Origin of the sequence: Rhizobium sp. PP-F2F-G48 (genome assembly GCF_004342335.1) — a bacterium.
In the GTDB taxonomy this organism is placed as follows: domain Bacteria; phylum Pseudomonadota; class Alphaproteobacteria; order Rhizobiales; family Rhizobiaceae; genus Ferranicluibacter.
This window is the reverse complement of record NZ_SLVH01000002.1, coordinates 1-55,305: the sequence shown is the minus strand read 5'-3', so window position 1 is coordinate 55,305 and position 55,305 is coordinate 1. Positions and strand designations below refer to the sequence as shown.

56 protein-coding genes and 4 tRNA genes (1 of these 60 only partly in view) are annotated in these 55,305 nt (G+C 62.4%); 20 read left to right on the top strand and 40 right to left on the bottom strand.

Annotation, left to right across the window (positions count from 1 at the left end; genetic code table 11):
* Window positions 1–345 carry the start of a PLP-dependent aminotransferase family protein gene (locus C8J36_RS04825; RefSeq protein ID WP_132533893.1) on the bottom strand. The gene continues 1,041 nt to the left of window position 1, outside the view, so only the first 345 of its 1,386 coding nucleotides appear in the window; the start codon lies at window positions 343–345; its stop codon lies off the left edge, out of view.
* Between the two features lie 147 nt (window positions 346–492).
* Between C8J36_RS04825 and C8J36_RS04820 the strand changes: the two genes are divergently transcribed.
* Window positions 493–1,356 carry a DMT family transporter gene (locus tag C8J36_RS04820; protein WP_132533141.1) on the top strand — a complete coding sequence of 288 codons (864 nt, stop codon included), beginning with the start codon at window positions 493–495 and terminating at the stop codon, window positions 1,354–1,356.
* A 28-nt stretch (window positions 1,357–1,384) separates the two neighbouring features.
* Here the strand turns inward: C8J36_RS04820 and C8J36_RS04815 are convergent, their stop codons facing one another.
* From C8J36_RS04815 to C8J36_RS04790, 6 genes are all read right to left on the bottom strand, one after another.
* Window positions 1,385–3,205 (bottom strand): methyl-accepting chemotaxis protein, encoded by a 1,821-nt coding sequence (locus tag C8J36_RS04815; protein WP_132533139.1) that lies wholly within the window; start codon window positions 3,203–3,205, stop codon window positions 1,385–1,387.
* A 197-nt stretch (window positions 3,206–3,402) separates the two neighbouring features.
* On the bottom strand, window positions 3,403–3,726 hold the full coding sequence (locus C8J36_RS04810; protein WP_132533137.1) for a hypothetical protein: 324 nt from the start codon (window positions 3,724–3,726) through the stop codon (window positions 3,403–3,405).
* 147 nt (window positions 3,727–3,873) lie between these two features.
* A complete protein-coding gene (locus C8J36_RS04805) occupies window positions 3,874–7,698 on the bottom strand; it encodes a vitamin B12-dependent ribonucleotide reductase (protein WP_132533135.1) in 3,825 nt (1,274 codons plus the stop codon).
* Window positions 7,699–8,322: 624 nt separating this feature from the next.
* A complete protein-coding gene (gene gpt / locus C8J36_RS04800; protein ID WP_062596443.1) occupies window positions 8,323–8,820 on the bottom strand; it encodes a xanthine phosphoribosyltransferase in 498 nt (165 codons plus the stop codon).
* A gap of 109 nt (window positions 8,821–8,929) precedes the next feature.
* Window positions 8,930–9,014: transfer RNA gene (locus C8J36_RS04795), tRNA-Leu, on the bottom strand.
* A 212-nt stretch (window positions 9,015–9,226) separates the two neighbouring features.
* A complete protein-coding gene (locus C8J36_RS04790) occupies window positions 9,227–9,472 on the bottom strand; it encodes a DUF2188 domain-containing protein (protein WP_132533133.1) in 246 nt (81 codons plus the stop codon).
* A gap of 248 nt (window positions 9,473–9,720) precedes the next feature.
* Between C8J36_RS04790 and C8J36_RS04785 the strand changes: the two genes are divergently transcribed.
* On the top strand, window positions 9,721–10,773 hold the full coding sequence (locus tag C8J36_RS04785; protein ID WP_165914991.1) for a metallophosphoesterase: 1,053 nt from the start codon (window positions 9,721–9,723) through the stop codon (window positions 10,771–10,773).
* 12 nt (window positions 10,774–10,785) lie between these two features.
* On the opposite strand, the gene C8J36_RS04780 is transcribed toward C8J36_RS04785, so the two are convergent.
* The 3 genes from C8J36_RS04780 to wrbA all read right to left on the bottom strand — a co-directional run bounded on the left by C8J36_RS04780 (window position 10,786) and on the right by wrbA (window position 12,510).
* Complete coding sequence (locus C8J36_RS04780) at window positions 10,786–11,214, bottom strand: DMT family transporter (protein ID WP_132533129.1); 429 nt, start codon at window positions 11,212–11,214, stop codon at window positions 10,786–10,788.
* Window positions 11,211–11,699: a DMT family transporter gene (locus tag C8J36_RS04775; protein WP_132533127.1), complete on the bottom strand. Its 489-nt coding sequence runs from the start codon at window positions 11,697–11,699 to the stop codon at window positions 11,211–11,213. Before C8J36_RS04775 ends, C8J36_RS04780 begins: the two co-directional genes overlap by 4 nt.
* Before the next feature lie 211 nt (window positions 11,700–11,910).
* Window positions 11,911–12,510 (bottom strand): NAD(P)H:quinone oxidoreductase, encoded by a 600-nt coding sequence (gene wrbA, locus C8J36_RS04770; RefSeq protein WP_062596439.1) that lies wholly within the window; start codon window positions 12,508–12,510, stop codon window positions 11,911–11,913.
* 170 nt (window positions 12,511–12,680) lie between these two features.
* Here wrbA and C8J36_RS04765 point away from each other — a divergent pair, with 170 nt between their 5' ends.
* A complete protein-coding gene (locus C8J36_RS04765) occupies window positions 12,681–13,433 on the top strand; it encodes a competence/damage-inducible protein A (protein ID WP_132533125.1) in 753 nt (250 codons plus the stop codon).
* Here C8J36_RS04765 and C8J36_RS04760 read toward each other — a convergent pair.
* Both C8J36_RS04760 and C8J36_RS04755 read right to left on the bottom strand, forming a co-directional pair.
* Window positions 13,430–14,167, bottom strand: a complete 738-nt coding sequence (locus C8J36_RS04760; protein ID WP_132533123.1) for an HAD family hydrolase — start codon at window positions 14,165–14,167, stop codon at window positions 13,430–13,432. The genes C8J36_RS04765 and C8J36_RS04760 overlap by 4 nt on opposite strands.
* Entirely contained in the window at window positions 14,164–14,712 is a 549-nt protein-coding gene (locus C8J36_RS04755; protein ID WP_245506461.1) for a hypothetical protein, read from the bottom strand. The genes C8J36_RS04760 and C8J36_RS04755 overlap by 4 nt, the downstream gene beginning before the upstream one ends.
* Window positions 14,713–14,991: 279 nt before the next feature.
* On the opposite strand from C8J36_RS04755, the gene ilvA reads away from it, so the two are divergent.
* Window positions 14,992–16,245: a threonine ammonia-lyase gene (ilvA, locus tag C8J36_RS04750; protein ID WP_132533119.1), complete on the top strand. Its 1,254-nt coding sequence runs from the start codon at window positions 14,992–14,994 to the stop codon at window positions 16,243–16,245.
* A gap of 79 nt (window positions 16,246–16,324) precedes the next feature.
* Window positions 16,325–16,639 (top strand): HlyU family transcriptional regulator, encoded by a 315-nt coding sequence (locus C8J36_RS04745; protein ID WP_132533117.1) that lies wholly within the window; start codon window positions 16,325–16,327, stop codon window positions 16,637–16,639.
* A 4-nt stretch (window positions 16,640–16,643) separates the two neighbouring features.
* Here the strand turns inward: C8J36_RS04745 and C8J36_RS04740 are convergent, their stop codons facing one another.
* The 5 genes from C8J36_RS04740 to C8J36_RS04720 form a co-directional block, all read right to left on the bottom strand.
* Entirely contained in the window at window positions 16,644–17,117 is a 474-nt protein-coding gene (locus C8J36_RS04740) for a DUF1203 domain-containing protein (RefSeq protein ID WP_132533115.1), read from the bottom strand.
* 68 nt (window positions 17,118–17,185) lie between these two features.
* Window positions 17,186–17,698, bottom strand: coding sequence for a GNAT family N-acetyltransferase (locus tag C8J36_RS04735; RefSeq protein WP_132533891.1), 513 nt, complete (start codon window positions 17,696–17,698; stop codon window positions 17,186–17,188).
* A gap of 152 nt (window positions 17,699–17,850) precedes the next feature.
* The gene (gene sseA / locus C8J36_RS04730; protein WP_132533113.1) at window positions 17,851–18,705 is read right to left on the bottom strand and encodes a 3-mercaptopyruvate sulfurtransferase; all 855 of its coding nucleotides are present in this window, start codon (window positions 18,703–18,705) and stop codon (window positions 17,851–17,853) included.
* Window positions 18,706–18,787: 82 nt separating this feature from the next.
* Window positions 18,788–19,555, bottom strand: coding sequence for an alanyl-tRNA editing protein (locus C8J36_RS04725; RefSeq protein ID WP_245506460.1), 768 nt, complete (start codon window positions 19,553–19,555; stop codon window positions 18,788–18,790).
* Window positions 19,548–20,591, bottom strand: a complete 1,044-nt coding sequence (locus C8J36_RS04720; protein WP_062596431.1) for a cysteine synthase A — start codon at window positions 20,589–20,591, stop codon at window positions 19,548–19,550. Before C8J36_RS04720 ends, C8J36_RS04725 begins: the two co-directional genes overlap by 8 nt.
* 303 nt (window positions 20,592–20,894) lie before the next feature.
* Between C8J36_RS04720 and C8J36_RS04715 the strand changes: the two genes are divergently transcribed.
* On the top strand, window positions 20,895–21,557 hold the full coding sequence (locus C8J36_RS04715) for a ChrR family anti-sigma-E factor (RefSeq protein ID WP_132533111.1): 663 nt from the start codon (window positions 20,895–20,897) through the stop codon (window positions 21,555–21,557).
* Between the two features lie 98 nt (window positions 21,558–21,655).
* Window positions 21,656–22,495: an SDR family NAD(P)-dependent oxidoreductase gene (locus C8J36_RS04710; protein WP_132533109.1), complete on the top strand. Its 840-nt coding sequence runs from the start codon at window positions 21,656–21,658 to the stop codon at window positions 22,493–22,495.
* Here C8J36_RS04710 and C8J36_RS04705 read toward each other — a convergent pair.
* From C8J36_RS04705 to C8J36_RS04660, 10 genes are all read right to left on the bottom strand, one after another.
* Window positions 22,483–22,809, bottom strand: coding sequence for an SMR family transporter (locus tag C8J36_RS04705; protein WP_062596428.1), 327 nt, complete (start codon window positions 22,807–22,809; stop codon window positions 22,483–22,485). The two genes, C8J36_RS04710 and C8J36_RS04705, sit on opposite strands and share 13 nt — an antisense overlap.
* Window positions 22,796–23,194, bottom strand: a complete 399-nt coding sequence (locus C8J36_RS04700; RefSeq protein WP_132533107.1) for a multidrug efflux SMR transporter — start codon at window positions 23,192–23,194, stop codon at window positions 22,796–22,798. Before C8J36_RS04700 ends, C8J36_RS04705 begins: the two co-directional genes overlap by 14 nt.
* Before the next feature lie 6 nt (window positions 23,195–23,200).
* Window positions 23,201–24,502, bottom strand: a complete 1,302-nt coding sequence (locus C8J36_RS04695; protein ID WP_245506459.1) for an MFS transporter — start codon at window positions 24,500–24,502, stop codon at window positions 23,201–23,203.
* Between the two features lie 52 nt (window positions 24,503–24,554).
* A complete protein-coding gene (locus C8J36_RS04690) occupies window positions 24,555–25,808 on the bottom strand; it encodes a cyclopropane-fatty-acyl-phospholipid synthase family protein (protein WP_132533103.1) in 1,254 nt (417 codons plus the stop codon).
* A gap of 42 nt (window positions 25,809–25,850) precedes the next feature.
* Window positions 25,851–26,750 carry a DUF1365 domain-containing protein gene (locus tag C8J36_RS04685; RefSeq protein WP_132533101.1) on the bottom strand — a complete coding sequence of 300 codons (900 nt, stop codon included), beginning with the start codon at window positions 26,748–26,750 and terminating at the stop codon, window positions 25,851–25,853.
* Window positions 26,747–28,087, bottom strand: a complete 1,341-nt coding sequence (locus C8J36_RS04680; protein ID WP_132533099.1) for an FAD-dependent oxidoreductase — start codon at window positions 28,085–28,087, stop codon at window positions 26,747–26,749. Before C8J36_RS04680 ends, C8J36_RS04685 begins: the two co-directional genes overlap by 4 nt.
* Window positions 28,084–29,535 (bottom strand): deoxyribodipyrimidine photo-lyase, encoded by a 1,452-nt coding sequence (locus C8J36_RS04675; protein ID WP_132533097.1) that lies wholly within the window; start codon window positions 29,533–29,535, stop codon window positions 28,084–28,086. The genes C8J36_RS04680 and C8J36_RS04675 overlap by 4 nt, the downstream gene beginning before the upstream one ends.
* Window positions 29,536–29,661: 126 nt before the next feature.
* Entirely contained in the window at window positions 29,662–29,937 is a 276-nt protein-coding gene (locus C8J36_RS04670) for a hypothetical protein (RefSeq protein ID WP_132533095.1), read from the bottom strand.
* A 57-nt stretch (window positions 29,938–29,994) separates the two neighbouring features.
* Window positions 29,995–30,177: a hypothetical protein gene (locus C8J36_RS04665; RefSeq protein ID WP_132533093.1), complete on the bottom strand. Its 183-nt coding sequence runs from the start codon at window positions 30,175–30,177 to the stop codon at window positions 29,995–29,997.
* A gap of 133 nt (window positions 30,178–30,310) precedes the next feature.
* A tRNA-Asn gene (locus C8J36_RS04660) sits at window positions 30,311–30,385 on the bottom strand.
* 170 nt (window positions 30,386–30,555) lie between these two features.
* Here C8J36_RS04660 and C8J36_RS25710 point away from each other — a divergent pair.
* Window positions 30,556–30,930, top strand: a complete 375-nt coding sequence (locus C8J36_RS25710) for a hypothetical protein (RefSeq protein WP_348631349.1) — start codon at window positions 30,556–30,558, stop codon at window positions 30,928–30,930.
* A gap of 59 nt (window positions 30,931–30,989) precedes the next feature.
* Here C8J36_RS25710 and C8J36_RS04650 read toward each other — a convergent pair whose 3' ends face one another.
* Window positions 30,990–31,343, bottom strand: a complete 354-nt coding sequence (locus tag C8J36_RS04650) for a hypothetical protein (protein WP_132533091.1) — start codon at window positions 31,341–31,343, stop codon at window positions 30,990–30,992.
* A 163-nt stretch (window positions 31,344–31,506) separates the two neighbouring features.
* Here C8J36_RS04650 and C8J36_RS04645 point away from each other — a divergent pair, with 163 nt between their 5' ends.
* Window positions 31,507–31,725: a hypothetical protein gene (locus tag C8J36_RS04645; protein ID WP_062593214.1), complete on the top strand. Its 219-nt coding sequence runs from the start codon at window positions 31,507–31,509 to the stop codon at window positions 31,723–31,725.
* Window positions 31,726–31,827: 102 nt separating this feature from the next.
* Here C8J36_RS04645 and C8J36_RS04640 read toward each other — a convergent pair whose 3' ends face one another.
* The gene (locus C8J36_RS04640; RefSeq protein WP_062593212.1) at window positions 31,828–32,463 is read right to left on the bottom strand and encodes a MarC family protein; all 636 of its coding nucleotides are present in this window, start codon (window positions 32,461–32,463) and stop codon (window positions 31,828–31,830) included.
* 220 nt (window positions 32,464–32,683) lie between these two features.
* On the opposite strand from C8J36_RS04640, the gene gyrA reads away from it, so the two are divergent.
* Window positions 32,684–35,509 carry a DNA gyrase subunit A gene (gene gyrA / locus C8J36_RS04635; protein WP_132533089.1) on the top strand — a complete coding sequence of 942 codons (2,826 nt, stop codon included), beginning with the start codon at window positions 32,684–32,686 and terminating at the stop codon, window positions 35,507–35,509.
* 112 nt (window positions 35,510–35,621) lie between these two features.
* Here gyrA and C8J36_RS24775 read toward each other — a convergent pair whose 3' ends face one another.
* Window positions 35,622–35,762, bottom strand: a complete 141-nt coding sequence (locus tag C8J36_RS24775; protein WP_165914957.1) for a hypothetical protein — start codon at window positions 35,760–35,762, stop codon at window positions 35,622–35,624.
* A 314-nt stretch (window positions 35,763–36,076) separates the two neighbouring features.
* On the opposite strand from C8J36_RS24775, the gene coaD reads away from it, so the two are divergent.
* The 5 genes from coaD to tgt all read left to right on the top strand — a co-directional run bounded on the left by coaD (window position 36,077) and on the right by tgt (window position 40,030).
* Window positions 36,077–36,574, top strand: a complete 498-nt coding sequence (gene coaD / locus C8J36_RS04630) for a pantetheine-phosphate adenylyltransferase (RefSeq protein WP_132533087.1) — start codon at window positions 36,077–36,079, stop codon at window positions 36,572–36,574.
* 68 nt (window positions 36,575–36,642) lie between these two features.
* A complete protein-coding gene (locus C8J36_RS04625) occupies window positions 36,643–37,209 on the top strand; it encodes a peptidylprolyl isomerase (RefSeq protein WP_132533085.1) in 567 nt (188 codons plus the stop codon).
* A gap of 27 nt (window positions 37,210–37,236) precedes the next feature.
* Complete coding sequence (locus tag C8J36_RS04620; RefSeq protein WP_132533083.1) at window positions 37,237–37,746, top strand: peptidylprolyl isomerase; 510 nt, start codon at window positions 37,237–37,239, stop codon at window positions 37,744–37,746.
* Between the two features lie 77 nt (window positions 37,747–37,823).
* The gene (gene queA, locus C8J36_RS04615) at window positions 37,824–38,903 is read left to right on the top strand and encodes a tRNA preQ1(34) S-adenosylmethionine ribosyltransferase-isomerase QueA (RefSeq protein ID WP_132533081.1); all 1,080 of its coding nucleotides are present in this window, start codon (window positions 37,824–37,826) and stop codon (window positions 38,901–38,903) included.
* Window positions 38,900–40,030 carry a tRNA guanosine(34) transglycosylase Tgt gene (gene tgt / locus C8J36_RS04610; protein WP_132533079.1) on the top strand — a complete coding sequence of 377 codons (1,131 nt, stop codon included), beginning with the start codon at window positions 38,900–38,902 and terminating at the stop codon, window positions 40,028–40,030. Before queA ends, tgt begins: the two co-directional genes overlap by 4 nt.
* 74 nt (window positions 40,031–40,104) lie before the next feature.
* Here tgt and C8J36_RS04605 read toward each other — a convergent pair whose 3' ends face one another.
* Window positions 40,105–40,524 carry a DUF4864 domain-containing protein gene (locus C8J36_RS04605; protein ID WP_132533077.1) on the bottom strand — a complete coding sequence of 140 codons (420 nt, stop codon included), beginning with the start codon at window positions 40,522–40,524 and terminating at the stop codon, window positions 40,105–40,107.
* 617 nt (window positions 40,525–41,141) lie between these two features.
* Here C8J36_RS04605 and C8J36_RS04600 point away from each other — a divergent pair.
* Window positions 41,142–42,086 carry a phosphoribosylaminoimidazolesuccinocarboxamide synthase gene (locus tag C8J36_RS04600; RefSeq protein ID WP_132533885.1) on the top strand — a complete coding sequence of 315 codons (945 nt, stop codon included), beginning with the start codon at window positions 41,142–41,144 and terminating at the stop codon, window positions 42,084–42,086.
* Between the two features lie 6 nt (window positions 42,087–42,092).
* Here the strand turns inward: C8J36_RS04600 and C8J36_RS04595 are convergent, their stop codons facing one another.
* The 8 genes from C8J36_RS04595 to C8J36_RS04560 form a co-directional block, all read right to left on the bottom strand.
* A complete protein-coding gene (locus C8J36_RS04595) occupies window positions 42,093–42,905 on the bottom strand; it encodes an MBL fold metallo-hydrolase (RefSeq protein WP_132533075.1) in 813 nt (270 codons plus the stop codon).
* A 13-nt stretch (window positions 42,906–42,918) separates the two neighbouring features.
* Complete coding sequence (locus C8J36_RS04590) at window positions 42,919–43,698, bottom strand: TatD family hydrolase (RefSeq protein WP_132533883.1); 780 nt, start codon at window positions 43,696–43,698, stop codon at window positions 42,919–42,921.
* 14 nt (window positions 43,699–43,712) lie between these two features.
* Window positions 43,713–45,263: a methionine--tRNA ligase gene (gene metG / locus C8J36_RS04585; protein WP_132533073.1), complete on the bottom strand. Its 1,551-nt coding sequence runs from the start codon at window positions 45,261–45,263 to the stop codon at window positions 43,713–43,715.
* Between the two features lie 120 nt (window positions 45,264–45,383).
* Window positions 45,384–46,427 (bottom strand): DNA polymerase III subunit delta', encoded by a 1,044-nt coding sequence (locus tag C8J36_RS04580; RefSeq protein ID WP_132533071.1) that lies wholly within the window; start codon window positions 46,425–46,427, stop codon window positions 45,384–45,386.
* On the bottom strand, window positions 46,424–47,110 hold the full coding sequence (tmk, locus tag C8J36_RS04575; protein WP_132533069.1) for a dTMP kinase: 687 nt from the start codon (window positions 47,108–47,110) through the stop codon (window positions 46,424–46,426). Before tmk ends, C8J36_RS04580 begins: the two co-directional genes overlap by 4 nt.
* 195 nt (window positions 47,111–47,305) lie before the next feature.
* Window positions 47,306–48,439 carry a D-alanyl-D-alanine carboxypeptidase family protein gene (locus C8J36_RS04570; protein ID WP_132533067.1) on the bottom strand — a complete coding sequence of 378 codons (1,134 nt, stop codon included), beginning with the start codon at window positions 48,437–48,439 and terminating at the stop codon, window positions 47,306–47,308.
* 60 nt (window positions 48,440–48,499) lie between these two features.
* On the bottom strand, window positions 48,500–49,594 hold the full coding sequence (locus C8J36_RS04565) for a septal ring lytic transglycosylase RlpA family protein (RefSeq protein WP_062593180.1): 1,095 nt from the start codon (window positions 49,592–49,594) through the stop codon (window positions 48,500–48,502).
* A gap of 188 nt (window positions 49,595–49,782) precedes the next feature.
* Entirely contained in the window at window positions 49,783–50,052 is a 270-nt protein-coding gene (locus C8J36_RS04560) for a hypothetical protein (protein WP_062593177.1), read from the bottom strand.
* A gap of 203 nt (window positions 50,053–50,255) precedes the next feature.
* Between C8J36_RS04560 and C8J36_RS04555 the strand changes: the two genes are divergently transcribed.
* A tRNA-Ser gene (locus C8J36_RS04555) sits at window positions 50,256–50,345 on the top strand.
* Window positions 50,346–50,493: 148 nt separating this feature from the next.
* Here C8J36_RS04555 and C8J36_RS04550 read toward each other — a convergent pair.
* Window positions 50,494–51,414, bottom strand: coding sequence for a LysR substrate-binding domain-containing protein (locus C8J36_RS04550; RefSeq protein WP_132533065.1), 921 nt, complete (start codon window positions 51,412–51,414; stop codon window positions 50,494–50,496).
* Window positions 51,415–51,521: 107 nt separating this feature from the next.
* Between C8J36_RS04550 and C8J36_RS04545 the strand changes: the two genes are divergently transcribed.
* The 3 genes from C8J36_RS04545 to C8J36_RS04535 all read left to right on the top strand — a co-directional run bounded on the left by C8J36_RS04545 (window position 51,522) and on the right by C8J36_RS04535 (window position 54,678).
* A complete protein-coding gene (locus tag C8J36_RS04545; RefSeq protein ID WP_245506458.1) occupies window positions 51,522–52,817 on the top strand; it encodes an SLC13 family permease in 1,296 nt (431 codons plus the stop codon).
* A 586-nt stretch (window positions 52,818–53,403) separates the two neighbouring features.
* Entirely contained in the window at window positions 53,404–54,309 is a 906-nt protein-coding gene (locus C8J36_RS04540) for a 3-hydroxyacyl-CoA dehydrogenase (protein ID WP_165914956.1), read from the top strand.
* A gap of 295 nt (window positions 54,310–54,604) precedes the next feature.
* Window positions 54,605–54,678, top strand: a tRNA-Cys gene (locus C8J36_RS04535).
* Window positions 54,679–55,305: the final 627 nt, after the last annotated feature.

Below are 55,305 nucleotides of genomic sequence, written 5' to 3'. Positions count from 1 at the left end.
CTCTTCCGGTAGCCAGTCCGGTGGCAGCCAGCCGCATCCGGGCTTTGCGTCGCCGGCATCCGCCTCCAGCGACTGGCGGGAGACCCAGAAGGGATCGACCGCACGGTCGCGCTTCGGCCCGGCATCGGCGACCGAGAACGGAATGGCGGCCCCGCCCGCCTGATGCGTCACATAGAAACCGGACCCCGGGCGCGGGAGGATCGTACCCTCTCCGACCAGCCGGTCATAGGCTTCCACCACCGTGGATGTGGAGACCTTGAGCGTCGCAGCGAGCTTGCGGATCGACGGCAGCTTTGCGCCCGGCAGCAGCGCGCGACCCGCGATCCGCTGCCGGATCGTCTCCATCACCAGTGTCGTTGCGTTCGGTGCGCGCGCCACACTCTCGATCCGTATCGGTTAATAACCATAACAGTTTGGGAGAACTGTCGGTAACCGTTTCTGGCACTCCGGCATCTGCGGGTCAATAACGGCCACATGTCGAAGGAGTGCATGATGGATCGGTCAACGGCCGGGTGGGTGAACGGAATGATCGGGGTGGTGATCTTCAGCGGATCGCTCCCCGCGACGCGCATCGCGGTGATGCAGTTCGACCCGGTGTTCCTCACGGTTGCGCGGGCGACGATCGCTGGACTGCTGGCGCTTGCCCTTCTGTTGCTGCTGCGCCAGAAATGGCCCACCCCGCGTGAGACGGTCTCCCTGTCGATCGTCGCACTCGGTGTCGTCGTCGGCTTTCCGCTGCTGACGGCGTTCGCGCTCCAGCACGTCACCTCGGCCCATTCGATCGTCTTCATCGGGCTCCTGCCGCTGGCGACGGCCTTCTTCGGCGTCGTCCGCGGCGGCGAGCGGCCGAAACCGGCTTTCTGGATCTTCTCTCTGCTCGGAAGCGCGCTTGTGGCCGGTTACGCTCTCGCGCAGGGCCTCCGCGCATCACCCTTGGGCGATCTGCTGATGCTGCTGGCGATCGTCGTCTGCGGTCTCGGTTATGCCGAGGGCGGGAAGCTGTCGCGAACCCTCGGCGGATGGCAGGTGATTTCCTGGGCCCTGGTGCTCTCGCTGCCGCCGATGCTCGGTATCGCCCTTTTCACCATGCCGGCCAGCTTTGCCGACATCGAGCCGCCCGCACTTTTCGGCCTGGCCTATGTCTCGCTCTTCAGCATGCTCATCGGCTTCATCTTCTGGTATCGCGGCCTCTCGCAAGGCGGCATCGCCGCCGTCGGACAGCTGCAATTGCTCCAGCCCTTCTTCGCGCTGGCGCTCGCGGCAACGGTCCTGCACGAGCCGGTCACGACGGGCATGCTCGGCATCACCGTCTGCGTCATCCTCTGCGTCGTCGGCGCCCGCCGCTTCGGGCGCTGACGATGACGCAGGGGCGCATTGGTCGGGCCTATGCGGCCCGGTGCCGTGCGACCGGTACGGACGTCGCATCGGATTGGCCGGGATTGAGCTGGAAGCGATTGACGATGGCCGACAGCGCGGTGGCGTCGGAGGCGAGGCTGCTGCTGATGGCCGTGGTTTCCTCCACCATTGCCGCGTTCTTCTGCGTCATCTGGTCGATCGCATTGACGGCCGTGCTGATCTCCAGAAGCCCGACGGATTGCTCCTTCGACGCCGTCGTGATCGCCTCCACCTTGGCGTCGATATCGCTCACGTACTGCGCGATTTCCGCGAGCGTGCGGCCGGCCTGATCGACGAGACGGACGCCATCCGAGACGTCGCTCGAAGATGTGCGTATCAGCGCGTTGATATCCTTGGCCGCGGCAGCGGAGCGCTGGGCGAGTTCGCGAACCTCCTGCGCCACGACGGCAAAGCCCCGCCCGGCCTCTCCTGCACGCGCTGCCTCGACCCCGGCATTGAGCGCAAGCAGGTTCGTCTGGAAGGCGATCTCGTCGATCACGTGAATGATCTGGCCGATCTGCTGCGACGAGGTATCGATCCGCCGCATGGCCTCGACCGCGTCGCGCACCACCTGGCCGGACGATGTCGCACTGCGGTTGGCCGCACCGACGAGGCTGCGCGTTTCCGCAGCTCGGTCGGCTGAGGATTTGACGGTGGCGGTCACCTCTTCGAGGGCGGCCGATGTCTGCTCGAGGGCCGCGGCCTGCTGCTCGGTGCGCTTGGAGAGTTCGTCTGCGGCCTGGTGCATCTCGCTCGCATTGCCCGACAGGTCGGACGTCTTGCCGAGAACCTGCTCCAGGGTCAGCTGGAAGGTCGCCAGCGACTGGTTGAAATCGAGCCGTAGCGGCTCGAACCGTTCGGCAAAGGGATGTTCGAGCGGCTTGCGGATATTGCATTCCGCGAGGCGCCCGAGCCCGGCGCCGAGCGTTTCCACGACCATGCGCAGTTCGTCGGCTTCGCGCTCGCGGTTGCGCTGCTGCTCGACACGCTGGGCGTCGGACAAGGAGCGGTCGCGTTCCGCCATCTCGCGCATCTGCTGGCGTTCCCGCGCACCGGCCTGAAATACGGTGAGGGCGCGGGACATCGCGCCGATCTCATCCGTACGCGTGGCGAAGGGAATCTCCGCTGCATAATTGCCCGCCGACAGGACGTTCATCGCATTGCCGATCTCGACGAGCGGCTTGATCGCCCGACGGCGGACGAACCAGAGCCCTGCCAGAAACAGCAGGACGGACGCACCGCTGCTGAACGCGCCGATCATCGTGTATTCCGTGCCGGTGAAGTCCGCATCCGCGACCGACGCCTCAAGCGTCGCACTGGCCAGAGACGCGAAATCCCGAACCTTCGCATCGTGCCGATAGAAGGCGTCCATGACGGGCTGCAGGTCGGCGGCCTCGCCCTTGGCCTTTGCCTCCTCGAAGGCCGTCGCAACGGCCCAGAAGGCCTCGCCGCTCGCAATGACCTGGTCGGCCAGCCCCGCAGAAAGCGCCGGATTGAGATCGGCTGAAGCCCAGAAGGCCTTGCGCCCGTCGAAGTCGCGCCGGAGCGTCCGCATCTTCTCGAGATTGGCCTTCGCACGGTCCGGATGCGCCATCGTCTCGTTCGCCAGCATATACGCTTCCAGCGTATAGAGCGGCGGCGGCAGGATATCGGCGATGACATCCTTTCCGTTGGCGATCTCGGCATAGACCGGGCCCCCGACCTTCAGCGTCTGCAAGGCCATGGTCTGGAGACCGATGGATGCGACAAGGCCGCCGGTGACGACCACACCGAAAACGGCGAGCAGGCGCGAAATCGTCAAACTTGGCATGAGACCCTCCAGGTCGCGCATGCGCGTAAGTGATCCGACGCTTACCATGCTCATCAGCATCCATGCGCTGCGTCGGCTAAGAACTCGTAAATTTGACGCCGATTCCATCCCAATTTTAGGGTAGGGCGTTTCCTGCAAAGCGGAGATGGTCTGATCGGGACAGGGTGGGATAGCCACGGTTGCAACGCCGTCGCTGATCAGGCTTCCGCCATGAGAGCAGCGTGCCACGCCGCATAGGGCGTATTCTTGGCAAGGCGGCGATTGTAGTCGGGAGCCCCATCCGTCCACCAGGCTGGCCCGCGTTCCCCAAGCGCGATCTTGGCCGCATCGACTTGCACCCGAGCGAGCGCCATACGATCAGGATTTCCGCGCGCCTCGCGAACGGCGCGCCGGGCCGACATCAGTTCGGAAACCAAACGCACACGCTCGTCTTCCGGCAGACCCGGATTACTCGTCCGCCACAGACGCCCGCGAACGACAAAGTACCGACCGTCCGGCGTGCGAGGATGGGTCTCGGTCATGATCCGCTCCATTTTAACCGCAACGTCCGGGGGGAATGACCGGTTCCCAAGCGAAGCGGACACAACGAAAAGCCCGCCGATAAAATCGACGGGCTTGTTGTTTTTAAGGTTTGGCAGGAATGCCTGTTCAGGTCATTCCCTTTCCGATCAGCTGCAGCCGCTGGTGGCGCCGCAGGTGTCGCACTTTTCGCAGGTGCCGTTCCGGACCATCGTGAAGTTCTGGCATTCCGAGCACATGTTGCCCGTGTAGCCCTGGGCGATCGAGCGCATGCGGCGTTCGGTTTCCAGCTTCTTGGCGTCGGATTTCGCGGCAGCGGCTTCGGCTGCGGCCTTGTCGGAGAAGAGGGCCGTGACGTCGCGGGGTGGTTCCGCGATTTCGGTGGTGACATCTTCGATGACTTCGACGGCCCGTTCCTCGTAGTCGCGCTTGAAAGCGACGACTTCGGAGATCGAGATCGACGTTGCCGGTTCCAGCTTGCGGGCGGCGGAGCCCGCAAACGGGGTGACGGTGCCGCTCGGGGAGGTGCCGCGGGCAGGGGCCGACGTCGCCGATCCCTTCGGCTCGCCGGACGCGCGATCGATGCCGGAGCCGGTCGTCGTGCCGGAGACGAGGGTCGGCTTGTGGCCGCGGGTCCAGCCTGTGGAAAGCAGGTTGGTCTTGCCTTCCTGAATGCCCTTGCCGAGTGCCGTATTGCCGAAGTCGGACGTATCGACATGGGCCAGGTCGTGGCGGCCGAGATAGGAGACGGCGAGTTCACGGAACACGTAGTCGAGGATCGACGTGGCATTCTTGATCGCGTCGTTGCCCTGCACCATGCCGGCGGGTTCGAACTTCGTGAAGGTAAAGGCCTCGACATATTCCTCGAGCGGCACGCCGTACTGCAGGCCGAGCGAGATGGCGATGGCGAAATTGTTCATCATCGCGCGGAAGGCGGCGCCTTCCTTGTGCATGTCGATGAAGATCTCGCCGATCCGGCCGTCACCGAATTCGCCGGTGCGCAGATAGACCTTGTGTCCGCCGACGATCGCCTTCTGGGTATAGCCCTGGCGGCGGTTCGGCAGCTTTTCGCGCTCGCGGGTGATCCGCTCGATCACACGCTCGATGATCTTCTCCGTGACCGAAACCGCTTGTGCGGCTGCCGGCTGCTGGATCAGCGTCTCCAGAGCATCCTCGTCCTCTTCGTCCTCGATCAGCGAGGCGTTCAGCGGCTGCGAGAGCTTGGAGCCGTCGCGGTAGAGGGCGTTTGCCTTCAGCGCGAGCTTCCAGGAGAGCATATAGGCGTTCTTGCAGTCCTCGACGGTCGCCTCGTTCGGCATGTTGATCGTCTTGGAGATTGCGCCGGAGATGAATGGCTGAGCGGCTGCCATCATGCGGATATGGCTATCGACCGAGAGATAGCGCTTGCCGATCTTGCCGCAGGGATTGGCGCAGTCGAACACCGGCAGGTGCTCGGCCTTCAGGAAGGGGGCGCCTTCCAGCGTCATCGCACCGCAGACATGCACGTTGGCCGCTTCGATTTCCTTGCGGGAGAATCCGATATGCTCCAGCAGGTTGAAGCTCATGTCGGCGAGCTGCTCGTCGCTGACCTTCAGCGTGTCCTTCAGGAAGTCGACGCCGAGCGTCCACTGGTTGAAGACGAACTTGATGTCGAAGGCAGCCTTGGTGGCGCCGTTGATGGCCTCGATCTTGTCGTCGGTGAAGCCCTTGGCCCGCAGCGAGCCCGGGTTGACGGCAGGCGCCTGGTTGATGTTGCCGTGACCGACGGCATAGGCCTCGATCTCGGCGATCTGGCTTTCCGAATAGCCGAGCGTGCGCAGGGCTTCGGGAACGGCGCGGTTGATGATCTTGAAGTAGCCGCCGCCGGCGAGCTTCTTGAACTTCACGAGAGCGAAATCGGGCTCGATGCCGGTGGTGTCGCAATCCATGACGAGACCGATCGTGCCTGTCGGCGCGATGACGGACACCTGGGCATTGCGATAGCCATGCTGTTCGCCGAGCGACAGGGCCTTTTCCCAGGCGGCGACGGCATGCGTGACCAGCGTCTGGTCCGGGCATTCGGCATGGACCAGCGGCACGGGAGCAACCGACAGGCCTTCATAGCCGTTCGCTTCGCCGCGGGCAGCGCGGGCATGGTTGCGAATGACGCGCAGCATGTTGTCGCGGTTCGGCTTGAAGCCGGGGAAGGGGCCAAGCTTGGCGGCGATTTCGGCCGAGGTCGCATAGGAAACGCCCGTCATGACGGCTGTCAGGGCACCGGCGATCGCACGGCCTTCCTTGCTGTCATAGGGAATGCCGGATGACATCAGCAGACCGCCGATATTGGCATAGCCGAGCCCGAGCGTGCGGTATTCGTAGGAGCGCTCGGCGATTTCCTTCGACGGGAACTGCGCCATCATCACCGAGATTTCGAGCACGATCGTCCAGAGCCGGACGGCGTGTTCGTAATCGGCGATGTCGATGTTCTTCGTGGTCTGGTCCTTGAACTGCAGAAGGTTCAGCGACGCCAGGTTGCAGGCGGTGTCGTCGAGGAACATGTATTCCGAGCACGGGTTGGACGCGCGGATGGAGCCGGCGGCCGGGCAGGTGTGCCAGTCGTTCATGGTCGTGTTGAAGTGCAGGCCCGGATCGGCCGATGCCCAGGCGGCGTAGGAAATGCTTTCCCACAGATCGCGCGCCTTCAGCGTCTTCATGACGCGGCCGTCCTTGCGGGCGGTCAGGTTCCAGTCGCCGTCGGCCTCGACGGCGCGCAGGAAGTCGTCGCGCAGCGAGACGGAGTTGTTGGAATTCTGGCCGGAGACCGTGAGATAGGCTTCCGAATCCCAGTCCGTGTCATAGGTCTTGAAGTCGATATCCTTGTAGCCCTGGCGGGCGAACTGGATGACGCGCTGGATGTAGTTTTCCGAAACCTGGTCCTTCTTGGCAGCCTTGATCTCGCGCTTCAGGGCCGGGTTCTCGTTCGGGTCGTAGCAGGCGCCATCCGGACCGTCGCAGTTCACGCAGGCCTTCATGATGGCCTTGAGGTGCTGGGCGACGATTTTCGAGCCGGTGACGAGGGCGGCGACCTTCTGCTCTTCCTTCACCTTCCAGTTGATGTAATCCTCGATATCGGGATGGTCGATATCGACGACCACCATCTTGGCGGCGCGGCGCGTCGTGCCGCCCGACTTGATCGCGCCGGCGGCGCGGTCGCCGATCTTCAGAAAGCTCATCAGGCCGGAGGACTTGCCGCCGCCCGAGAGTTTTTCGCCTTCGCCGCGCAGGTAGGAGAAGTTCGAGCCCGTGCCGGAACCATACTTGAAGAGGCGCGCTTCGCGCACCCACAGGTCCATGATCCCGCCTTCGTTGACGAGATCGTCACCGACCGACTGGATGAAGCAGGCATGCGGCTGCGGGTGTTCGTAGGACGACTTCGACTTGACCAGCTTGCCGGTGAAGGGATCGACATAGAAATGGCCCTGGCCGGGACCGTCGATTCCATAGGCCCAATGCAGGCCGGTGTTGAACCATTGCGGCGAGTTCGGCGCCACGCGCTGCGTCGCCAGCATGTAGGCGAGCTCGTCGCGGAAGGCGAGGGCATCGTCTTCGGAGGCGAAGTAGTTGCCCTTCCAGCCCCAATAGGTCCAGGTGCCGGCAAGGCGATCGAAGACCTGGCGCGCATCGGTTTCGGAACCGTAATGCTCGTCCTTCGGAAGGTCCTTCAACGCGGCCTCGTCGGCAACGGAGCGCCACAGCCATGACGGAACGGCGTTTTCCTCGACCTTTTTCAGGCGCGCGGGCACGCCGGCCTTGCGGAAATATTTCTGAGCCAGAATGTCGGCGGCCACCTGGCTGAACTGGGCAGGCACATCGATATCGGCAAGCCGGAAGACGATAGAGCCATCCGGGTTCTTAATTTCGCTCACCGCCTTGCGGAACGCGATGTCTGCGTAGGCCGATTGGCCGGCCTTGGTAAAGCGACGTTCGATCTGCATCTGTCCCAATCCTTATTCTGTCCGAGGCATGCGCTTCTCAGGCACGCAAATATCCCTCCGGGAAGCGACATCGCCAGCCGGTGATCCGTTTCTGCGGACACCCATCATGGCGTCCTTTATATAGTGTTCTTTTATCGTCTACCTACAAGATGTAGGGATTTTGATCAATTTGATCATTGGTGCTGCGAGCGTGATATTTTTTCGATGCGTCATTTTCAACACGCGTTCCCGCCGCAAGGCAGGATCTCCAGCAGATTTGGAATGATGGCGCAGGACGGGGCAAGCCGCCGCCGGGGCCGTCGTCTGGCGTCATGCCAGCTTCGAAAATGATTAACCGCGAGTCCGATGCCGTCGTCAAGGACTTGCGTCTCATCCTCCACTGGCGACTATATCTTGTGGAAACCCGAAGAAAATTCGGGACGTAAAGAAATCAGTCACTTGCAGTTCGCACTTATCGAAACGGCTGTTCGTTCCGTTAAAACTTGTGGACAAAAACTTGGGGAGATCCGGGATCGCACGCAATCTTCTGTCATGTCGGATGTCTCGGACATGACGGTGCAGTCTTCCGGGGGGGGGGGGACCGGACGGGTCACGCCCTGTTGCCACCCGTCCCTGTCGCAAAGCCTATCCGCGCGATCCCTTGGCGATCGGCTCCTGATAGGAGAAACCCATGTCCCAGGGAAAATAGATCCACGTATCCTGGCTGACTTCGGTCACGAAGGTATCGACCTGCGGACGCCCTTTCGGCTTTGCGTAGACCGCGGCAAAATGCGCTTTCGGCAGCATGGCCCGCACGATGGCAGCGGTCTTGCCGGTATCGGTCAGGTCGTCGACGATGAGGACGCGCTCGCCGCCGTCCGCGCGGATCTCCTCCGAAATGGACTTGATCACCTGCATCTGCCCCTGCGAGTCATAATCGTGATAGGACGCGACGCAGACCGTCTCGATCATGCGGATGTTCAATTCCCGCGAGATGATCGCAGCGGGAACGAGACCGCCGCGGGTGATGCAGACGATCGCTTTCCACTCCATTCCCTGATCCGCCAGACGCCAGGCAAGCGCACGCGCATCGCGGTGAAACTGATCCCAGGAGACGGGAAAGGCTTTTTCGGGAAGGGACATGGCGGGCTCCAAGCATATCTTTGCAGATGTCGTGTCTGACGGAGGAGCGGTTTTGCGACAAAGCCCGACCATTTTCAAGCCGCGCAAGACAAGGGGTGCGCGTCGTGTCTGGTGCGGACGACGGGGGTCGAACCCGTACGAGTCTCCTCGAGAGATTTTAAGTCTCTTGCGTCTACCAGTTTCGCCACGTCCGCAGTGGCTACAGTCTTTCCGATACCAAGAAGATTTCGTCAAGCCGCAACGGCGACCGGTTAACCCTTCCCGTAAAGCTTAACAACAGCTTCACGTTGCAAAGCCGTGCCTTACGCGAGATAGAGACTGTGCCGATCCGCACATCGGCGGTTTCATCACCTAAACCTTAAGCCTCTCTCCTTAACAGGAGAGAGGCACCATAAATTTTCGACGTTCAGCCCTTATCTTCGACAACGGCTTCCGGGCGATCTCCGCCGCTGGCATGTTCTTCGTGCCACTGGCCGGAGGCGTCCTGGAAGCTGATTTCTTCATCCGATCCGCCAACCTGCTGCTCTGCCGCTGCGGCCTTGGCCGCGTGCAAGGCGTGCTCATGGGTCGGAAAACTCTCCGAGAAGACGTCGCCGACCTTATAGGCCCACCCGCCATCGTGCTCGACGATCTCGTAAACGACCTTGACCATGCTTGTCTCCCTCTCTGTCCGTTGTGGCGGTCTCCGCCTGCGGGGTAACGGACGACAGGCGGCGTTCGTTCCGGAAGCGGCAGACCGCTCGCGCCGGCCGGATGGCGGAACGCTGGCTCTTGCGGCCTGCAACGATCATGCTAGCACGGAGATGAACCGAATTCGCAAAGGTTCGATGGGAGACGATGATGGAGCAGCCCGGCAGGAATCGCCGCCCGGTCGACGCGGCGACGCTCGCGTCGTTGGTGATGCTGCTCGTCGTGCCTCCCGCACAGGCGCAGCAGGTGGAGACGGATGTGACCTTCCTCTTTGCCACGGACGTCCATGCCTGCCGCATGGCGGAAGGCCTCTCGCCGGATTGCCAGGCGGAAGGCAAGACGGATGCGGCGCTTCTGCGGCACATCCGTGCCCTGAACGGCCTTCCGGCCCAGCTCTGGCCAAACATGATCGCCGGCGCACCGAGCGGGCTGACCAGCGCCGGCCGGATGGTCGGCCCGCCCGCCGGTCTCGTCCTGGGCGGCGATATCACCGATGATGGCGGCGGGCAGGTGGCCATGCCGGGCGAAGGGTGGCAACTGCGCCAGTTCAGTCAGCGCTATGCCCAGGGAACGGACTCCCAGCACATGCACATGCCGGTCTATGTCGGCCTCGGCAATCACGATCTCGACCAGGATGGTCCACCGAGCCATCCCGACTGGTACCGACGGGAACTCCGCGACTATGTCGAGGTTAATCACCGTCCGAGCGTCTTTTTCACGCCATCGCTTCCCGCCGACAATTACGACGTCGATTCGGACAATTACGCCTGGAACTGGGGACGGCTTCACCTCGTGCAGCTTCAGCGCTTCGGCGGCGATGATCGGAAGGGTGCCGTCAGCGGGCTCGACTGGCTGAAGAAAGACCTTGCGACCTCCGCGGCCGACGGGCGTCCCGTCGTACTGTTTCAGCATTACGGCTGGGACGCGTTCTCGATCGAGCGCTGGGATGCCGGCCACGAGACGTTCGACGATCAGGGAACCGGCGAGCCGCATTGGTGGAGCGACGCCGAGCGGGCGGCACTTCTCGATATTCTCAAGGGCTACAACGTCATCGGCATCTTCCATGGCCACGAGCACGATACGCCGATGGCCTACAAGGTCGGCGGTATCGACGTCTTCAAGCCGAAGGCTGCCTTCAAGGGTGGCTTTGCGGTCGTCCGGGTGACGGAGACACGCATGGAGGTCGCTCTCGGAGAGGCCGTCGGCGAAGAGGGTGGCGTGACCTTTACCACCGGCTTCTCGAAAAGCCTTGCCGGCAGGTAACGGGTGCGCGCGTCAGGATCGCCGCTTGCCCTGGGACAGTGCGATCCCGGCAAGGACGAGGGCGACACCCAGTCCCGTTGGGAGAAGGGCGGTCGGCACCGAGAGAGCGAGGTCGAGAAGGACGCTGGAGACCATCTGACCGCCGATCATCATCAGGGCGGTGTTGACCGCGCCGATCCGCGCGATCACCCAGCTGCCCGCGGCAACGAAGACGACGCCGATCGGCCCACCGAGATAGTCGTACCACGGCACCTTTCCCACACCCTCCGGTAGCAGATCCCCGAGCGCGAGGCCGAGAGCCGTCAGGAAGGCGAAGCCGACGACGTGGTTCCAGAAGGATGCGATGAGAGGCGACGTCGAGAGGCTGAGGCGCCCGTTGATCTGGCGGCTGATGCCGATGAGGATGCCGGCCGAACAGGCAAGAAGGACCGCGACGATCATGCCGGATTCCGCCCTTCCAGGATGATGAGCGCGCTTCCGGCAAGAATCAGAGCGAGAGCCACAAGGTTGCGGGCCGTCAGCCGCCGCTTCGGCAGGCCGAAGAGCCCCCAATGATCCGCTGCAAGGCTGAAGATCGCCTGTCCGGACAGGCCGAGCGACAGGGTGCCTGCAAGGGCGAGCGGCGAGTTGACGGCGGTCGATGACAGCATCACCGTCGCGGCACCGGAGAGGCCGCCGAGATAGGCCCAGAGCGGCGCGGGCGGGCGGCCCTCCGTCTTGACGCGACCGCGCCGGTAAAGAAGGCCGAGAAAGACGATCGCGGCGATCGTGCCCGTGCCATGGGCCGTCCAGGATGAGAAGAGCGGATTGCCATAGCGGGCAAGTTCGCCGTTGAAATGCACCATCAGCGTCAGGAGCCCGCCCGCCGCAAATGCCGCGAGAAAGACGAGCGGACGCGGGTTTTCGAGTGGCGAGGTGGCTGTCATGACGATCCTCAACGGTCTGCGGATGCGGCATCACTCGGGTATCCCGCCGAGTCGCGCAAGTCCGATGAAAAACAGTCGGCGAAGACCAGGGTCGCCGAAGCCATAACCGTCTGCAATCGGCCCTGAGAGGCGAGCGGTGCTCCCATACGGAAAAGGCCGCCCGCAGCACTGTGCGGACGGCCCTTGCAAGGTATCGAGGCGACTGCTCGGATCAGGCCGACAGCTTGGCCGCAATCTTGGCGACATGTGCGCCCTGATAGCGTGCGCCTTCGAGTTCGATTTCGGAGGGCATGCGCGAGCCGTCACCACCGGTGATCGTGGAGGCGCCATAAGGCGTGCCGCCCTTGATCTCCTCAAGGCCCATCTGGCCCTGGAAGGCGTAGGGCAGGCCGACGACGACCATACCGTGATGCAGCAGCGTCGGAATGAAGGAGAGAAGCGTCGATTCCTGGCCGCCATGCTGGGTGGCCGAAGACGTGAAGGCCGATCCGACCTTGCCGACGAGCGCGCCGGAGAACCACAGGCCGCCGGTCTGGTCGATGAAGTTGCGCATCTGCGAGGCAAAGCCGCCATATCGCGTGCCGCAGCCGAAGATGATCGCGTCGTAATCGGCCAGTTCCGCCGCCGTTGCAATCGGTGCGGCCTGATCCATCTTGTAGTGCGACGCCTTGGCGACATCGTCCGGGACGAGTTCCGGTACACGCTTCACGACGACGTCGGCGCCTTCTGCCTTCGCACCTTCCGCGACCGCATAGGCCATGGCTTCGATGTGACCGTAGGCCGAGTAGTAGAGAACCAGAACTTTTGCCATCGTCATCTCCTAAAGGATGGGCGTAAATGCCGTAGCGCCGCTGTAGCACGTCCCACGGACGCTGTCAGAAACGCTGGGGATAACAGACTGTTCGCTAATATTTGACAATGGCTGTCTCAAGATGAACGATGGACCCCAAGAACGCACGAATTTGAATGAGGGAATGCAGGATGACTACGGAAACGATCGTAACGGCCGCCATGCTGGCCATCGGTGATGAACTTCTTTCCGGCCGGACGAAGGACAAGAATATCGGGCATCTTGCCGATCTTCTGACCATCTCGGGCATCGACCTGAAGGAGGTGCGAATCGTTGCCGACGACGAGGAGGCGATCGTCGCTGCACTGAACGGTCTTCGCGGACATTACGACTATGTCTTCACCTCGGGCGGCATCGGCCCGACCCATGACGATATCACCGCCGATGCGGTGTCCCGCGCCTTCGGCGTCGAATGCATTCACGATCCCGAAGCCATGACCTTGCTGGGGGACATGTATGCCCGTCGAAACCTGGAGTTCACCGAGGCGCGCCGCCGCATGGCGCGCATGCCGAACGGCTCGACGCACATTCCGAATGCCGTCTCCACGGCGCCGGGGTTCATCATCGGCAATGTCTATGTCATGGCCGGCGTTCCCCAGGTTTTTCAGGCGATGCTCGAAGCCGTGCTGCCGACGTTGAAGACGGGCGCTACCGTCCTGTCGCGCTCCGTGCCGTCGCCCTTCGGCGAGGGCGATATCGGCGGGCCTTTGGGTGAGGTCCAGAAGGCGCATCCGGACACCAGCATCGGCTCCTATCCAAAATTCGACGGCACGTCCTTTTCGACGGAGCTTGTCATCCGCGCCCGCGAGGAAGCGGTGCTCGCGGCGGCGGAAGCCGATGTGCGGGCCATGCTCGATTCCATTGCGGCCAGCCGGCGCACCTAGACTTTTCGGTCGATCGCCGCGAGGATATCTTGCACGGCGGAGAGATCCGCCACTTGAAAGAAGCGCGGTTCATCGACCGGCGCCTCTGCGTGCTCGTGCACCCATGTCAGGTCGTGCGGGATGAAGATGGCGCTGCCGCCACAGGCAAGCACCGGAAGGATGTCGGACTTCAGCGAGTTTCCGATCATGACGCAGCGGCGCGCATCCACGCCATGCCGGGCGAAGATGCCGCGATATGTGGCGTCTGTCTTGTCGCTGACGATCTCGATGCCGTCGAAGAACGGCCCGAGACCGGAGGCGGCAAGCTTGCGTTCCTGGTCGAACAGATCGCCTTTCGTGATCAGCACCAGCCTGTATCGGCCGGCCAGGGCCTCCAGGGTCTCGCGTGCCGCCGGCAGCAGATCGACCGGGTGGCGCAACATCTCCCGCCCGATCTCCAGAATGCGCCCGACGACATGACCCGGAAGCGTGCCATCGGTCAGTTCCAGCGCCGTTTCGATCATCGACAGCGTAAAGCCCTTGATGCCGAAACCATAGAGCGCGAGATTGCGGCGCTCGGCCGCCAGCAGACGCGCGGACAGATCGGCCGCGTCGCAGTGATCGGCAAGCAGCGCCGCGAAAGCTTCCTCCGTCAGGCGATAGAACTGCTCGTTCTGCCAGAGCGTGTCGTCGGCATCGAACCCGACCAGAAGCGGCGAGGCCTCCGCCCGCGGCAGGGCTTCACGTGCCGTCATGGCGCCGCCGCGATGGAAAAGGGGAGGTCGACCGAAGCAGTCTTGCCGGAATTGGTGTCGTTCAGATGGTAGCGCAACACATAAGCGCCGACCGGCGCCTCGCTGACATCGAGCGTCAGCGTCGCGAAGATTTCCGAATTCTTGCTGACGCCGGTAAAGGTAAAATTACCGAACGCCTTCTGGCTGCCGAGAACGGCGCCCTTGTCGTCCAGAAGATCGAAGTCCACCGAGAACCGCGTCTCCAAACGATCCGGCGTGGACGCCGGCTTCCAGGTCAGTCCCAACGGCTCGATATAGGCGACGATCTTCTCACCTGGCTTGAAGACGCTGTTGGGTCGAGGCTCGAACATGCCGAAGCCGGAGGGATCGCCCGTAACGAAGGTCGCCGTGCCCACGGCGAACGGCAAGCCGGCCAGAAAATCGCTCATGGCATCGCGGATGGCGGTGCGTGCCCCTGCAGCATCGCCGGCGGTGGCCATTTGCTCGGCACGCGAGGCGGCATCCGCGAGCGGTCCGGCCAGCGCAGACCCGCAACCAACACCCATGACCGCCGCCGCCACGCAAAACGCCCGCGCCGTTTTCGAAATCGACCGCATCTCTCCCCGTCCTCCCAAGCTTCGACAGTGCCGCTCCCCGGCAGTGTCCGGCATAACCGCCTCATCCCGCACGAAGTTTCGCAATTTGCCGAGATGAGTCAAGCCTGACGCTGTGTCGTCGGCCTCGCATGGCATCCTCGCCCGGTCTGTGGCATAGCATCCGGCATATGGGCGGCGTCATGGACTGCGCTGCCGCCGCGATTGACCGGGAACAAGAGGGACAGGGCGATGAGCTTCAGGCAGGATGTGGACGCGGCAGCGCTGGCCTTGCGCGAGCTTTTCCCCGAGACGCCGTTGCAGCTCAACGACCACCTCAGCGCGCGATATGGCGCGAAGATCTACCTCAAGCGGGAAGATCTCTCGCCAGTGCGCTCCTACAAGATCCGCGGCGCCTTCAACTTCTTCCGGAAAGCGATCGCCACCGGTGCGCGCGACCGGATCTTCGTTTGCGCTTCCGCCGGCAATCATGCGCAAGGCTTCGCCTTCGTCTGCCGCCACTTCGGCGTCGAAGGCATCGTCTTCATGCCGGTCACGACGCCGCAGCAGAAAATTGACAAGACGCGGATGTTCGGCGGCCCTTTCATCACCATCAAGCTGATCGGCGACATCTTCGACCAGTGCTACAGGGCCGCGCGTGAGCATGTGGAGGCGACAGGCGGCATGTTGGTGCCGCCGTTCGACCATGCCGATATCGTCGAAGGGCAGGCGACCGTTGCCGCGGAAATCGCTGCGCAATTGCCGGAGGGCGTGGTTCCCGACCTGGTGATCATGCCAGTCGGCGGCGGCGGCCTCTCCGCCGGCATGACGGGCTATCTCGACGGCAGCGTCGATCCGAATGGCTTCGTCTTCTGCGAACCGGAAGGCGCGCCGAGCCTCAAGCGCAGCCTGGAGACGGGGGCGGTGGTGACGCTGGAGCAGGTCGACAATTTTGTCGATGGCGCCGCCGTCGGCCGGATCGGCGACCTGAATTTCGAGCGGCTCAAGCACTTTTCCGCACGCCAGACGCTTCTGTTGCCGGAAAACGCGATCTGCGTGACCATCACCGAGATGCTGAACCTCGAGGGCGTCGTGCTGGAGCCTGCGGGGGCGCTCGCGATCACCGCGCTTGCCGAACTGGACCCGGTCCAGCTCGCCAGCAAGACCATCGTGGCTGTGGTATCCGGCGGCAATTTCGATTTCGAGCGGCTGCCCGACGTCAAGGAGCGGGCGATGCGGCATATGGGCCTGAAGAAATACTTCATTCTCCGCATGGCCCAGCGTCCCGGCGCGCTCAAGGATTTCCTCGGACTTCTCGGAGACGAGGACGACATCGCGCGCTTCGAATATCTGAAGAAGTCAGCCCGCAACTTCGGCTCGATCCTCATCGGCATCGAAACCAAGCGGCCGGAAAACTTTCCGAGGCTGATGGCGGCCTTCGACGGAGCGGGCCTGAAATATCAGGACATCACCGACAACGATATCCTGTCCAATCTCGTGATCTGAACGCAGGTCTCCGGCTTCGAAACGCTGGACGATGCGCCGACACTTTGACAACGACATTCACCAAGGCTAAATCTTTTCCATGGCATCGTTTTTCTCCCGTCTCTTCGGCCGCAGCGCGTCCGAAACCGCTCCAGAAGCCGCCTCCGGCTCCACCGAAACCTATGGCGATTGCTTGATCCGGGCGACGCCGATGAAGGAGGGCAGTCAGTACCGGCTCTCCGGCGTCATCGAAAAGACTGTGGGCGGACAGACCGTGTCGCGCAGCTTCATCCGGGCCGATATGTTCTCGTCTTCTGACGAAGCCTCATCGGCGGCGCTGCGCAAAGCGCACCAGATCATCGACGAAAACGGCCCGTCGCTTTTCTCGGACGGTGCCGTGTCCCGCCAGGTCTGAACCATCACGGCGCGCGGTCGATGCGGCAGTGATAGCAATTGTTTCGCGACGAGCGCACATGCACATAAGAGATGTCCGGCCGCGCCAGCATATCCGATGCGCGGGCGGCAATTGCCTCGGTCAGGGTAACCGCGCCTGACCCGTAGACGATGCGATCGTTTTCGTCATAGCCCCTGACGATGTAATCCCGACTGCTCAAAATCGGCGGCAGTGTTTCCTCCGCAGCGTAGCGGGCGCAGGGTGCTGCATGCAGGAAAATCGGCCCACTCTCCGCATAGGCCTGCAGCGTGGGAAATGCCCTGTAGGCAAGGAGCATGGCTGGTTCCCCCTGTGCGATATCCTCAAGGCAATGCCGGCATGGGTTGCCATCCCCGTCCGAAACGAAGCGTTCCGGGGCAAGGTCGTAGGCGTCTGCCCCGCCATTCCAGATATGCATTGCATCAGCCGTCGGCATGGCGGTAAAGCGGATCTTCGTCATGATGGTCTCCCTGATGGTTCAGGGATCATGACCAGACGGATGCGCAGGCGACACCCGTTTCCGGACGCCTAAAGTTTCGCGACGAGCGAGAGCAGTTCGTCTTCGCTCAACGGGACGAGCTGATCTTCCCGGGTGGCGACCGGAGAGAAGCCGAATCGCTGGTAAAGCTGGATGGCACGGGGATGGTCGAGGTTGTTCGTCTGGACCTTGACCACTTTCGGGCCATAGCTCCAACAGCCGTAGAGCGCCTGCAGCAGGAACCACTTGCCGAGACCGAGGCCGAGTGCGCGCTCGAACAGACCGAAATGCGTCAGCTCGACCGTGTCTTCATCCACATGCAGCACTTCGAAGAAACCGGCCGGCGCGCCATTGACGTAAAGCACGGTCACGCAGTTTCGCTTGTCGTGAAGCACAGCGGTCAGAGCCTCGTCGTCGAGACGAAGGCGATCGACCCAGTGCCAGCGGCGGCCGACCTGCAGATAGAGGAACCGGTAATAGGCCGGTGGGATCTCGGCGACACGCATCAGCGCCGTCTGGATATTCACCGGAAAGGGCAGGCTCTGCTTCGGCGCGGCCCTCATCTCCAGTTCGGTGATGTGGATCGTTACCGGCTGCCCCGGCGTGAGAACGACCCCGGCATCTGCCTGCGTGTTGGTTTCCGTGGCATTTCCTGCGACTGCGTCTACCAATTCCATGCGTGTTCCACTCTTCCCACTCAAGGCTTGCTGGCCGTTCAGAGCTTACCGGTTGCGATCGCGGTATCCGCGCGACTCCCCCATTCCGACCAAGAACCATCGTAGAGTGTATTATCGCTATGTCCAAGAGATTGCAGCGCCAGCGTGATGATCGCTGCCGTGATACCGGAGCCGCAACTGGTGACGACCGGCTTTTCGAGGTCGATCCCCGCATCCGCGACGAGTTTCTGCAACGCGGGCAGAGACTTGAAGTGCCCGTTCGTGGCGAAGCTGCCGGCCGGCAGACTGCGAGCCCCCGGCATATGGCCGGAGCGCATGCCGGCGCGGGGCTCGGCTTCCTCGCCGCTAAAGCGGCCAAGGCTGCGGGCATCCGCGATCTGGCGGCTGCCGTCTCCGACGATCTCCGTCATCTGGTGAAACGACGTAACGGCGCTCTCATCGAAGGTCGGGGTGAAGACGGCCGGGGATACGGCTGTCGCCTCCGGCGTCACCGGCCGACCCTCGCTCGTCCACCCATCGAGGCCGCCGTCGAGCACATAGACGTCAGGCGCGCCCATCACGCGGAACATCCACCAGGCCCGAGGCGCGGAGAAGAAACCGGGCCCGTCATAGACGACGATCGTGTTCGTCTCGGAAATACCGAGCGCCCCGACAAAAGCGGCAAAAGCCTCCGGGCTCGGAAGCGTGTGCGGCAGTCCGCTGGTTGCGTCCGAGATCGCGTCATGGTCGAGGAAGACGGCGCCCGGAATGTGCCCGGCGGCATATTCGGCCTTCGGATCACGCGCGTGGGCCGGCAGATACCAGGAGGCGTCAATGATCCGCAGGTTGGCATCGCCGAGGCGCTCCTGCAGCCAGTCGCTGCCGACGACGAATGGGCTTTTCTCTTCACGCATGCTGGCAGATCCCTTTTGACGGTGGAATGATGTTGCTGAAGACGCGGTTGCTGAAAATGTGGGTGGCAGAAACAGGGCGACGTCAGGCCACCGGCTCGGGAGAGCCGAAGCGAATGCGGAAGCGCCGGTTCTCCTTGCCCTTCTTCTCGATCTTGGCGATGTGGATCTCGCCCACCTCCTGTGTTTCCGACACATGCGTGCCGCCGCAGGGCTGGCTGTCAATGGCGGCATCCTCGCCGATGCAGACCAGGCTCACGCGGCCAAGACCGACAGGCGGACGAACGTTCTTCGATTTGACGATGTCGGGGTTGGCCAGAAGCTCCTCGTCGGAAATCCATCGCAGCGTTATCGGATGGTTTTCCCGAACCAGCGCCATCATCTTCTCGGAGACGTCGTTCTTGTCGATCGTCTCGCTCATGTCGAAATCGACCCGGCTCTCGTCCTCGCCCACGGCCGCGCCCGTGATGGGGTAGGGGCACACGACGGAGAGAAGATGGCAGGCCGTATGCATCCGCATCAGCTTGTAGCGCCGCGGCCAGTCGATATGTGCGACGATCTCCTCGCCCGCCGCCGGCCTCGGTTGATCGGCGGCGGGGACATGCACGATGATATCCTTGGTCGCACCCGTCCGCGTGGTCGCGATCTCGATCCGACTTCCGTCGGCACGCTCGAGGAAACCGCTGTCTCCCGGCTGACCGCCGGACGTCGCATAGAAACAGGTGCGGTCGAGCACGATGCCGCCGTCTTCGAGGACATCGGTCACCCGTCCTTCGCAGGTCGAGAGATAGAAGTCGTCGCGAAACAGCGCGACGGTCTGACCCGCCTGGGGTGGCGTCATGGCGTCAGGCATTGCCGGCCTCGTAGGGAATGTCGATCTTGCTCTGCCGGATCAGAAACTCGGGAACCGGCAATCCCTTCGACTTCAGGAAATCCGGGTTGAAAAGCTTGGATTGATAGCGGTTGCCGTAGTCGCAGAGGATCGTCACGATCGTGTGTCCCGGCCCGAGGTCGCGCGCCAACCGGATCGCGCCGGCGATGTTGATGCCCGAGGATCCGCCGAGGCAGAGCCCTTCGTTCTCGATCAGGTCGAACACGAGGGGGACCGCTTCGGCATCCGGAATGCGATAGGAATAATCGGGCGTGAAGCCTTCGAGGTTCGCCGTGATGCGGCCCTGGCCGATGCCTTCCGTGATCGAGCTGCCGGGAGAAGCGAACGCGCCCTCGGTATAGTAGCTGAACAGGGCGGCGCCTTCCGGATCGGCAAGGCCGATCTTGATGTCCGGATTGAAACCGCGCAGACCCTCGGCCACGCCGGCGAGCGTGCCGCCGGAGCCGACGGCGCAGATAAAACCGTCCACCTTGCCGTCGGTATCGCGCCAGATTTCCGGCGCGGTTGTCTCGACATGCGCTGCCCGGTTCGCCGTGTTGTCGAACTGGTTTGCCCAGATGGCGCCGTTCGGCTCGGTGCGGGCCAGCTGCTCGGCAAGCCGTCCCGAGAGTTTGACGTAATTGTTGGGATTTCGGTAGGGCACGGCGGGGACTTCGACCAGTTCGGCCCCTAAAAGCTTCAGCGCGTCCTTCTTCTCCTGGCTCTGCGTCTCCGGAATGACGATGACGGTGCGATAGCCCAATGCCTGCGCCACCAACGCAAGGCCGATGCCCGTATTGCCGGCCGTTCCCTCGACGATGACGCCACCCGGGCGCAGCGCGCCGGCACGTTCGGCCGCACGGATGATCGAAAGGGCCGCGCGATCCTTCACCGACTGACCGGGATTGAGGAACTCGGCCTTTCCAAGAATCGTGCAGCCGGTGGCGTCCGACGCCGATTTCAGGCGGATGAGGGGCGTATTGCCGATGGCGTCGAGGACGGAATTCAATGCGGGCATATCTGGGACCTCTTGGCGGAGAATCGCAATGGGAACATCGGCAGGCTTCAGCGCAACATAGCCGTGCAGCAGGCAGCGGCAAGGCCGGCGATGATGGGAACCGGGGTTCGGGGTGACTGTCCGTTCGTTTTGCCTTTGCAAACCGGCCGCTACAAGAAAAACGGTTTTGCCGGAGACGTCTTGGGCGCAAATTCTGTCTTCAAACGGACGGCGCAATTTTCGGTGATCCACGGGCGAGACAGGATCGTAAGAAAACATTATCGTCTGAGGGAGGCCTCGGGAGGGGACGGTGGATAGGGTGTGATGACGACAAGCGAATTCGATACGGTGGATACGTTGATGGCGCATTATGCGGCTGGCATTCTGCCGGAGCCCGCCCGCGTCCTCGTCGCGGCGCATCTGGAACTGAAGCCGTCAAACCGCCAGACGGTCGCTGCCTTCGAGACGGCGGCCGGCGATCTGATGGAGACGCTCGATCCCGCGCCGATCAGCGATCCTGAGAACCGTATTGCAACCATCCTGTCCAGTGCTCCTCTCCAGCATGCAGCGGACACCGCCCAGCGGCATGCCGAGACGGAGGCCGAGACGGACGCCTGGCCGCGAGCACTGCGGGATTTTGCAGGATTCGACCGCGACGACGTGCCGTGGCGCTGGAAGCTTCCGGGCCTCAAGGAATATACGCTCGGCAAGATTGATGGCTGCGACGTCTCTTTCTACCGGATCCGGCCTGGTCGGGCGATTCCCGAGCACACACATGAAGGTTTCGAGCTGTCGCTGGTGCTGCACGGCGCCTTTAGCGATGTCAGGGGCCGATTCGGCCGCGGTGATATTTCGGTGGCCGACGACAGCCTTGACCATCGACCGGTCGCCGAAAGCGGCGAGCATTGCATCGTCTTCGCGGTCACGGATGCACCGGTCAAATTACGCGGGTCTCTCGGACGCCGCCTCAGCGATCTGATTGGCTGAAACGCCGCAGTCTGGTCGCCTTTCCGGATCGGGCGCCTGCTCTATTTCATCGTTCAATCACGAAAACAGGCTGTCCGCACAGACTTGGGAGAACTGTCATGTCGTCTTTCGTCGCACGTCCGGAACATGGTCTTGCCTGGGTCACCGGCGCAAGCTCGGGAATCGGGCGGGCTCTGGCGCTCAAGCTCGTCGCCGAAGGTTTTGGGGTGGTCGTCACCGCCCGCAGCCATGACAAGCTGGTGTCCCTCCAGCGCGAGGCGACCGGTCCGGGCCGCATCATCGTGCTCGACGGTGACGTCACCGATCCCGCCGACATGGAGCGGGTGATCGCCTCGATCGAATATGATCACGGAACACTGGCACTGGTGGCGCTGAACGCGGGCGTCTTCAAACCGGTCCATGGCGAGGATCTGCACCTTGAGGATTTTCAGGAGACCTTCTCGGTCAATCTCAACGGCGTGGTGAACTGCCTGCTGCCTGCCATTCGTCACATGAAGGCCCGCAGCCAGGGACAGATCGCGATCGTTTCCTCCGTCACCGGCTATGGCGGCCTGCCGACGAGCGGCGCCTATGGTGCGACGAAAGCGGCCCTCATCAACATGGCCGAAAGCCTGAAGTTCGATCTGGACAAACAGGGCATCCGCATCCAGGTGGTCAATCCCGGCTTCGTCGATACGCCGGCGACGAAGGAAAACGCCTTTCCCATGCCGGCTCTAGTCTCGCCGGAAGACGCGGCAGGCGCGATCGTCGCGGGTCTTCAGGGCTCGGGCTTCGAGATCACCTTCCCGAAGCGCTTCACCTACGTCCTGAAAGCCGTCAATATCCTGCCCTATTGGCTCTATTTCCCTTTGGTGAATGCCGCCACGGGCTGGAAGAAGCGTCCCTCCGTCAAGGCGCGGGCGCCTCGCGGAAAGCCGGAAGAGCCTCAGGCCGTGTGAAGCACGACGACGGCACCGAAGACCAGCGCAAGACCGACCCAGCCGATCGGTTTCAGCTTCTGCTTGAAGAGCAGTCGTGCGCTGATCGCCGTTCCGAAGATGCCCGTCGCGCCGAGAATGCCATAGGCGACGGCAAGGTCCATGCCGCGGACGGCTTGCGCCAGGAAGGCGAACGCAATGAGCACCAGCAGAATGGACAGGACGCCCCAGCCCTTGCGGGAGAAGCCTTCGGACTTGCTGGAGGCCAGGTTCGCCGCGACGTCGAACAGACCCGCCAGCACGGCGAGGAGGAAGGGCAATTCAGGCACGCTCATCGGCAGCTCCTGACGTTGCAGCTCCATGGTCCTCGCCCGCATTGACGAGAATGATGCCGAGAACGGCCATGCCAAGGCCGATCAGTTCCCGTAGGCTCAGATCGTGGTGGAAGAAGAAAACCGATACCAGCGTGATCAGCGCAATGCCCGATCCTTCCCAGATGGCATAGGCAACGCCGACCGGCAGTGTCCGGACGGCTTTGGCCAGACAGACATAGGAGAAGGCGATCGCCACATACATGACGATATAGCCGGCCACGCCGCCATTGACGCTGGCCGCCTTCATGACGGTGAGACCGACGACCTCGATCAGGATCGCCAATGCGAGATAAAGCCAGGCAAGCCGGCGGGCGCGCCGCGGGCCGGTGGGCGGGTCAAGGGTCATGATCTCTCAAGCGCTGGGGTCGATGGCTTCGCGTAGCTGACGTTGCATGCGCTCGTCCAGCGGAAATGTCCACATCAGCGCGATAGCGCAGAGCTTGAGGACCACGGGCACCCAGGCATAGAGGACAGCCAGCGCGAACAGGGCGCCCGGCGTGTTGCCGGCACCCCTGGCGGGATCGAACCCCGCTGCCGACAGGAGAGGGAAGACGAGGCCGGCACCGATCGCGAGCGACAACTTCGTCGCCAGTCCCCAGGCCGCAAAATAGAAGCCGCCCCGCTGTTCGCCGGAGACGGCCGTATCCGCATCGATGACATCGGCCTGGATCGACGGCGGGAGCGCGAGATCAAACCCCAAGAGAATGCCGGTGACCACGCAGATGGCGCCAAAACCGTACAGACTGCCGAGGGCGAGAAACGGCGCCAGCAGGAAGACGGCACAGGCAACGAGCATGGCAACGGCCCAGGCGCGATGCTTGCCGAAGCGGCTGGCGCAGGCGCTGGCGAGCGGGATACCGGCGATCGCGCAGAGAAAGTAGAGAAAGAGCAGCGGCCCGCGCATCTCCGGCAGGCCGAGCCGTGCGGAGACGAAATAGAGAAACAGCGTGGCCGGAATGCCGTTGGCAAGCCCGTTGAGGAAGTAGGCGAGCACCAAGCGCAGGAACGGCTTGTTCGACACCAGAAAGCGCAACGCTTCCGGCAGCGACAGTCGCGTCTGCGTGCGGTTCGCAGGTTCGGGCACCATGCGAACGGTAAGGCCCCCGAGGACGAGCAGGCCGATGCCGACGAGGATGCCGAGAACGGCGAGACCGGACAGTCCTTTCTGCTCGAAACCGATCGCAAAGGGCAGGATGATCGCGATCAGCGTGCCCATCAGCGTAAAGGTCTCGCGAAAGGCGGAGAGGCGCGTGCGCCCGTGATAGTCACCGACGAGTTCCGCACCCCAGGCGGAGTAGGGCACCATGGCCATGGTGAAGCCGAGCGAGACGACGCACCCCCAGACCCCGAGCCATCCGGCACCCGCCGTTTCGGCCGGCCAGTAGAGCATCATGGCGGCGAGCGCTGCGACCGGGAGCGACAACAGAAACAGGAGACGGCGCCGGCCGAAGGCCGGGTCCATGCGGTCTGCGGCATAGCCGACCAGCGGGTCCGAGACGGCGTCGAACAGCCGGATCAACAGGATGACCCATCCGGCCGTGGCGATCGGCACCCCCAGCGTTTCGGTGTAGTAGGTCGGCACGAGCGAGTAGAGCGGGAGCCCAAGCGCTGCGAGCGGTGCTGCGGGCAGGGCATAGGCAAGAAGAATGCGCACCGGCAGCTTTGCGTCCGCGTGACGGGCGGTTGTGCCCCGCCCGTCCGAAGGCTCATTCATAGACGACCTGTCGCACATCGATGTTCTTTGCCCGGAAACCGGCCTCACAATAGAACAGGTAGAATTCCCAGAGCCGCTTGAAGCGGATGTCGAAGCCGAGCGGCTCGATTTTCGGCCAGACCGACCAGAAGCGTTCCCGCCATTCGGCAAGCGTACGGGCATAGTCGAGACCGAAGCCGCGGTCGCCGACCATGGTCAGCCCGACCTTGGAGCCGAGCGACACCAGATGCTCGCGCGTCGGCAGCATGCCGCCAGGAAAGACGTATTTCTGAATGAAATCCGGATTGGCACGATATTCTCTGTAGGATTCCGGCTTGATGGTGATGATCTGCAGCCCGGCGCGACCGCCCGGCTTCAGGCAGCGGCGCACCTGCGAGAAATAGGTGGGCCAGAATTTTTCCCCGACAGCCTCGAACATCTCGATCGAGACGACCTTGTCATAGGTGCCGGTCTCGTCGCGATAGTCCTGAAACTTGATATCGACCTTGTCGGTCAATCCGGCCTTCTCCATGCGGGCGCGGGCGAAATCCAGCTGCTCGCGGCTGATTGTGAGGCCGGTGACACGGCAGCCGATTTCGCTCGCCGCATATTCGGCGAATCCGCCCCAGCCGCAGCCGATTTCGAGCACATGATCGTCGGGCCCGATGCCGGCGGCATCGGCGAGGGCCTTGTACTTCGCTCTCTGGGCCGACTGCAGGTCCTCGGCGCCATTCGCGTAGAGCGCCGAAGAATAGGTCATCGACGGATCGAGCCATTGCTCGTAGAAAGCGTTGCCGAGGTCGTAATGGGCCGAGATGTTCCGTTTGGAACCGGCTTTGGTGTTCGCGTTCATCCAGTGACGCAGTTTCTCGACAAGGCGAAGCACACCGCGCGCACCATTGGGAAAGTGACGACCCATTTCCGCATTGACGAGAAAGAGCTCGAGAAAGGCGCCGACATCGGGGCTTTCCCAGTCACCATCCATGTAGCTTTCCGCCACGCCGATGGTCCCGTTCGCCAAGGCGCGCTGGGGCAGGTTCCAGTTGTGCAGCGTCACGGCGGCTTCCGGCCCCGGTGCCCGCCCCTTGATCACGAACGTCCGGCTGTCGGGAAGTGTCAGATGCAGGCAGCCCGCTTCCATATGGACGAGACCGCGAAGTACCATCTGAGCTTTTGCAGGCAAACCTTTGATGAAGCGAGAAATATTGTCCTTTGACAATCGCTCCGCGGGCGATTTCTCATCGCGCCATGTCTCAGCTGAACGCATCGCACAACCTTTCGGCAAATATCGAACTTACACAAAATAGCCTTATTCGGCCGGGCTGCAAGTCTCGGGGTGGGAGGTGGGTTGTGGCGAAAGCCGGCGGGCAGCCGGCGCCTCGCGGCGCAGATCGTCGGTCCAAACGCTCGTCGGTCCCGGCGGTGCGGGCCTCGGGATATACCGTGCGCCTTTCCACCACAGCTTGGCTGCTTCCAAGTGAATGCCGGCCACGATCTTCAAGGTGAGATGCGGGATCCGGCCGACAAGACGCAGAAGAGTGCCGGTGGTCAAAGGCTTCGCCTGGCCGGAGAAAGTCGCGGAAAGCACAGGCCCCTCCGCATCCGTTTCGAGGATGCGCCAGCGGATGTCCTTGCCCGGCGGGATCATTCGGAACCGGTAGCGCATCGCCATCGGCATGAATGGCGACACATGAAAGATCTTGTCGCATTCCTGCCGGATGCCGGCCGCACTGACCTGCCCGTCCGAGATCGGACAGACATAGGTGTGCCGTTCGCCGAAGGTGTTGCGCACCTCATAGACAAGCGCCACCAGCGCATCGGATGCGTCATACGCGTAATAGACGGCAATGGGATTGAAGACCCAGCCAAGGATGCGCGGATAGCAGACGAGAAGCACGCGGGCCGCCGGAACGGCAAGCCCAGCCTCCTGCAACAGGCCGTCGATATAGACGCGAAGCGAGATGTCGTGCCGACCGGAGTGATCGCTCTGGTGGAAAGAGATCAGATTGAAACGATCGACGGAGAACACGCGACTGAGCGTTGCTGCCGCGGCGAGCCGGTCGAGATCCACCATCAGTGAGAAGACGCCGTAGGAAAACCGGTGTCCCAACGGTTTCATCCGCTGGTGCATCACAGTCCCGGCATAGAGCAGCGCCGATTCCGCCGGCGGCCCCTGCAGGCATCCTTCGTCGGTGAGCCTATGGGTCATTCCGCAGCTTCGGCGAAGACGGGAACTGAGGCAAGCCGCCAGGGGATCATGCCGCCGAGCGCCTCCGCGGCTGCGAGGCCCGACGACAGACCGTCTTCATGGAAACCATAGCCCGTCCACGCACCGGCAAAGAACGTGCCGTTGTCGCCCTGGATAGCCTTCAGGCGGCGCTGGGCATCGACGGATCCGGCGTCGAACTGCGGATGGTCATAGGTGAATTCCGAAAAGACGAGGCGCGGATCGGGTTCGCGTTCGGGGTTCAGCGTCACGAAGAGCGGGCAGGCGGGATCGATCGCCTGCAGGCTGTTCATCCAGTAGGTCACCGCCACCTGCGTATCGGCACCGGGACGGGTGGAGCGCAGATAATTCCAGGAAGCCCAGACCTTCCGGCGCTTGGGCATCAGGGCGGCATCCCGGTGCAGGACGACGCGGTTGGGCTTGTAGGGCACCGCCGCCAGCACCGAGCGTTCCTCCGGAGTCGCATCGGCCAGCATGGCGAGCGCCTGATCGGAATGCGCGGCAATGACGATCTTGTCATAGACCCGCACCGTCCCGTCGTTCTCGGTCACATGAACCTTGCGCCCGTCGCGTCGGATGGAGCGGATGCCGCAGTCGAGCTTCAGGCGGTCGCCAAGCGGCGCGAGCAGCTTGTCGAGATAGACGCGGCTGCCGCCGGCCACTGTGCGCCACGGGTGCGGCGTCGCATAGACGAGGCGGTGATTGTCGAAGAACTGGATGAAATGATCGGCTGGAAATTCCAGCATTTTCGCGGCAGGCGCCGACCAGATCGCGGCCGCCATCGGCAGCAGATAATTGTTGGTGAAACCGGGCGAAAACCGACGCCAGTCGAGATAGTCGCCGATCGACATTTCGGACAGCCGGCCCGCATCGCGATCGACAAGGCAGATCTTGTTGAAGCGCAGAATCTCCTTCAGCATCAACAGGAAGGAGGGGCGCAGCATGTTGCGTTTCTGCGCGAACAGGCCGCTGAACGGACCGCCGCGCCATTCCAGTGCGCCATGATCGAGCGAAAGCGAAAAGCTCATGCTGCTCGGCAGCGTCTCGACGTCCAGTTCGGCAAACAGCGCTTTCAGATTCGGATAATTCGGCTCGTTATAGACGATGAAGCCGGTATCCACCGCGATGCGTCGGCCATCATAATCGACCTCTACGGTCGCAGTATGCCCGCCCGGCCGTTCGGCCTTTTCGTAAAGCGTGACATCGTGAACATCGCGCAGGGCCCACGCGGCCGAGCTGCCGGAAATGCCGGAACCGACCACGGCGATCGACAGTCTTCCATTCGTTCCAGAGAGGCCGGCGGGAAGGGTGAGGGTCATGCGGCATCCTTGATATTGCGGTAGGCGGCAAGCGCGCGGTCCCGCGCCTTGGCATGGTCGACGATCGGCTCGGGATAGGTGTCGCCGAGCTTGACACCGGCTTTGGCGAGAACGGCGGCCGGGGCATCGAACGGATGATGGATCCATTTGCTCGGCAACTCGGCCAGTTCCGGCACGTGCTCACGGACATAGAGCCCATCGGTGTCGAATTTCTCGCCCTGCGTGATGGGATTGAAGACGCGGAAAAAGGGGGACGCATCGGCGCCGCAGCCCGCCACCCACTGCCAGTTCATGGCATTGCTGGCCGGATCGGCGTCCACGAGCGTATCCCGGAACCAGCGTTCGCCGCGCCGCCAGTCGATCAGCAGATCCTTCACCAGAAAGGACCCGACGATCATGCGAACGCGATTGTGCATCGTCCCATAGCGCCACAGTTCCCGCATCCCGGCGTCCACGATGGGAAAACCGGTCAGGCCCTTCGTCCAGCGATCGAAATCCTTGTCGCCCTTCGTCCAGCCCAGCTTGTCGTATTTCCGGTTCAGGCTCTCGGTCGGCATATCGGGATTGTGGAACAGGAGGTGATAGGCAAATTCGCGCCAGACGAGCTCCTTGCGGAAGGTGATGACATCGGCCGTGTCGGCTTTGGAGAGACCGCGCGTCGCGTGCCAGATGCGGGCAGGGGAGATCTCGCCCATCGCAAGATGCGGCGACAGCCGCGACGTTCCCGCCTCCCAGGTCCGCTCCCGCGATGCGCGATATCCGTCGATGGTGCTCTCGGTGAAGTCCTCGAGCTTTTCGCGCGCGGATGTCTCGCCCGGCTCCCAACGCTCCGCGAAATCCGCGGCCCAATCGCGCTTCGGCAACAGCCCCCAATCCGCAAGCGCCTCCGAAGATGGAAAACGCGCGGGTGCCTCCAGCACTTTCGGCGCGTCGACCGGCTCGGGAGGCTCGCCCCCGGCCTCGACCGCCCGCCAGAACGGCGTGTAGACCTTGTAGGGACCGCCCGTCTTCGTCTTGACGCGCGAAGGCTCGTGCAGGAGTGCGCCGGAAAAGCTCACCACCTCAAGCGCATCGGACGAAAGCGTCTCTTTCAAGGGCTTATCGATGGCGATGCCAACCGGGTCGTATCGCCTGTTCCAGAAAATGGCGGTGGCACCTGATGCCTGGACGAGCTTCTGAAGAACCGTTTCCGCATCGCCGCTTCGGAGGATGAGATGCGAACCGAGTTTCTCGATCCGATCCGCGAGAGACGTCAGGGAATGGTGCAGCCACCACGCCTGCGCTTCGCCGAGCGGGCCGGCCTCGGCTTGATCTTCGCGAATATAGAGGGGGATGACCGGACGACCGGTTTCGGCAGCGGAGGCCAGCGCACGATGATCGTCCGTCCGGAGGTCCTTGCGAAACCATACGATGATGGGAGCCTTGTCCCGATGATGCACGTCGTCCATCTCAACCCGTCTGTTGCCTTTGGCGGTCTTACGGCCAAGGACGTGTTGTGGATCAAGAAGGTTTCAAAAACATACGCATGACGCAAAGGCGAGGCCGAAATTCCGAAAGGCGTCAGGAGTCAGGATTCAGCAGACGAACCCAATGCCCCCGGAAGAGGACAGACGCGACCGCTGCAGGAGCGTGAGAGATCTGTCCGGTTCGATGCGATACGTCTCGATCGCCGGGCACCCCAATTCGTCGGTGATCTGCTTCGTAAACGTGCTGCCGATCGGGGCCTTTGTCAGTTTCGTTCGGGGCTGCCCATTATAGGTGATGCTCCCGGGGATCGGCCGCACCTGATAAGGCGTGCAGGCCGTCAGCGACAAGGCGCTACAGAGGGCAACGATTGCAGTCTTCTTCATCGATCGCTCTCGGTTTGGTTGGGGAAAGTGAGACCGTGGTTCCTGGGCAGGTCAGCGTCAGAATGCACCACCCGTGACGGGATTGACGACAGGACGATCGCTGTCGTCAGCGACGTCTTCCGGCTTCACGAATGTCGGCGCGATCGATGGGGTCTCGCGGGCGAGGGTATCATCCGCCGTCGGTTGAACGTCATCCGGCTTTGCCTGCTCCGATATCTGAAGATGATCTTTGCGATCCATGATCCGTTCTCCGCTTTGACCCAAAACACGGGCCGCGAACGGAAGTTCCATCGCAAGAGACGGGACGGAAAACTGGATATCAGGATGCGATAGAAAGGCGGCTGAGCCGCATGCCATGATCTGAAGAAGAAAATGGCTCCCCGGGCCGGATTCGAACCGGCGACCTGTCGATTAACAGTCGAATGCTCTACCGCTGAGCTACCAGGGAACATCTGCGCTGCAGAAGTGAGGCTGCTAATACGGATGCTTTTTCGATTTGCCAAGCGCTTTTTTCAAAAAAGCACGTCCTGCTGTGGACAAACTCACCCTCGAAACACACCTGAGGGGCAGAGCGGACGACAGGGGTCGTCTCATATCGCATCGCCGGATTGGATCGTGATGGACGAGGTTGACGCAGTTGCAGGCCCGGCGGGCAAAGCCCTTGAGAACGCACACCCGAAGACAGGGGATGCAGGCACCGGGTCCGCCGAAGCACGCTCGCCACACCCCCGGCGGCATGGCCCGCAGATTTCGATCGGCTCCTGGCACATGCCGCTTCCCCGGCAAAAGTGGTTGCGGGTCCTGATCGGCTGTCTGCTGGTCGTCTTCGGTCTTCTGGGCTTCCTGCCCATTCTCGGATTCTGGATGGTGCCGCTCGGCCTCGTAGTGCTCTCGCACGACTCGTCTTACATCCGTCGAAGACGCCGTCGCATGGCCGTCTGGTGGGAGCGCCGCAAGCGCGCCAAAGCCGCAGCGAAACTCAAGTCCGACTGACGGATAGCAAAAAGGCCGGTTCGAACCGGCCTTTCCAAACATTGCGCTGTCGATAAGCTTTAGCCGTTGGTCGTTCCTGTCTGCGGCGTCGGGTCGCGATCGGTCGGGGCTGGCTGCATCGGCTCGCCATTGGCCGGCGTGTTGTCGATCGTTCCCTGATTGGCCGGTGCGGCCTGGCCGTTTTGAGCGGGCTCCGTCTGCTGGCGATCGGTCGCCGCGTCGTTGTCGGTGCTTTCGCCGAACATTTCCGCCGCGCCCCAGGCAATCAGCGCGAGAAACAATCCACCGATCAGCACCATGAGGACCGGCCGCCCGACGCCGCCCTGACGCGCTTCGGTCGGGTTCAACGTGACCTTCTTGTTCAGTTCCTGCGTCGATCTGACATCGCCGCGCTCGTCCACTATTTTTGCCATGGTCATCTCCTCGGGTTCTCGTTGGGAGCAACGGGCAGAGGGGCCGTAAGTTCCCTCACACCTCCCGCATCCCCGAAGCCATATGGATTTGCGCAATTTCGTGATATGGTTAAAAAGCGGTCCAGTGAGGAGCGACCGCGTCGGTATGAGCGGGAGGAACGCCATGCATTACAATGTTCAATTCTTCACCTGGACGCCGCGCGACGGCGTCCATCAGGTCGGCAGGATGGTGGAGGTCGATGCGGTCAATGCCAAGCTGGCAGCGACGTCGCTGCTCGGTCTGCGCCTGGGAGAGAAGGGCGAGGCGAGCCGTCTTGCGGCGCGCGTCTGGGCGGCCGAGGATGCCGCGAAGGCAGATTGCGTCTGCTTCTTCTACCAGTAGCGTTCGGGTGCCGGCAGCGCGTCAGGGACGATCGCCCACCCAGACCTTCGATCGGACGGGCCAGACCTTCGATCGGACGGGTCAGACCTTCGATCGGAGGGGTCAGACCTTCAGCGCGAATGCGGAGGTCACGCCATCCACGACGAATTGCACGGCCAGCGCGGCGAGGATGACGCCGAGCAGGCGTGTGAGAATCGCGCGCCCTGTCTGGCCGAGAAACCGATCGATGCGCTCCGCAATCACCAGCGCTGCAAACAGGATCGCCACGCAGACGGCGATGACGAGAATGAGCTGCAGCCGCCCAACGGTGCCGGGATAGGAGCCCGCCAGAAGGATGGTCGCCGAGATCGCACCCGGTCCGGCGATAAGCGGTAGGGCCAGCGGGAAGACGGCGATGTTTTCGATGTGGTCGCGGAGCGTTGCCGTCTCGCCGGTCTTTTCCTTCCGTTCGTTGCGCTTTTCGAAGATCATTTCGAAGGCGATCCAGAACAGCAGAAGTCCGCCGGCGATGCGGAAGGCGCCGATGGAGATGCCGAGCAGCCCGAGGATGCTATCTCCGAATAGCGCGAAGACGGAGAGGATGCAGAACGCGATCAAGCTGCCGCGCGAGGCGACCTGCTTTCGTTCGCTTCGGCTCATTCCGGCAGTCAGGCTCAGGAAGATCGGTGCAAGGCCCGGAGGGTCGATGGTCACGAGGATCGTGGTCAGCGCGTTGATCAGAAGGTCGGTATCGGGCATGCCGCTCTCCGGTGCGCGTCTCGCGCGGGAGATCAGTTAGTCTCAAGCTGCATTACGGGTAAAGGGGCAGGGCGTCCCTGTCGCAAGTTTACCTTGGAAAGCCGCCCTTTTGCTGCCAGAAAGGCAGAAGACTGTTCACAACCCCCTGCGGAAATTGGCGCATGGGCGCTGTGTCGATTATATATAGCCCTCTGATTCTGACCAACGATCGTGACCCAAATTGACTGAGCAAACACCTCCCGGCGGCGGCAAGAACCCACCAGGCATCGAGCCCATTTCCATTATCGAGGAAATGCAGCGCTCCTATCTCGATTACGCGATGAGCGTCATCGTCAGCCGCGCGCTCCCCGATGTTCGCGACGGCCTGAAGCCGGTTCATCGGCGCATCCTGTTCGGCATGAGCGAACTGGGGATCGACTGGAACAAGAAATACGTCAAATGCGCCCGTGTGACCGGGGACGTGATGGGTAAATACCATCCGCACGGCAACCTCGCGATCTACGACGCGCTGGCCCGCATGGCGCAACCCTGGTCGCTCCGCCTGCCGCTGATCGACGGGCAGGGCAATTTCGGTTCCATCGACGGCGACCCGCCGGCGGCCGAACGCTATACAGAGTGCCGTCTTCAGAAGTCGGCGCACGCCCTTCTCGACGACCTCGACAAGGAAACCGTCGATTTTCGCGACAATTACGACGGCACGCTGTCCGAGCCGGTCGTCATGCCGGCGAAGTTTCCGAATCTGCTCGTCAACGGCGCCGGCGGCATCGCGGTTGGCATGGCGACGAACATCCCGCCGCACAACCTCTCCGAAGTCATCACCGGCTGCATCGCCCTGATCGAAGATCCCGCGCTCGAGCTGCCGCAACTGATGGAGATCATTCCCGGACCGGACTTCCCGACCGGCGCCATGATCATGGGGCGCTCCGGCATCCGCTCGGCCTACGAGACGGGCCGCGGTTCGGTCATCATGCGCGGTAAGGCGCATATCGAGCCGATGCGCAACGATCGCGAGATGATTATCGTCACCGAGGTTCCCTATCAGGTGAACAAGGCGACGATGATCGAGAAGATGGCCGAGCTCGTGCGCGACAAGCGCATCGAGGGCATCTCCGATCTGCGCGACGAGAGCGATCGCCAGGGCTACCGCGTGGTCATCGAGCTGAAGCGCGACGCCAATGCCGAGGTCATCCTCAACCAGCTCTATCGCTACACGCCGCTGCAAACCTCGTTCGGCTGCAACATGGTGGCGCTGAACGGCGGCAAGCCGGAGCAGATGACGCTGCTCGACATGCTGCGCGCCTTCGTCGCCTTCCGCGAGGAAGTCGTCAGCCGCCGCACCAAGTACCTGCTGCGCAAGGCGCGCGAGCGCGCCCATGTGTTGGTCGGTCTCGCCATCGCGGTCGCCAATATCGATGAGATCATCAAGCTGATCCGCGAGGCGCCCGATCCGGCGACCGCGCGCGAGCAGTTGATGACGCGCCGCTGGCCGGCACATGACGTGGACTCGTTGATCCGGCTGATCGACGATCCCCGCCACAGGATCAACGAGGACGGCACCTACAATCTCTCCGAGGAACAGGCCCGCGCCATCCTGGAACTGCGTCTTGCCCGTCTGACGGCGCTTGGACGCGACGAAATCGGCGATGAGCTGAACAAGATCGGCGCCGAGATCAGCGACTATCTGGAGATCCTGGGATCCCGCCTGAGGATCATGACGATCGTCAAGGACGAGCTGACGGCCATCCGCGAGGAATTCGGCACGCCGCGTCGCACCGAGATCGTCGAAGGCGGTCCGGATATGGACGACGAGGACCTTATCTCCCGCGAAGACATGGTCGTGACCGTGTCTCATCTCGGCTACATCAAACGCGTGCCGCTGACCACCTACCGGGCGCAGCGCCGCGGCGGCAAGGGCCGCTCCGGCATGTCGACCCGCGACGAGGATTTCGTCACCCGCCTGTTCGTCGCCAACACGCACACGCCGGTCCTGTTCTTCTCCTCGCGCGGCATTGTCTACAAGGAGAAGGTCTGGCGCCTGCCGATCGGCACGCCGACCTCGCGTGGCAAGGCGCTGATCAACATGCTGCCGCTCGAACCGGGCGAACGCATCACCACGATCATGCCGCTGCCTGAGGACGAGGCCAGCTGGGCCAATCTCGACGTCATGTTCTCCACGACGCGCGGCACGGTTCGCCGGAACAAGCTGTCGGATTTCATCCAGGTCAACCGCAACGGCAAGATCGCGATGAAGCTGGAAGAGGATGGCGACGAAATCCTGTCCGTGGAAACCTGCACCGATCGCGACGACGTGCTTCTGACCACGGCGCTCGGCCAGTGCATTCGCTTCCCCGTGGACGATGTCCGCGTTTTTGCCGGCCGCAATTCGATCGGCGTCCGTGGCATCTCGCTCGGCAAGGACGATCGCATCATTTCCATGACGATCGTCAGCCATGTCGACGCGGAACCATGGGAGCGCGCTTCCTATCTCAAGCGTGCATCGGTCGAACGGCGTCTTGTGGCCGGGGAGGCGGTCGCAGGCGAAGATGACGACATTGCACTGGTCGGTGAAGAGGGAGCCGAGGTCGTCGGCGAACTGTCGCAGGAACGCTACGACGAACTCAAGGCCCAGGAACAGTTCGTTCTCACCGTCTCGGAAAAAGGCTACGGCAAACGCTCCTCGACCTACGACTTCCGCACATCCGGTCGCGGCGGCAAGGGAATTCGGGCCACCGACACGTCGAAGACGAACGAGATCGGCGTTCTCGTCGCTGCCTTCCCGGTGGAAGATGCCGACCAGATCATGCTCGTCTCGGACGGTGGGCAGCTGATCCGCGTTCCCGTCGGTGGGATCCGCCTCGCCAGCCGCGCCACCAAGGGCGTCACGATCTTCTCCACGGCAAAGGACGAAAAGGTCGTCTCCGTCGAGCGCATCAGCGAGCCGGAGGACGATGAAGCCGCTGTCGCCATCATCGATGAGCAACTGGCTCAGGAAGCCGCGACAGACGACGCTCAGACGCCCGAAGCGCCGGATACCGCGTCGGAATAGTCCCGCAAGGGTCTGGCAGAGCCTATCGAAACGAGAAAAGCCGGACGGGAGGGAACCGTCCGGCTTTTTTGTATCCCGCAGCGCTGGAGGTCGCCTTGGGAGGAAAACTTGCTTAGATCGAGAAACCTTCGCTGTGTCGGCGGGAGGCCTGGATCGCCTCGCGATCGCGCTTCAGCTGCAGAATGGTCTTCGTGAAATCGAACAGGAACACGATACTAATCACTGCCGACACGATCATCATGACAACGGCCATGTCGAACTTCCTTACTTGGTAATGACAAACCGGCGAGCAGGCTTTGGTTTCGAGATGACCTCGGAGCGAAGTGCGTGCGCCGTCGCAAAGATCATCGTGAAAAACATCATCATCGAAAACAGCATCAATCCCATGGCGGTCATCCTTTCTGCCCCATCAACGGGGCAACACAGAAAAAGGTTCCGCAAAATACAGAGATCTATTCTTGCATCTACTGTTGCGATGGGTGAGAAGCGGCTCGGGGGAGAGCGTCGGTGCATCTTGCGCCATCCTGACGGGCGTGACACAAGACTGCCGAAACGGAATACGGTGCGATGACGACAGCTTTCTACCCCGGCTCCTTCGATCCGATCACGAACGGGCACCGCGATATTCTCGCCCAGTCTCTCGCCGTGGTGCAGACCGTCATCGTTGCGATCGGGGTCCATCCCGGCAAGACGCCTCTCTTTTCCTTCGATGAACGGGCAACGCTGATCCGCCACGCGATCGGCGAGACCTTGCCGGACCGCAGCGGGGATGTCTCGGTCGTCTCGTTCGACGATCTGGTCATCCATGCCGCGCGGCGCCATGGCGCGTCTGTTCTTATCCGCGGATTACGCGACGGCACGGATCTCGACTACGAGATGCAGATGGCAGGCATGAATAGCGAGATGGCGCCGGACATCCAGACCGTCTTCATTCCCGCCGCGACGGCCTCCCGGCCCATAACCGCCACATTGGTCCGCCAGATCGCGGCGATGGGCGGCGATGTCGGTCCTTTCGTGCCGAAGGTGGTCGTTCAGGCGCTCGCAATTCGTAAGGCGCAACGCTGACCTCGACGCTTTCGGCGCTATATATCGATACAGCCACAACACATCCGCAGACGAAACACGGAGCCATCATGACATTCTTCAAGCTTGCCCTTGCAGGCGCAGTATCCCTGGCAGTGCTTACCGGCGCTGCCGTCGCCCAGGCGAAGGACCTCCTGACGATCAACCTGAAAAGCGGTCCCGTCGTGATCGAGCTGCTCCCCGAAATCGCTCCGAAGCATGTCGCGCGGATCAAGGAACTGGCGGCCGAAGGCGCTTACGACAACGTCGCCTTCCATCGCGTCATCCCCGGCTTCATGGCGCAGACCGGCGACGTTCAGTACGGTAATCTCGAAAAGAACTTCGAGGCCGGTCGTGCCGGCATGGGCGGTTCGTCCAAGCCCGATCTGCCCGCCGAGTTTTCCAAGACGCCGTTCAAGCGCGGGACCGTCGGCATGGCGCGCTCGCAGAGCCCTGACTCCGCCAATTCGCAGTTCTTCATCATGTTCGACGAAGGCTCGTTCCTGAACGGCCAGTATACCGTCGTCGGCCAGGTCGTGTCCGGCATGGAAAATGTCGACAAGATCAAGAAGGGCGAGGGCGACAGCGGCTCCGTCACCAATCCCGACCGCATGATCAGCGTCAAGGTCGGCAAGTAACACCACCATTCTTTGAAGGAGAAGAGCATGGCCGAGATCAAGGATCCGGAAAACACGATCATCATGGAAACCACCAAGGGACAGGTCGTGATCGAGCTGAAGCCCGATCTGGCGCCGGGCCATGTCGCCCGCATCAAGGAACTGGTTGCGGAACGTGCCTATGACGGCGTCGTGTTCCACCGCGTCATCGAAGATTTCATGGCGCAGACCGGCGACGTGCAGTTCGGCAAGCAGGGCGGCAAGGATTTCAATCCGGCCCGCGCCGGCATGGGCGGCTCGTCCAAGCCGGACCTCAAGGCGGAATTCTCGGCCACCAGCCACGTGCGCGGCACGTGCTCCATGGCCCGCAGCCAGATGCCGAATTCGGCGAACTCCCAGTTCTTCATCTGCTTTACCGACAGCCCGTGGCTGAACAAGCAGTACACGGTCTGGGGTCAGGTCATCGAGGGCATGGAAAACATCGACAACATCAAGCGCGGCGAGCCGGTCAAGGATCCCGACAGCATCGTCTCGATGAAGATTGCTGCGAACGCCTGATTCAGGCTATGGCAAGGCCCGCCCGACAGCTTTCGCGGCCGTCGGGCGGGCCTCTCATTTTTAAGAAGTGCTTGTTTATGCGCGTCGATCTCTTCGACTTCGATCTCCCGGACGACAATATCGCCTTGCGGCCGGCAAGCCCACGCGACAGCGCCCGCATGCTCGTCGTGCGCCCGGGGCAACCGCTCGAGAATCGCAGTGTCATCGATCTCCCGTCTTTCCTCGAGCCCGGCGATGCCCTGGTCTTCAACGATACGAAGGTCATTCCCGCGCAGCTGGAAGGCGTCCGTCTTCGCGAGGGCGCGACCGAGCAGGCCGTCTCGACCACGCTGCACATGCGCATCGCGCCGGATCGGTGGAAGGCCTTCGCCAGGCCGGGCAAGCGGATCAAGCCCGGCGATCGCATTCGCTTCGGCGACGACCGCGACACCTGCCTTCTCGGTACGCTGGACGCGACCGTCGAGGCGAAGACCGAGGGTGGCGAGGTCACGCTCGCGTTCGATCTCTCCGGTCCCGCGCTCGACGAAGCCATTGCGGCCGTCGGGCATATTCCTCTGCCGCCCTATATCGCCTCCAAGCGACCGGAGGATGCAAAGGACCGTGAGGATTATCAGACCGTCTATGCCCGTGAGGAAGGGGCCGTTGCCGCACCGACGGCCGGTCTGCATTTCACCGACAGGCTCTTTGCCGCTCTGGACGCCCGCGGCGTCGAGCGCCATTTCGTGACCCTGCATGTCGGCGCCGGCACGTTTCTACCGGTAAAGGCCGACGATACCGACGACCACAGGATGCACCAGGAGATCGGCCACGTCTCGGCCGAGATTGCCGAAAAGCTGAACGCCGTGCGGGCGAGGGGCGGGCGGATCGTCTGCGTCGGCACGACGTCGCTCCGCCTGATCGAGAGCGCCGCAGCCGAGGACGGGCACATCGCACCCTGGTCGGGGCCGACCGGCATCTTCATCACGCCCGGCTACAGGTTCCGCGCCGTCGATATTCTGATGACGAATTTTCACCTGCCGAAATCGACGCTGTTCATGCTCGTCTCGGCTTTTTCCGGCCTCGACACCATGCGCACCGCCTATGCCACTGCCATTGCGGACGGCTACCGCTTCTATTCCTATGGCGATGCCAGCCTGCTTTTCCGGAACGAACCATGACAGAGACATTCCAGTTCAACCTGACCGCCACCGACGGCAAGGCGCGCCGCGGCGCGGTGTCCATGCCGCGGGGCACCATCCGCACGCCGGCTTTCATGCCGGTCGGGACCGTCGGCACGGTGAAGGCGATGTATCTCGATCAGGTGAAGGAACTCGGCGCCGACATCATTCTCGGCAACACCTATCACCTGATGCTCCGCCCGGGCCCGGAACGGGTGGCGCGTCTCGGCGGACTGCACGACCTGATCCGCTGGCAGGGCCCAATTCTCACCGACAGCGGCGGCTTTCAGGTCATGTCGCTCTCCGGCCTGCGCAAGCTGGACGAGCAGGGCGTGACCTTCAAGAGCCATGTCGATGGCGCCTTGCACCATATGTCGCCGGAGCGGTCGATCGAGATCCAGGGCCTGCTTGGCAGCGACATCCAGATGCAGCTCGACGAGTGCATTCGGTTACCGGCCGAGCCGCGCGAGATCGAGCGTGCGATGGAAATGTCGCTGCGTTGGGCCGAGCGTTGCAAGACGGCCTTCGGCGACCAGCCCGCCAAGGCCATGTTCGGAATTGTGCAGGGCGGCGACAACCCGGAGCTGCGTGTCCGCTCGGCGCGGTCGCTGGCCGGCCTCGACCTCAAGGGCTATGCGGTCGGTGGGCTCGCCGTGGGCGAACCCCAGGCCGTCATGCTCGACATGCTGGACACGACCTGCCCGGAACTCCCGTTCGAAAAGCCGCGTTATCTCATGGGCGTCGGCACGCCGGACGATATCCTGAAATCTGTCGCCCGCGGCATCGACATGTTCGACTGCGTCATGCCGACCCGCTCGGGCCGCCACGGCCTCGCCTTCACCCGCCGCGGCCGCATCAACCTGCGCAATGCCCGCCACGCAGAGGACATGCGCCCGCTGGACGAGCAATCCACATGTCCCGCCGCACGCGACTACTCCCGCGCCTATCTCCACCATCTGGTCCGCGCAAACGAATCCCTCGGTGGCATGCTCCTGACCTGGAACAACCTTTCCTATTACCAGGACCTCATGGCCGGTATTCGGAAAGCGATCGAGGAAGGGCGGTATGCCGATTTCATGGCGGAGACGCAGGAAGAGTGGGCGAGGGGCGATCTCGCTCCCGTCTGACGGCGCGAAGAAGGGCCCGGTCGTGGTGGGCCGGCGAGCGGCGCACCTGGCAGCGGCAGCATCGCTTTTAAAAATCAGATTTCCGGGCCTGGCGCCTGCTGCAGCATCTGCACCCCGTTGATCTTGTAGCTGCCATCGGGCTGGAGCGTCAGCGAATACAGCGCCGTCCAGTCCTTGCCGTCGGGCCCGGAGATCAGCACTTCCTGCACGACCGTGGAGCCCTCGATCTTGCTTCGGCCGAACGCAAAATTCCCGGGGCGGTAGACAGGCCGATAGCCGCGCTTCACCATCTCGAAAAACAGAGCCTGGCTCGGAAACAGTCCCTTGATCTGCGGCGAGGCAAAGGAATAGGCCGTCGCGGCATCATCGTTCAGAAAGGCTTCGATCTGCCGACCGATCACGGATCTCGCCGCATCCACCGGCTCGGCCGCCAGACCCGGCGAGGCCAACAGCAGCGCCACGATCAATCCCGCTCCCACGACAACACGCCCCATCGCAACCTCCATCCCATGACGACATAGGCCGCAGCTTACGCTGAAAGCGCGCAAAGGGAAGTATCAGGGCTCCACGGGCATCTTTCGCGACGTGAGAGAGCTGCAGCTCCGATATCCCAGGATCTTGCACTGTGACCGATCGCCTTGTGCCGGATCGGCGCCGTACCGCCCGTGTGTATCCGCTCCGGCAACCGGCGAACCTGGCGCTCGCTCAGATCCAGCGCATGCGACGGCGACACCGACGAGCAATCTTGCGGCGTTCATCCAGATCGATCTGGGAGGTGGCGCGTTTCATGGGGCGTTCCTTGCAACTGATAAGCCACTGTTATCGATCGCAAGTCGCACTTCATCCTTGAACCCACCCTGGCCAAACATCTAAGTCAGATAAGATAGATTATGGAACATAAGTCCATGCCGATGGCGGTTCATACGGTGTCTTTGGGCTGCCAAGGCGGATGCATCGTGCGTTCGAACACGGGCAGCGGTCAGCCTTGCATAGCGGGTCGCACATCGCACTTTCAACAGGTTCAGCCTCATCTCTTGACGCAACGTCCAAAGCGCGGCTAATCGACGGAGGTGTTTTTCAGCGACGAGATGGGCCATTGACCGACAGCACTTTGCGTATTCTCCCCGACGCCTTCATTCCCGAGCTTCCCGGGCGCTACAATGGCAAGGTCCGGGAGAACTACGATCTGGCGGATGGTCGGCGGATCATCATTGCGACGGACCGGCTGAGCGCGTTCGACGTCGTGCTGACGGCAATCCCGTTCAAGGGTCAGGTGCTGACGCAGACGGCGCGCTACTGGTTCGAGCAGACGGCGGATATCTGCCCGAACCATGTGCTCGAATATCCCGATCCGAACGTCGTCGTCGGAACGCGGCTCGATATCCTGCCGGTCGAAATCGTCGTGCGCGGTTATCTCGCCGGCACGACCAGCACGTCGATCCTGACCAAGTATCGCAACGGCGAGCGCTCCATGTATGGAACGCGTCTTCCCGATGGCATGAAGGACAATGAGAAGCTTCCTGCCGCCATCATCACACCCACGAGCAAGGCCTTCGATGGCGGTCACGACGAGCCGCTTTCGGCAGAGGACATCCTGGCGCAGAAGCTCTTGACGCCGGAGCAATGGGAAACGGTCTCGGCCTATGCGCTGGCGCTCTTTGCACGCGGACAGGAACTGGCGGCGAGACGCGGACTGATCCTCGTCGATACGAAATACGAGTTCGGCACCGACGCCTCCGGGCGCATCGTGCTGGCCGACGAAATCCATACGCCGGACAGCAGCCGCTACTGGATCGCCGAAAGCTATCCCGAGAGTTTCGCGACCGGCGGCCGGCCGAAGAGTTTTGACAAGGATTTCGTGCGCGCCTGGGTCACAGAGCGGTGCGATCCTTACAAGGATCCGATCCCGGCCATTCCGGACGCGCTGATCGATCAGACGTCCAAGGTCTATATCGAGGCCTATGAGACGATCACCGGTGGCACATTCGAGCCCGATCTGCGCGGCGACAGCGTTCTCGACCGCATCCGCGACAACCTGAGGCCCTATTTCTCCTAGACGCCGTCAGACGTCGAACACGACCTTGAGGCCGTCATAGGCCGGCTCGACATGGGCCGGCGTTTCCGCCATGACGGTGTCGTAGTCGAGCGGCACATGCATATGCGTGAGGATGGCGCGGCGCGGCGCGATGGTGTCGATCCAGGCGAGGCCCTGTTCGAGGGACAGATGGCTCGGATGATACTGATACTGCAGCGTGTCGATCACCAGCGTCTGCAGGCCACCAAGCTTTGCGACCGTCTCCGGCGGGAAATCGCTGACATCCGTGCAATAGGCGAAATCGCCGATGCGAAAACCGAGCGAATGGATCGATCCGTGCACCTGCAGCAGCGGCTCGAAGGTGATCGTGCCACCGGCGCCCTCGACATGGAACGGCTCCAGAGACGGCTCTATCAAGCAGGCGCGGATGATCGGCGGGTAATTGCTTCCGGGCGGTGACTGCAGGCAGTAGCTAAATCCCTCGCGGATCCGGGCGAGCGTAAAGGCGTCCGCCCAGATCGGCGTCTGTCGGCGGTTGTGAATGACGAAGCCGCGCAGGTCGTCGATGCCATGGAGGTGATCGGCATGCGAGTGGGTGTAAACCACGGCATCGAGGTCCCTCACCCCGGCGGCCAGCAGTTGCTCGCGCAGGTCCGGTCCGGTGTCGATCAGCACCGTGGTCCGCCCGCCGGTCTCCGACACCTGCTCGACCAGCAAGGCGGCGCGCAGTCTGCGGTTCTTCGGATTGAGCGGGTCGCAAGCGCCCCAATCGCCGGTGATGCGCGGCACGCCGGGCGACGATCCGCAGCCGAGAATGGTGAAAATCCGCCGTGCCGCCATCAACGCCACCGGTTCAGGATCGTGGCATCTTGGAAAAGACGCGATACGCGTTCTCCGTCGTGATCGCCGCGATCTCATCCACGGACAGGCCAAGCGTCTCGCCGAGCACCTGCGCGGTGTGGGCGACATAGGCCGGCTCGTTGCGCTTGCCGCGGAAAGGCTTTGGCGCGAGGTAGGGCGCGTCCGTCTCCACCAGCAGCCGGTCGTGCGGCACGGTGCGGGCGATCGTGCGGAGCTCCTCGGATTTCGGAAAGGTCAGGATGCCGGAGAACGAGATATAGCCGCCAAGCTCCACACCGATCCGGGCGAGATCCGGTCCCGAGGAAAAGCAGTGGAGAATGAAGGGGAACGCCCCCTTCCCGGTCTCAAGCGTCAGGATCTCGGCCATGTCGGCGTCTGCTGACCGGCTGTGGATGACGAGCGGGAGACCGGTTTCTCGTGCAGCGGCAATGTGACGGAGGAGGCCCGTCTTCTGGTCTTCCGGACGTTGCGTGTCGTAGAAATAGTCAAGACCCGCCTCGCCGATCGCCACCACCTTCGGATGCGCCGAGAGCCGGACGAGATCCTCCGTCGTGACGTCGAGTTCCTCGTCCGCATTGTTCGGATGCGTACCGACCGAACAGAACACAGTGTCGTATCGCTCGGCGACCGCCAGGATCGTCTCGAACCGTTTCACCCGCGTGCAGATCGTGACGAGCTTGTGCACGCCGATCTCGGCTGCACGGGCGACGATGTCATCCCGCTCGGCCTCGAAATCCGGGAAATCGAGATGGCAATGCGTGTCGATCAGCAAAGGAGCCGTCACGGTCAGGCCTCGGGCGCGATGTAGCGCGGGAAGACCGGCTTCGGCGCTTCGAGCGGCGTTCCCGAGGCGATCCGTCCGGAAGCGCCGAGAAACGCGAAGCTGCGGCGATCCTCCGGCACGGCCACGAGATCGAGAAGCTTCGCCGCCGAGCCCGGCATGAAGGGCTGCAGCAGGATCGCCACCTGGCGCACGACCTCTGCCGTGACGTAGAGCACGGTGCCCATGCGGGCAGGGTCGGTCTTCTTCAGCGCCCAGGGTTCCTGCCCTGCAAAATAGCGGTCGGCTTCCGAGACCACTGAGATGATCGAGGCAAGCACCTTGTGAATGGCAAGCGCATCCATGTCGGCTCGCGTCGAGCCGTGCAGCGCGTCTGCAGAAGACAGCATGGCCGCGTCCGCTTCGCTCAAGGGGCCACAGGCCGGAATGGCGCCGTCGCAGTTCTTGACGATCATGGACAGGGAGCGGCTCGCCAGATTGCCGATGCCATTCGCCAGATCGGAATTGAACCGCGTGGCGATCGCCTCCTCGCTATAGCTTCCGTCCTGCCCGAAGGAGACTTCGCGCATGAAGAAATAGCGGATCGGGTCGAGACCGAAATGCTCAACAAGATTGATCGGATCGACCACATTGCCGAGAGACTTCGACATCTTCTCGCCCTTGTTGAGCAGGAAGCCGTGGGCAAAGACCTTCTTCGGCAGCGGCAGGCCGGCCGACATCAGGAAAGCGGGCCAGTAGACGGCGTGGAAACGGATGATGTCCTTGCCGATCATGTGGATGCTCGCCGGCCAGTATTTCGCACGCGGCCCTTCCGGGTCCGTCAGGGCGCCGGTGGCGGTGATGTAGTTCGTCAGAGCATCGACCCAGACATACATGACATGCGCGGGATCGCCGGGCACGGGAATGCCCCAGTCGAACGTCGTGCGCGACATGGACAGGTCTTTGAGCCCGGATTTCACGAACGAGATGACCTCGTTGCGCCGCTCGGCCGGGCCGATGAAGTCCGGATTGTCTTCGTAATGCTTCAGCAGCCGGTCCTGGTAGGCGGACAGGCGAAAGAAATAGCTCGCCTCCTCGACCCACTCGACCGGTGTCCCCTGCGGCCCGTAACGCACGCCATCGGCGCGCATCTCGGTCTCGCTCTCCTGATAATAGGCTTCGTCGCGCACGGAATACCAGCCGGAATAGGCATCCTTGTAGAGGTCGCCGGCGTCCGCCATCCTGTTCCAGATGGCCTTCACGGCCTCGTGGTGGCGGGCTTCCGTCGTGCGGATATAGTCGTCGTTCGAGCCCTCGAGCAGCTTCACCATCGCCTGGAACTCGGCGGCATTGCGATCGGCCAGTTCCTGCGGTGTCAGACCCTCGCGCCGCGCCGTCTGCTGCATCTTCTGCCCATGCTCGTCCGTTCCCGTGAGGAAGAAGACGTCGCGCCCGTCAAGGCGCTCGAACCGCGCGACGACATCCGTCGCGATCAGCTCGTAGGCATGGCCGATATGCGGCCGCCCGTTCGGATAGGCGATCGCGGTGGTGATGTAGAAGGGGGACGTGTCTGTCATGGGCGGCACTTCTGCAGGTCGAGCTATCGGGCACTTGGGAGCGTGCACCGTCCTTAAACCAATCCCGGAGCGGAGGGAATGGAAGAGGTCGAAAAACGAGCCCTGCCAAGGGTTGCAAACTCAGGCGAGTCTTCCGGCCGTTCGCAGATCATCCAGAATGGACAGGACGGTCTGCTTTCGGTCGAGGTTGTAGGCGTCGGCCACCGTCAGGCGCTCGGAGAGCTCCGAAGACAGGCGCGCAAAGCGCTCGGCGCCAGCCAGATCGCCTGCAAGGCCTGCCGCCCTGGCCTGTCCCGTCACATGCCGGGCGACCAGGGTCGCGAAGAAATCGAAAATCGTATCGCTGTCCTTCGCGGCGAGGATCTCCGCCAGCTTGTGCATCTCGCGCCGGGCCGGCGCATCGTCGGGATGGGCGAGCATGTGGTCGAAGGCATCGATGATGTCGAGCCCGCCGTAATGGACGAGCTTCAGAGCTTCGGAAACGCTGCCTTTCGCCGCAGCGAGAACGCGCGCACCCTGTTCGCCCTCCAGCCGGATATCGAGATGCGCGAGCGCCTTCGTCATATCGGCGTCGGTGAGCGGCTTCAGGCTCAGCGGCAGGCAGCGCGAGCGGATCGTCGGCAGCAGCCGTCCCGGCGCGTGGCTGAGGACGAGGAACATCGACCGTTTCGGCGGCTCCTCGAGAATCTTGAGAATCGCGTTCGCCGCATTGCGATTGAGGTCATCGGCCGGATCGATGATGACGATGCGCCAGTTGCCCGTCCCCGAGGTTTGCGAGAAGAACCGCCCTGCCCGCCGCACCTCGTCCACGGTGATTGCGCTTTTCACCTTTCCCGTCTTCTCATCCACGGGACGCGTGAGATGGAGGACGTTGTGGGACGATCCGGCGGTGATCTGGCGGCTGACCACAGAACCCGGATCGGGGTCGGCGATCACCGTCGGCGCCGCGGCAGGTTCGGGATGGCTGAGCACATGGTTGGCGAACCGAAACGCGAGCGTCGCCTTTCCGATACCCTCCGGCCCCTCGATGAGGATCGCGTGATGGCCCTTGCCCGATCGGTATCCCGTCGCAAGAAAGGCTTGTGCCTCGGCGTGTCCGAACAGCACAGCGTTGTCGGACGGTGTGATGGCGCCATCCAGAATATCCGATCGACCGTCGCTCATGCCGTGACCTTCCCTGCCTGCCGATCGGAGATCAGGGCCTCAACGGCGGAAAGCACGTCGGCCGCGATGAGATCGACGGCACGTGACGCGTCGACGATGCGACACCGCCCCGGGTCTCGCGCCGCGATATCGAGAAAGGCCTCCCGGCGCTTCTCGTGGGTCTCCAGCTCTTCTTTCTCGAAGCGATCCGGCACGGCGCTCGCGACATCGGCGGACTGCGACGCACGGCTGCGCGCCCGCGCGAGGCCCTCGGCTGCGGGCATATCGAGGATGATGGTGATATCGGGCCGCAAGCCATTGATCGCTACACGCTCCAGCCCGTCGATCAGCCGCTCCGGCAGATTTCCGGTAATCCCCTGATAGACGCGCGACGAATCCATGAAACGATCGCAAAGCACGACACTTCCGGTCTCGAGAGCCGGCCGGATCACGGTTTCCACATGGTCGCTGCGTGCGGCGGCAAAGAGCAGCGCCTCCATGCGCACGCCATAGGATTCAGCGGCTCCCGAGAGGATGACATGCCGCACCGCCTCGGCGCCGGCAGAGCCGCCGGGCTCGCGGGTGATGCGAACGGCATGGCCACGCGCCTCCAATGCGCCGGCCAGCAGGCGGATCTGGGTCGATTTGCCGACCCCCTCACCGCCCTCGAATGTCACGAACACTGCCTCTGCCGCCAAATCCATCGCCTCTGTCGTCTGAGGACCGCAAGACATCGCCCTGCGCCCGACCGCTCCCGTGCTCTCGCGAGACTTCTGGAGCGGTTGGGTGATCCAGTAGCCTATTGCTCCCTGTCTGAAAACAAGCACCTTGGTCTGAAGACAAGCAGCTTGAAAAGGCGCGGCCAGGACGGCAAGCGCGTTGGCCCGAGCGCCGGCCGCTTAAAGCCAGAAGAACAGCAATTCCTGAAGGGCATCCGTCGCGCGGCTCGTCAGCGAGCCCGCCTCGACGGAGGCTGCCGCTTTCAGGGGAACCTCGCGGAGAAGGTGATCGCCGTTCCAGATCCGCAGCGTGGCTGCGACATCACCGGCGCGCACGGGAACGGTCAGAGGCCAGCGGTAAACCACGCGTGCGGAAAGCTTCGCCGGCGTTTTCACCGGCAGCAGAATATCGACCGGCCCGGCGGTCACCAATCCCACGGTCGGACGGTCGCCACCATAGACGCTCGCCTCCGCGACGAGCTCGCTTTCGGCAAACAGGCGCTTCTCCGAAAACTGTGTCATCGCCCAGTCGAACACGCGCTTTGCCTCGGCGGTCCGATCCTTGTCCGTCTGCAACCCGTTCAGCGCCAGATCGACCCGTCGCCCATCCCGCTCCATAGACGCGACGATGCCGTAGCCATAGCCTTCGGCAAAGCCGGTGACATAACCATCGACGCCGATCTCGGCGGAAATGAGCGGATTGCGGTTTCTCTGGCGGATCTTGTTCCACTCGAACTCCGCCTGCCGGAACAGCACGACGTCGTCGGGATAGGCGGACCGCACATGGCGCGCGAGGGTGACGAGATCGCGCATCGTGGTGAGATTGCCCGCGGCCGGAAGGCCTGTCGGATTGGCGAATGTCGAGGCTTTCAAGCCGATCTCACGCGCCCGCGCGGTCATGCGTTCGGCGAATTTGCCCTCGCTGCCGACCATGCCTTCCGCCAGCACGATGCAGGCGTCGTTGGCATATTGCACGACGATGCCTTGCAGCAGATCCCCGACCGAAACGCGCGAATTCAATGCCGCAAACATCGTCGATGTGCCCGACGGTGCACCGCCGGTTCGCCAGGCATGTTCGCTGACCGGAAAAAACGTGTCGCGCGCGAGGCTTCCATCCTTCAACGCGGAAAGCACCAGCTCCACGGTCATCAGTTTCGCCATGGATGCCGGCGGTACGGCTTCGTCTGCGGCTTTCGAGAGGAGCACCGTGTCGGTCAGCGCGTCGATCACCAGGGCCTGGCGTGCCTTGGTCTCGAATTCCTGCGCTTGTGAAGCCGACCCGGAAAATGCCAGCGCCATCGCGACAGCGAGCATACCGCCCCATTGCCAACGCCTCACGAGCCGTCCCCATGTGCGGCGACGTTTCGGTCGGGCCTAGCGGGCGCTGCGCTTGGCATGGGCCATGATCGCGGACGAGGTAAGCGCATGCGGATCGACCATGATCGCATCGAAGGCGGTTTCCGACGTGCTGACGCGCGCCTCGACATAGGCGGCGGCATAGAGTGCGCCATTCCCCGACTTCCCGAAATTGCCCGGGCGCTCCACAGGGATGGGACCGATGTCCGGAAGCGTCACGAACGCCTCCAGAGCCTCCATGGCGCCCGGCGCGCGGAGCACGTGATCCGGCTCAGCGAGCGCGGTCATGGAAGAGCCACGGTCAAGCGACGGAGCGGCGGACGGCGACGGGCGCATGCGGACTGCCTGTGCCGATGCCTTGGCCGGAATGGAAACGGTGCCCAGATCGGCCGAACCGAGATTGCGCACCTGCCGCGCCAGCGGTTCGTTTGAAGCAACCATAACGCCGGAAGCAATCTGGCCCTCCGGCGCAATTCCGGGAACGCGGCTCCCCTTGGACGCATAGGACGCCATCAGATAGGGCATGTCATTGCCTTCGAGCGGCGCGCGGCCGACATACTGGACGCGCACCTGGGCGCTGCCCTTGCGCTTGATGTCGAGGAGATCGGCCGTCTTCGAAGACACGTCGATGATCCGTCCGAACTCATAGGGTCCGCGATCGTTGACACGGACGATGACCGACGACCCATTCTCGACATTGGTCACGCGCGCATAGCTCGGCAATGGAAATGTGGGGTGCGCGGCAGAGAGATGCGCCGTATCGTAGACTTCGCCGTTGGCGGTCAGCCGGCCATGAAATGCCGATCCATACCAGGACGAGATGCCAGTCTTATTGTAGCTGAAATCTTCCTTCGGCGTGTACCACTTGTCCTTGACCTTGTAGGGCTTGCCGACCTGATAGCGTCCGCCGCCTTTCGGAATATTCTTGCCGTCGGCGACACGGGGGCTCGCTTTGACGCCGTAGACGGATTCCGGAAAATACTCCTTGCTGCGCTTCTTGGGTGCATCGACCTTGCCCGTCGTGCCGCAGGACGTCAGCACAAGACAAATAGCCGGAACGGCGGCGAAACCTGCGCCCTTCACCAGGAAACGTGCGTATTGTCTGAAAGTCATGTGTCCCACATTGCCGCTATCTGACGAAACCGGAGCACCCCTGCCCCTCGCGGGCGAGCCGGTCGTACCAAAAAGATACAGTCGTCAAAAATGACAGCAACATGGCATAAATGCGAACGCGGTCGTCGCGCAGCCAACGGAATTGCCTTTTATGGTTAATGCTTGGTTACGATGATAGGCTGCCGCACTCAGCAGACATACTCGATGATCGTATAATTGACGCCCACGATCCGGCCGCCGGGATCGCGGACGAAGGACGGGATGTATTGTTCGTCAGGAGGCACGCAGATTTCGGCGCGCTGGTCAGAAACGGTGGCGTCCGCCGGAGCCGAAGGCCTGATTCCCGCCAGTGCAACATCGGCATAGAGGCTTGAATCCAGATTGCCTAAGGCAGCAACAGCCGGCTGCGACAAAGCAACACCCAGGACGAGAGCCGAGATAGTCATGACAGTCCGCATCGCTCATCTCCATCGTTACGGTTTATCCTCCGCAGCAACACGTTCCGTCGATTTTTGTTCCAGACACCATCCCGATACCCGCACCCCGGCCCCTCGCCTTCCCTTCATCCCGCAAAACCCACCGACCACACAGGTAAACCCCGAGTTGACGACCTGCCCGCCAACCGCTAATCCCATCACACCCTCGAACGACGTCAGCTTCCGGAAGAGTGTCCGAGTGGTTTAAGGAACCGGTCTTGAAAACCGGCGTGCGGGAGACCGTACCGTGGGTTCGAATCCCACCTCTTCCGCCATCCCCGCCGATTGTCCGCTAAGGTACGATATCGTGCGCGAACACCGCCGATTGCCGCACGGAATCTTTGATCGGCAACGAAGCTGGCCCCGCAACATGATCGGCGACCAACGTTCGGGCCACGGAGGTTCAGGAAAAACTCGTGCGGCTCAGGCGGAAGTATCGCTTTCGAGAATTCCTCCGACAGGTTCGACAAGATGCTCAAGCAGGCGGCGGGCGCTGCCGGACAGGCTGGCCTCGTCACGGATGCAGATGCGCAAATCGCGGAGCGCCCATTCGTCGGTGAGGGGGACAGTGCCGATTGCCATCGTATGCGCCGCTCGTCGGGCGGTCGTTTCCGGCACAATCCCGATGCCAACACCGGCTTCGACCATGAGACATACGGCGTCGAAACTTCGGAGCTGGACGCGAAGCCGCAGTCTGCGTCCGAATCGAGCGGCACGACCAATGAGGAAGCGCTGAAGAGCACTGGCGCGATCGAGGCCCACGAAATCTCGATCGAGTACGTCAACAAAGGCTAGGGACGATCGATCGGAGAAACGGTCGCCGCGTGGCAGCACGACCACAAACCGATCCGACCGAAACGGCAACACCTGAAGCGTGCCGGTATCGACCGTTCCGGCTACGATACCGAGGTCGGCGATCCCTTCGGCGACGAGGTCGACGATCTCGTCGCTCAAGCGCTCCTGAAGGTCCACCGTCGTACCAGGAAAGGCTGCGAGGAAACGGCCGAGTGCTGCCGGCAGGAATTCGGTCAGCGCATTGGTGTTGGACAAGAGCCTGACGTGGCCGCCCGTTCCACCCGCGTAGGTCGCCATGTCCTCGTGCATCCGGTCCGCCTCGGCCAACAGGCTGCGGGCATGTAGAAGCAAAGCTTCGCCGGCCCTCGTGAGCGTGACACCCTGGCGACTACGCGCCATGAGTTGCGTTCCCAGAATATCTTCAACACCGCGCAGCCGCGTGCTGGCAGCGGCCAGAGCCGTGTTCGCACGCACAGCGCCGGCGGTGATGCTGCCAGATTCGGCGATATGCCGGAACAGGGAGAGATCGTTGAGATCGAGGCGACGCATGAGAGCCTTCAGGTTTGACGAAGGATGATATCAGATATCGCAGATTTTCAAAGGTCATGACTTGCTCCATCCTTCGTATCTGTGGAAGTTGGAGATGCGAGGGTACGGTGCAAGAAATTTGGTTGCCAGTCGGGCTTGTCAGCATCACGATCGGCCTCTGGGCGGTGGGACGATTGCCCGAATACCTTACGGCATTGTTGTTTTTTGCCGCCGCCATGGTGCTGCATGCTGCGCCGGCTGACGTCGTCTTTGCCGGGTTTCTGTCTTCCGCGTTTTGGCTGGTGCTCAGCGGCTTTGTCCTCGGTGCCGCAATCCGCAAAGCCGGCTTGGCAGACCGCGCCGCCCGGTCTCTTTCCACGTATTTGTGCGGCTCCTGGCTGTGTATGGTCGGCGGCGTCGTCCTGCTGACCTACGCGCTCGCGTTCGTCATGCCATCCAACATGGGTCGTATCGCTTTGCTGATGCCGGTCGTCATGGCGCTGGCGGACAGAGCCGGACTGGCAGATGGTGGTCGCGGTCGCATCGGGTTAGCACTCGCGGTCGGATTCGGCACATTTCAGCTATCGGCCAGCATCCTGCCTGCCAACGTCCCTAATCTCGTCATGGCCGGAGCCGCGGAAACAACGTTCGGCATCCACCTTTCGTATCTTCCCTATCTGCTTCTTCACGCACCGGTGCTCGGCCTGCTAAAGGGTACGGTTCTTGTCGGTTGCATTTGCATTCTCTTTCCGACCCAGCCGAAAAGGCCGGCGACCATAGAGACGTCATCGTCTCTGACCTCGCCGGAGATCCGGCTCGGACTCCTCCTGATCGCTACATTGGCGCTTTGGATGACTGATGCCCTCCATGGAATCGGACCGGCGTGGATCGGGCTTGCGGCAGCCTGCATTTGCCTTCTGCCACGCATCGGCTTCCTGACCGGTGAAGACTTCGCGTCCGGTGTCAATTTTCGCACCTGTATCTACATCGCCGGCATTCTGGGTCTCGCGGCATTTGTCACGCATACCGGCCTTGGCGACATGATCGGTCGGTTTCTTCTCGCGGTCCTGCCGCTGGACCCGGAGCGGCCTGCGTCGAATTTCGGAACGCTGGTGGGTCTGAACACTGCGCTCAACTTCGTCGTCACTGCCAACGGCGTACCCGCCTTGTACACGCCGCTCGCCCAAACACTGGCAGATGGCTCAGGCCTGCCTCTTTTGACAGTGCTGATGGTGCAAGTCATCGGGTACGCGACGCCGCTCTTGCCGTACCAGGCATCTCCCATCGTCGTCGCTATGGGCATGGGCAAGGTGCCGGCCCGCGACGGGATCATTCTATGTCTGACGCTTGCCGCCCTGACATTCGCTGTGCTCGTGCCCCTCGACTACTTGTGGTTTCGAATGCTCGGGCTGATGCATGGATAGTCGCGGGTCGCCGATCCAAAGGTCATGCACCCGCGGCCCATATCGACACTGGGCCCGAGTTCATCTCGAAGGCGCTCTGCCGCTGAACCTGACAACACGGACTCACGTTAGACGTCATCCGATTAAATTTGCCTTCGGCGAGAGCTCGAACACCCGCCGTCCTGACAAGGACCGGAAATCATTTGGTCCTGTCCCCCGGCGGATGCCCGACCCAAGGTTGAGGCGTGGCTGCGAGACCGGCGAGCGCGGACCTTAGATATCGCTTGGCTAACTGAAGCTGCACTAATATATTACCGTCGCGGTCAAGATTGCCGCCAGATGAACGCCGGATAGGCACGGCAATCTGGATGAGGAACCGGGGGACCCTCACATTTGGGAAAAACGACCAAGGCCTGTGGCGCCAGGTGTGCAGCGATTTTTCGGTAAAGACAGGCGTAAAATCGAGGACTTAAAGCGCAAAAAGTGAATCGGAAAGATCGCAACACGCTTTGGGCGTAGGGATGAGCCTCACAAGGCTGATGACATCGCTGGGATCCGATTTCGACAGTTCAGCGACACAACAATGCAGTTTCGGGAGGAGCCGAATATGGAAAACACGACGATCAAAAGGATACTCATCGCGGGCTCGGGTCAGGTTGGCTCCGAGATCGGCTTCTATTTTGCCGCGCGCGGCCTCGACGTTGTCATGTACGATGTGTCTCAGGGATCGCTGGAGTCCTCGCACGAGCGTCATGGCCAATTCGCTACCGCTCTCGCTGCCGAGGGCTGGTGGGGGACGGTCAGCCCGGCAGAAACGCTGTCGCGCCTGACTTACGAGACCGATCTGGCGAAAGCCGCGGTCGATGTCGATCTCGTGAGCGAGTCGGTCACAGAGGCGATCGACGTCAAGCGCAAGACATATGAGGGCTTGTCGATTCACTGCCCGGCCAAGACGATTTTCACGAGCAACACATCGACGATGCTGCCAAGCCAAATCGCCGCGTTCACCGACCGCCCGGAACGCTTCCTCGCTTGCCACGTCGCACGGCCGATTTGGGCACGGCCGATGTTCGAGATCATGCCGCACCCGGGAACGGACGCCGGTCTGGTCGATGAGATCGTCGCCTTCTCACGTCGGATGGGGCTGGTCCCGATCCTGATCGCCAAGGAACATGCCGCCTATATCTCGAACTCGCTGATCGCCTCCTTCGTGACGACAGGCCTCGATCTCGTTGCCCGCGGCGTCGCCTCGTTCGAGGATGTCGATCGCGTCTGGATGATCGGGACGGCCATGGAAATGGGCCCGATCGGCATGGTGGACATGATGGGCATCGGTACCGTCTACAATGCGCTGAGCCATATGGCCGAGCACGGTGGCCGAACGGAACTCTTGCCGATCGTGACTTACCTCAAGGAGAATTTCGTCGATCAGGGCAAGCTGGGCGTCGCCAGCGGTCAAGGCTTCTACCGCTACCCCGATCCCGCGTTCCGCCATGCGGAATTTCTCAAATAAGAGTGGCGTTCAAGACCATTCAGCGCAGGTCCGGTAACGCCGGACCGGCGTTGGGCTTTAGCCTCGGGATCACGGAAAAACGCGTACCGGTGACATGACCGATACGTTACATTCCTTGATACAAGCGAGTAGCGCGCGATCGCATCACCTAGAATTTGTCGCTCCAGCGTGGCGACATTTCTCCGGGATTTTCCTGAAGTCGGCCCAAGAAAAATAGCAAAATCAGACCCCACCTCTTGCGCTTCATCTAGGATCATTCTAAACGCTGGCCACGGCTCGTTGATCGACCCGAAGAGGCCTCGTGGCGGAGTGGTGACGCAGAGGACTGCAAATCCTTGCACCCCGGTTCAATTCCGGGCGAGGCCTCCAAACACTATTTTAGTCTCCTTCAACGAATTGATTTCTCTCTCGAATGCCTCAGTCGTGGCAATCGGAAACTCTCGCGTTCCGCCATACGGAAGTCGGCTGTGGAAGACCGGTCTCTCTTTCACCAATACCGCTTTATAGATCGTCCTTTTAGGGCTCGTTTTGGTGCAAACCATCGTTCATCGGCCCTGCTGGTGTGAAGAGTAGACGGGAGAGTTCGATTCTGTCACAAGGGCACCGGACGCGACTGCCGTTGGTTTTAGAACGGGGTCGGGCGACAGATTGACGTCACGTCGCTGCCACGAGATCACGGCGGCCGTCCATTTTTTCTTTACACCATTTTCCCTTTATACGAGAAGACAAGCCCTCGCCTATGCGAGATTGCGCGGAAGCGATTTCGTCACTTCGCCGCGTCCCGATGCTGCGAACTTCCCCCGTTCGTGAAATTTGCCGGACCGCGCTGCTTTGTCAACGCATAAAGCCCCAGCATCCTGACGGCGAGACAATGCCTGCACTAGGCTCAGGACCTATTAACCTCTTGCGGCGCGCTCTGCGTTTTGATTCACTGGGATCGAAAGGAGACGCTGCCATGAGTGACCTGATGCTGTTGTCGGAGGCGCAGATGCGCCG

Excerpts from the sequence above, each read along its gene's own strand:
- C8J36_RS04820 (WP_132533141.1), top strand. The coding sequence starts at position 493 with ATGGATCGGTCAACGGCCGGGTGGGTGAACGGAATGATCGGGGTGGTG.
- C8J36_RS04815 (WP_132533139.1), bottom strand. The coding sequence starts at position 3,205 with ATGCCAAGTTTGACGATTTCGCGCCTGCTCGCCGTTTTCGGTGTGGTC.
- C8J36_RS04810 (WP_132533137.1), bottom strand. The coding sequence starts at position 3,726 with ATGACCGAGACCCATCCTCGCACGCCGGACGGTCGGTACTTTGTCGTT.
- C8J36_RS04805 (WP_132533135.1), bottom strand. The coding sequence starts at position 7,698 with ATGCAGATCGAACGTCGCTTTACCAAGGCCGGCCAATCGGCCTACGCA.
- gpt (WP_062596443.1), bottom strand. The coding sequence starts at position 8,820 with ATGTCCCTTCCCGAAAAAGCCTTTCCCGTCTCCTGGGATCAGTTTCAC.
- C8J36_RS04790 (WP_132533133.1), bottom strand. The coding sequence starts at position 9,472 with ATGGTCAAGGTCGTTTACGAGATCGTCGAGCACGATGGCGGGTGGGCC.
- C8J36_RS04785 (WP_165914991.1), top strand. The coding sequence starts at position 9,721 with ATGCTGCTCGTCGTGCCTCCCGCACAGGCGCAGCAGGTGGAGACGGAT.
- C8J36_RS04780 (WP_132533129.1), bottom strand. The coding sequence starts at position 11,214 with ATGATCGTCGCGGTCCTTCTTGCCTGTTCGGCCGGCATCCTCATCGGC.
- C8J36_RS04775 (WP_132533127.1), bottom strand. The coding sequence starts at position 11,699 with ATGACAGCCACCTCGCCACTCGAAAACCCGCGTCCGCTCGTCTTTCTC.
- wrbA (WP_062596439.1), bottom strand. The coding sequence starts at position 12,510 with ATGGCAAAAGTTCTGGTTCTCTACTACTCGGCCTACGGTCACATCGAA.
- C8J36_RS04765 (WP_132533125.1), top strand. The coding sequence starts at position 12,681 with ATGACTACGGAAACGATCGTAACGGCCGCCATGCTGGCCATCGGTGAT.
- C8J36_RS04760 (WP_132533123.1), bottom strand. The coding sequence starts at position 14,167 with ATGACGGCACGTGAAGCCCTGCCGCGGGCGGAGGCCTCGCCGCTTCTG.
- C8J36_RS04755 (WP_245506461.1), bottom strand. The coding sequence starts at position 14,712 with ATGGGTGTTGGTTGCGGGTCTGCGCTGGCCGGACCGCTCGCGGATGCC.
- ilvA (WP_132533119.1), top strand. The coding sequence starts at position 14,992 with ATGAGCTTCAGGCAGGATGTGGACGCGGCAGCGCTGGCCTTGCGCGAG.
- C8J36_RS04745 (WP_132533117.1), top strand. The coding sequence starts at position 16,325 with ATGGCATCGTTTTTCTCCCGTCTCTTCGGCCGCAGCGCGTCCGAAACC.
- C8J36_RS04740 (WP_132533115.1), bottom strand. The coding sequence starts at position 17,117 with ATGACGAAGATCCGCTTTACCGCCATGCCGACGGCTGATGCAATGCAT.
- C8J36_RS04735 (WP_132533891.1), bottom strand. The coding sequence starts at position 17,698 with ATGAGGGCCGCGCCGAAGCAGAGCCTGCCCTTTCCGGTGAATATCCAG.
- sseA (WP_132533113.1), bottom strand. The coding sequence starts at position 18,705 with ATGCGTGAAGAGAAAAGCCCATTCGTCGTCGGCAGCGACTGGCTGCAG.
- C8J36_RS04725 (WP_245506460.1), bottom strand. The coding sequence starts at position 19,555 with ATGCCTGACGCCATGACGCCACCCCAGGCGGGTCAGACCGTCGCGCTG.
- C8J36_RS04720 (WP_062596431.1), bottom strand. The coding sequence starts at position 20,591 with ATGCCCGCATTGAATTCCGTCCTCGACGCCATCGGCAATACGCCCCTC.
- C8J36_RS04715 (WP_132533111.1), top strand. The coding sequence starts at position 20,895 with ATGACGACAAGCGAATTCGATACGGTGGATACGTTGATGGCGCATTAT.
- C8J36_RS04710 (WP_132533109.1), top strand. The coding sequence starts at position 21,656 with ATGTCGTCTTTCGTCGCACGTCCGGAACATGGTCTTGCCTGGGTCACC.
- C8J36_RS04705 (WP_062596428.1), bottom strand. The coding sequence starts at position 22,809 with ATGAGCGTGCCTGAATTGCCCTTCCTCCTCGCCGTGCTGGCGGGTCTG.
- C8J36_RS04700 (WP_132533107.1), bottom strand. The coding sequence starts at position 23,194 with ATGACCCTTGACCCGCCCACCGGCCCGCGGCGCGCCCGCCGGCTTGCC.
- C8J36_RS04690 (WP_132533103.1), bottom strand. The coding sequence starts at position 25,808 with ATGCGTTCAGCTGAGACATGGCGCGATGAGAAATCGCCCGCGGAGCGA.
- C8J36_RS04685 (WP_132533101.1), bottom strand. The coding sequence starts at position 26,750 with ATGACCCATAGGCTCACCGACGAAGGATGCCTGCAGGGGCCGCCGGCG.
- C8J36_RS04680 (WP_132533099.1), bottom strand. The coding sequence starts at position 28,087 with ATGACCCTCACCCTTCCCGCCGGCCTCTCTGGAACGAATGGAAGACTG.
- C8J36_RS04675 (WP_132533097.1), bottom strand. The coding sequence starts at position 29,535 with ATGGACGACGTGCATCATCGGGACAAGGCTCCCATCATCGTATGGTTT.
- C8J36_RS04670 (WP_132533095.1), bottom strand. The coding sequence starts at position 29,937 with ATGAAGAAGACTGCAATCGTTGCCCTCTGTAGCGCCTTGTCGCTGACG.
- C8J36_RS04665 (WP_132533093.1), bottom strand. The coding sequence starts at position 30,177 with ATGGATCGCAAAGATCATCTTCAGATATCGGAGCAGGCAAAGCCGGAT.
- C8J36_RS25710 (WP_348631349.1), top strand. The coding sequence starts at position 30,556 with ATGGACGAGGTTGACGCAGTTGCAGGCCCGGCGGGCAAAGCCCTTGAG.
- C8J36_RS04650 (WP_132533091.1), bottom strand. The coding sequence starts at position 31,343 with ATGGCAAAAATAGTGGACGAGCGCGGCGATGTCAGATCGACGCAGGAA.
- C8J36_RS04645 (WP_062593214.1), top strand. The coding sequence starts at position 31,507 with ATGCATTACAATGTTCAATTCTTCACCTGGACGCCGCGCGACGGCGTC.
- C8J36_RS04640 (WP_062593212.1), bottom strand. The coding sequence starts at position 32,463 with ATGCCCGATACCGACCTTCTGATCAACGCGCTGACCACGATCCTCGTG.
- C8J36_RS24775 (WP_165914957.1), bottom strand. The coding sequence starts at position 35,762 with ATGGCCGTTGTCATGATGATCGTGTCGGCAGTGATTAGTATCGTGTTC.
- coaD (WP_132533087.1), top strand. The coding sequence starts at position 36,077 with ATGACGACAGCTTTCTACCCCGGCTCCTTCGATCCGATCACGAACGGG.
- C8J36_RS04625 (WP_132533085.1), top strand. The coding sequence starts at position 36,643 with ATGACATTCTTCAAGCTTGCCCTTGCAGGCGCAGTATCCCTGGCAGTG.
- C8J36_RS04620 (WP_132533083.1), top strand. The coding sequence starts at position 37,237 with ATGGCCGAGATCAAGGATCCGGAAAACACGATCATCATGGAAACCACC.
- queA (WP_132533081.1), top strand. The coding sequence starts at position 37,824 with ATGCGCGTCGATCTCTTCGACTTCGATCTCCCGGACGACAATATCGCC.
- tgt (WP_132533079.1), top strand. The coding sequence starts at position 38,900 with ATGACAGAGACATTCCAGTTCAACCTGACCGCCACCGACGGCAAGGCG.
- C8J36_RS04605 (WP_132533077.1), bottom strand. The coding sequence starts at position 40,524 with ATGGGGCGTGTTGTCGTGGGAGCGGGATTGATCGTGGCGCTGCTGTTG.
- C8J36_RS04595 (WP_132533075.1), bottom strand. The coding sequence starts at position 42,905 with ATGGCGGCACGGCGGATTTTCACCATTCTCGGCTGCGGATCGTCGCCC.
- metG (WP_132533073.1), bottom strand. The coding sequence starts at position 45,263 with ATGACAGACACGTCCCCCTTCTACATCACCACCGCGATCGCCTATCCG.
- C8J36_RS04580 (WP_132533071.1), bottom strand. The coding sequence starts at position 46,427 with ATGAGCGACGGTCGATCGGATATTCTGGATGGCGCCATCACACCGTCC.
- tmk (WP_132533069.1), bottom strand. The coding sequence starts at position 47,110 with ATGGATTTGGCGGCAGAGGCAGTGTTCGTGACATTCGAGGGCGGTGAG.
- C8J36_RS04570 (WP_132533067.1), bottom strand. The coding sequence starts at position 48,439 with ATGCTCGCTGTCGCGATGGCGCTGGCATTTTCCGGGTCGGCTTCACAA.
- C8J36_RS04565 (WP_062593180.1), bottom strand. The coding sequence starts at position 49,594 with ATGACTTTCAGACAATACGCACGTTTCCTGGTGAAGGGCGCAGGTTTC.
- C8J36_RS04560 (WP_062593177.1), bottom strand. The coding sequence starts at position 50,052 with ATGCGGACTGTCATGACTATCTCGGCTCTCGTCCTGGGTGTTGCTTTG.
- C8J36_RS04550 (WP_132533065.1), bottom strand. The coding sequence starts at position 51,414 with ATGCGTCGCCTCGATCTCAACGATCTCTCCCTGTTCCGGCATATCGCC.
- C8J36_RS04540 (WP_165914956.1), top strand. The coding sequence starts at position 53,404 with ATGGAAAACACGACGATCAAAAGGATACTCATCGCGGGCTCGGGTCAG.